50 protein-coding genes and 1 tRNA gene (1 of these 51 running past the window's edge) are annotated in these 57,671 nt (G+C 70.2%); 36 read left to right on the forward strand and 15 right to left on the reverse strand.

Annotation, left to right across the window (positions count from 1 at the left end):
- Positions 1-167: 167 nt before the first annotated feature.
- On the reverse strand, positions 168-1,313 hold the full coding sequence (locus ACFV3I_RS05320; RefSeq protein WP_378822493.1) for an ABC transporter substrate-binding protein: 1,146 nt from the start codon (positions 1,311-1,313) through the stop codon (positions 168-170).
- 159 nt (positions 1,314-1,472) lie between these two features.
- The gene (locus ACFV3I_RS05325) at positions 1,473-1,985 is read right to left on the reverse strand and encodes a GNAT family N-acetyltransferase (RefSeq protein WP_136029732.1); all 513 of its coding nucleotides are present in this window, start codon (positions 1,983-1,985) and stop codon (positions 1,473-1,475) included.
- Between the two features lie 107 nt (positions 1,986-2,092).
- Here ACFV3I_RS05325 and ACFV3I_RS05330 point away from each other — a divergent pair, with 107 nt between their 5' ends.
- Positions 2,093-2,875: a TSUP family transporter gene (locus ACFV3I_RS05330; protein ID WP_136036377.1), complete on the forward strand. Its 783-nt coding sequence runs from the start codon at positions 2,093-2,095 to the stop codon at positions 2,873-2,875.
- 92 nt (positions 2,876-2,967) lie between these two features.
- On the opposite strand, the gene aspS is transcribed toward ACFV3I_RS05330, so the two are convergent.
- Positions 2,968-4,749: an aspartate--tRNA ligase gene (gene aspS / locus ACFV3I_RS05335; RefSeq protein WP_378822494.1), complete on the reverse strand. Its 1,782-nt coding sequence runs from the start codon at positions 4,747-4,749 to the stop codon at positions 2,968-2,970.
- 117 nt (positions 4,750-4,866) lie between these two features.
- Between aspS and ACFV3I_RS05340 the strand changes: the two genes are divergently transcribed.
- Both ACFV3I_RS05340 and ACFV3I_RS05345 read left to right on the forward strand, forming a co-directional pair.
- Positions 4,867-5,265 (forward strand): DUF5684 domain-containing protein, encoded by a 399-nt coding sequence (locus ACFV3I_RS05340; protein WP_240745361.1) that lies wholly within the window; start codon positions 4,867-4,869, stop codon positions 5,263-5,265.
- Between the two features lies 1 nt (position 5,266).
- Entirely contained in the window at positions 5,267-5,908 is a 642-nt protein-coding gene (locus ACFV3I_RS05345) for a histidine phosphatase family protein (protein WP_136029737.1), read from the forward strand.
- Between the two features lie 37 nt (positions 5,909-5,945).
- Here ACFV3I_RS05345 and ACFV3I_RS05350 read toward each other — a convergent pair whose 3' ends face one another.
- Complete coding sequence (locus ACFV3I_RS05350; protein WP_378822495.1) at positions 5,946-6,851, reverse strand: NAD(P)/FAD-dependent oxidoreductase; 906 nt, start codon at positions 6,849-6,851, stop codon at positions 5,946-5,948.
- A 52-nt stretch (positions 6,852-6,903) separates the two neighbouring features.
- Here ACFV3I_RS05350 and ACFV3I_RS05355 point away from each other — a divergent pair, with 52 nt between their 5' ends.
- The 5 genes from ACFV3I_RS05355 to ccsB are packed head-to-tail and all read left to right on the forward strand — an operon-like array spanning position 6,904 to position 11,579.
- The gene (locus ACFV3I_RS05355; protein ID WP_136029742.1) at positions 6,904-7,308 is read left to right on the forward strand and encodes a MerR family transcriptional regulator; all 405 of its coding nucleotides are present in this window, start codon (positions 6,904-6,906) and stop codon (positions 7,306-7,308) included.
- A 56-nt stretch (positions 7,309-7,364) separates the two neighbouring features.
- Positions 7,365-8,015: a TlpA disulfide reductase family protein gene (locus ACFV3I_RS05360; protein ID WP_136029744.1), complete on the forward strand. Its 651-nt coding sequence runs from the start codon at positions 7,365-7,367 to the stop codon at positions 8,013-8,015.
- Positions 8,016-8,031: 16 nt separating this feature from the next.
- A complete protein-coding gene (locus ACFV3I_RS05365; RefSeq protein ID WP_136029746.1) occupies positions 8,032-8,790 on the forward strand; it encodes a cytochrome c biogenesis CcdA family protein in 759 nt (252 codons plus the stop codon).
- A gap of 37 nt (positions 8,791-8,827) precedes the next feature.
- Complete coding sequence (locus tag ACFV3I_RS05370; protein WP_378822497.1) at positions 8,828-10,594, forward strand: cytochrome c biogenesis protein ResB; 1,767 nt, start codon at positions 8,828-8,830, stop codon at positions 10,592-10,594.
- A gap of 4 nt (positions 10,595-10,598) precedes the next feature.
- Positions 10,599-11,579, forward strand: coding sequence for a c-type cytochrome biogenesis protein CcsB (ccsB, locus tag ACFV3I_RS05375; protein WP_136029750.1), 981 nt, complete (start codon positions 10,599-10,601; stop codon positions 11,577-11,579).
- Positions 11,580-11,606: 27 nt separating this feature from the next.
- Here ccsB and ACFV3I_RS05380 read toward each other — a convergent pair whose 3' ends face one another.
- The 3 genes from ACFV3I_RS05380 to ACFV3I_RS05390 are packed head-to-tail and all read right to left on the reverse strand — an operon-like array spanning position 11,607 to position 17,020.
- Positions 11,607-12,197, reverse strand: coding sequence for a 2'-5' RNA ligase family protein (locus ACFV3I_RS05380; RefSeq protein WP_378822498.1), 591 nt, complete (start codon positions 12,195-12,197; stop codon positions 11,607-11,609).
- An 18-nt stretch (positions 12,198-12,215) separates the two neighbouring features.
- Complete coding sequence (locus ACFV3I_RS05385) at positions 12,216-14,189, reverse strand: YhgE/Pip family protein (protein ID WP_378803410.1); 1,974 nt, start codon at positions 14,187-14,189, stop codon at positions 12,216-12,218.
- Positions 14,186-17,020, reverse strand: coding sequence for an efflux RND transporter permease subunit (locus tag ACFV3I_RS05390; protein ID WP_378822499.1), 2,835 nt, complete (start codon positions 17,018-17,020; stop codon positions 14,186-14,188). Before ACFV3I_RS05390 ends, ACFV3I_RS05385 begins: the two co-directional genes overlap by 4 nt.
- A gap of 131 nt (positions 17,021-17,151) precedes the next feature.
- On the opposite strand from ACFV3I_RS05390, the gene ACFV3I_RS05395 reads away from it, so the two are divergent.
- Positions 17,152-17,775 (forward strand): TetR/AcrR family transcriptional regulator, encoded by a 624-nt coding sequence (locus tag ACFV3I_RS05395; RefSeq protein ID WP_136029756.1) that lies wholly within the window; start codon positions 17,152-17,154, stop codon positions 17,773-17,775.
- Here ACFV3I_RS05395 and ACFV3I_RS05400 read toward each other — a convergent pair.
- Positions 17,772-18,758: an o-succinylbenzoate synthase gene (locus tag ACFV3I_RS05400; RefSeq protein ID WP_378803412.1), complete on the reverse strand. Its 987-nt coding sequence runs from the start codon at positions 18,756-18,758 to the stop codon at positions 17,772-17,774. The two genes, ACFV3I_RS05395 and ACFV3I_RS05400, sit on opposite strands and share 4 nt — an antisense overlap.
- A gap of 119 nt (positions 18,759-18,877) precedes the next feature.
- On the opposite strand from ACFV3I_RS05400, the gene ACFV3I_RS05405 reads away from it, so the two are divergent.
- The 11 genes from ACFV3I_RS05405 (at position 18,878) to ACFV3I_RS05455 (ending at position 28,656) form a co-directional block, all read left to right on the forward strand.
- Positions 18,878-19,210, forward strand: a complete 333-nt coding sequence (locus ACFV3I_RS05405) for a PadR family transcriptional regulator (protein ID WP_136029762.1) — start codon at positions 18,878-18,880, stop codon at positions 19,208-19,210.
- Position 19,211: 1 nt separating this feature from the next.
- Positions 19,212-20,189, forward strand: coding sequence for a permease prefix domain 1-containing protein (locus ACFV3I_RS05410; RefSeq protein WP_247981273.1), 978 nt, complete (start codon positions 19,212-19,214; stop codon positions 20,187-20,189).
- Between the two features lie 74 nt (positions 20,190-20,263).
- A complete protein-coding gene (locus ACFV3I_RS05415; RefSeq protein WP_136029765.1) occupies positions 20,264-21,184 on the forward strand; it encodes a 1,4-dihydroxy-2-naphthoyl-CoA synthase in 921 nt (306 codons plus the stop codon).
- Positions 21,185-21,207: 23 nt separating this feature from the next.
- Complete coding sequence (locus ACFV3I_RS05420; protein ID WP_205814424.1) at positions 21,208-22,362, forward strand: AMP-binding protein; 1,155 nt, start codon at positions 21,208-21,210, stop codon at positions 22,360-22,362.
- Positions 22,363-22,399: 37 nt separating this feature from the next.
- Positions 22,400-23,191 (forward strand): class I SAM-dependent methyltransferase, encoded by a 792-nt coding sequence (locus tag ACFV3I_RS05425; RefSeq protein WP_247981275.1) that lies wholly within the window; start codon positions 22,400-22,402, stop codon positions 23,189-23,191.
- A gap of 58 nt (positions 23,192-23,249) precedes the next feature.
- On the forward strand, positions 23,250-24,431 hold the full coding sequence (locus tag ACFV3I_RS05430; RefSeq protein ID WP_136037167.1) for a sensor histidine kinase: 1,182 nt from the start codon (positions 23,250-23,252) through the stop codon (positions 24,429-24,431).
- Positions 24,428-25,063: a response regulator transcription factor gene (locus ACFV3I_RS05435; RefSeq protein WP_136029771.1), complete on the forward strand. Its 636-nt coding sequence runs from the start codon at positions 24,428-24,430 to the stop codon at positions 25,061-25,063. The genes ACFV3I_RS05430 and ACFV3I_RS05435 overlap by 4 nt, the downstream gene beginning before the upstream one ends.
- Before the next feature lie 97 nt (positions 25,064-25,160).
- Positions 25,161-25,922, forward strand: a complete 762-nt coding sequence (locus tag ACFV3I_RS05440; RefSeq protein WP_247638389.1) for an ABC transporter ATP-binding protein — start codon at positions 25,161-25,163, stop codon at positions 25,920-25,922.
- On the forward strand, positions 25,919-27,379 hold the full coding sequence (locus tag ACFV3I_RS05445; RefSeq protein WP_247638390.1) for an ABC transporter permease: 1,461 nt from the start codon (positions 25,919-25,921) through the stop codon (positions 27,377-27,379). The genes ACFV3I_RS05440 and ACFV3I_RS05445 overlap by 4 nt, the downstream gene beginning before the upstream one ends.
- 18 nt (positions 27,380-27,397) lie before the next feature.
- Positions 27,398-28,057 carry a 2-phosphosulfolactate phosphatase gene (locus ACFV3I_RS05450; protein WP_378803413.1) on the forward strand — a complete coding sequence of 220 codons (660 nt, stop codon included), beginning with the start codon at positions 27,398-27,400 and terminating at the stop codon, positions 28,055-28,057.
- Positions 28,058-28,134: 77 nt separating this feature from the next.
- Complete coding sequence (locus ACFV3I_RS05455; RefSeq protein ID WP_378803414.1) at positions 28,135-28,656, forward strand: DUF3054 family protein; 522 nt, start codon at positions 28,135-28,137, stop codon at positions 28,654-28,656.
- Between the two features lie 44 nt (positions 28,657-28,700).
- Here the strand turns inward: ACFV3I_RS05455 and ACFV3I_RS05460 are convergent, their stop codons facing one another.
- The 4 genes from ACFV3I_RS05460 to ACFV3I_RS05475 form a co-directional block, all read right to left on the reverse strand.
- On the reverse strand, positions 28,701-29,189 hold the full coding sequence (locus ACFV3I_RS05460) for a SprT-like domain-containing protein (protein ID WP_136032277.1): 489 nt from the start codon (positions 29,187-29,189) through the stop codon (positions 28,701-28,703).
- Positions 29,190-29,232: 43 nt separating this feature from the next.
- Complete coding sequence (locus ACFV3I_RS05465) at positions 29,233-29,760, reverse strand: hypothetical protein (RefSeq protein ID WP_136032279.1); 528 nt, start codon at positions 29,758-29,760, stop codon at positions 29,233-29,235.
- An 82-nt stretch (positions 29,761-29,842) separates the two neighbouring features.
- Positions 29,843-30,703: a spermidine synthase gene (locus ACFV3I_RS05470; protein WP_136032281.1), complete on the reverse strand. Its 861-nt coding sequence runs from the start codon at positions 30,701-30,703 to the stop codon at positions 29,843-29,845.
- A gap of 29 nt (positions 30,704-30,732) precedes the next feature.
- Positions 30,733-31,992, reverse strand: coding sequence for an LCP family protein (locus ACFV3I_RS05475; protein ID WP_136036356.1), 1,260 nt, complete (start codon positions 31,990-31,992; stop codon positions 30,733-30,735).
- A 151-nt stretch (positions 31,993-32,143) separates the two neighbouring features.
- Here ACFV3I_RS05475 and ACFV3I_RS05480 point away from each other — a divergent pair, with 151 nt between their 5' ends.
- From ACFV3I_RS05480 to ACFV3I_RS05500, 5 genes are read left to right on the forward strand one after another with little or no spacing between them, the layout of a single operon-like run.
- Positions 32,144-33,433, forward strand: coding sequence for a sugar ABC transporter substrate-binding protein (locus tag ACFV3I_RS05480; RefSeq protein ID WP_378822500.1), 1,290 nt, complete (start codon positions 32,144-32,146; stop codon positions 33,431-33,433).
- A gap of 15 nt (positions 33,434-33,448) precedes the next feature.
- Positions 33,449-34,423: a carbohydrate ABC transporter permease gene (locus tag ACFV3I_RS05485; protein WP_136032289.1), complete on the forward strand. Its 975-nt coding sequence runs from the start codon at positions 33,449-33,451 to the stop codon at positions 34,421-34,423.
- Complete coding sequence (locus ACFV3I_RS05490; protein ID WP_136032291.1) at positions 34,420-35,253, forward strand: carbohydrate ABC transporter permease; 834 nt, start codon at positions 34,420-34,422, stop codon at positions 35,251-35,253. Before ACFV3I_RS05485 ends, ACFV3I_RS05490 begins: the two co-directional genes overlap by 4 nt.
- Entirely contained in the window at positions 35,250-36,770 is a 1,521-nt protein-coding gene (locus tag ACFV3I_RS05495; RefSeq protein WP_206251719.1) for a glycoside hydrolase family 3 protein, read from the forward strand. Before ACFV3I_RS05490 ends, ACFV3I_RS05495 begins: the two co-directional genes overlap by 4 nt.
- 14 nt (positions 36,771-36,784) lie before the next feature.
- Positions 36,785-37,657 carry a MurR/RpiR family transcriptional regulator gene (locus ACFV3I_RS05500; protein WP_378822501.1) on the forward strand — a complete coding sequence of 291 codons (873 nt, stop codon included), beginning with the start codon at positions 36,785-36,787 and terminating at the stop codon, positions 37,655-37,657.
- Between the two features lie 20 nt (positions 37,658-37,677).
- Here ACFV3I_RS05500 and ACFV3I_RS05505 read toward each other — a convergent pair whose 3' ends face one another.
- The gene (locus ACFV3I_RS05505; RefSeq protein WP_378822502.1) at positions 37,678-38,601 is read right to left on the reverse strand and encodes a sugar kinase; all 924 of its coding nucleotides are present in this window, start codon (positions 38,599-38,601) and stop codon (positions 37,678-37,680) included.
- A gap of 167 nt (positions 38,602-38,768) precedes the next feature.
- Between ACFV3I_RS05505 and ACFV3I_RS05510 the strand changes: the two genes are divergently transcribed.
- From ACFV3I_RS05510 to ACFV3I_RS05550, 9 genes are all read left to right on the forward strand, one after another.
- Positions 38,769-40,442, forward strand: a complete 1,674-nt coding sequence (locus ACFV3I_RS05510) for an ABC transporter substrate-binding protein (protein WP_136032298.1) — start codon at positions 38,769-38,771, stop codon at positions 40,440-40,442.
- A gap of 130 nt (positions 40,443-40,572) precedes the next feature.
- Positions 40,573-41,577: an ABC transporter permease gene (locus ACFV3I_RS05515; RefSeq protein WP_136035908.1), complete on the forward strand. Its 1,005-nt coding sequence runs from the start codon at positions 40,573-40,575 to the stop codon at positions 41,575-41,577.
- Between the two features lie 34 nt (positions 41,578-41,611).
- Positions 41,612-42,574 (forward strand): ABC transporter permease, encoded by a 963-nt coding sequence (locus ACFV3I_RS05520; protein ID WP_136031619.1) that lies wholly within the window; start codon positions 41,612-41,614, stop codon positions 42,572-42,574.
- Positions 42,571-44,271 (forward strand): ABC transporter ATP-binding protein, encoded by a 1,701-nt coding sequence (locus tag ACFV3I_RS05525; RefSeq protein WP_378822503.1) that lies wholly within the window; start codon positions 42,571-42,573, stop codon positions 44,269-44,271. The genes ACFV3I_RS05520 and ACFV3I_RS05525 overlap by 4 nt, the downstream gene beginning before the upstream one ends.
- A gap of 208 nt (positions 44,272-44,479) precedes the next feature.
- A complete protein-coding gene (locus tag ACFV3I_RS05530) occupies positions 44,480-47,983 on the forward strand; it encodes a DNA-directed RNA polymerase subunit beta (RefSeq protein ID WP_136031622.1) in 3,504 nt (1,167 codons plus the stop codon).
- Between the two features lie 81 nt (positions 47,984-48,064).
- Complete coding sequence (gene rpoC / locus ACFV3I_RS05535) at positions 48,065-51,940, forward strand: DNA-directed RNA polymerase subunit beta' (RefSeq protein ID WP_136045924.1); 3,876 nt, start codon at positions 48,065-48,067, stop codon at positions 51,938-51,940.
- Positions 51,941-52,060: 120 nt separating this feature from the next.
- Positions 52,061-52,990 carry a PfkB family carbohydrate kinase gene (locus tag ACFV3I_RS05540; RefSeq protein WP_378822505.1) on the forward strand — a complete coding sequence of 310 codons (930 nt, stop codon included), beginning with the start codon at positions 52,061-52,063 and terminating at the stop codon, positions 52,988-52,990.
- An 86-nt stretch (positions 52,991-53,076) separates the two neighbouring features.
- A tRNA-Tyr gene (locus ACFV3I_RS05545) sits at positions 53,077-53,161 on the forward strand.
- Positions 53,162-53,313: 152 nt separating this feature from the next.
- Entirely contained in the window at positions 53,314-54,963 is a 1,650-nt protein-coding gene (locus ACFV3I_RS05550) for a DUF4209 domain-containing protein (RefSeq protein ID WP_378822506.1), read from the forward strand.
- Positions 54,964-54,969: 6 nt separating this feature from the next.
- Here the strand turns inward: ACFV3I_RS05550 and ACFV3I_RS05555 are convergent, their stop codons facing one another.
- Positions 54,970-55,422: a DUF86 domain-containing protein gene (locus ACFV3I_RS05555; RefSeq protein WP_378822507.1), complete on the reverse strand. Its 453-nt coding sequence runs from the start codon at positions 55,420-55,422 to the stop codon at positions 54,970-54,972.
- Between the two features lie 59 nt (positions 55,423-55,481).
- Complete coding sequence (locus ACFV3I_RS05560) at positions 55,482-55,748, reverse strand: hypothetical protein (RefSeq protein WP_378822508.1); 267 nt, start codon at positions 55,746-55,748, stop codon at positions 55,482-55,484.
- A gap of 595 nt (positions 55,749-56,343) precedes the next feature.
- Between ACFV3I_RS05560 and ACFV3I_RS05565 the strand changes: the two genes are divergently transcribed.
- Both ACFV3I_RS05565 and ACFV3I_RS05570 read left to right on the forward strand, forming a co-directional pair.
- Positions 56,344-57,345, forward strand: coding sequence for a hypothetical protein (locus ACFV3I_RS05565; RefSeq protein ID WP_378822509.1), 1,002 nt, complete (start codon positions 56,344-56,346; stop codon positions 57,343-57,345).
- A 319-nt stretch (positions 57,346-57,664) separates the two neighbouring features.
- Positions 57,665-57,671, forward strand: partial view of a DUF4236 domain-containing protein gene (locus tag ACFV3I_RS05570; RefSeq protein ID WP_378822510.1) — the 5' end (the start) only. Its footprint extends 1,013 nt past the window's final position; 7 of the gene's 1,020 nt are visible here — the first part of the coding sequence; its start codon is at positions 57,665-57,667; its stop codon lies beyond the right edge, outside the window.

Here is a 57,671-nt window from a genome sequence, read left to right on the forward strand (position 1 = left end):
GAGACTGGGAGGAACGAGAAGGAAAGGCGCCAGTGGGGCCGAAGAGAGGGCAACCCCCAGCGAAGTAAAGGAGGATGGGGACTGCAGGTCCCCGACGTCACGAGCGGTCCCGGCGGTGGGGGCGGGGGCGGACGCCGCGACGTCCGCCCCCGGTGCGACGACGGTCGTCACTGGACCGCCGCGGCCCACTTCTCGCCGAGCAGCGTGCCGGCGTTCGCCGACTGCTCCTCGGTCGGCACGACGGTCTCCGCCGGTGCCTCGGGCAGCGCGGCGGCGAGGTCGGCGTCGATCGTGCCCGCCTCCGTCATGGCCTCCATGCGCACCGGACGGGCGCCGCCCTTCAGCCACAGGTTCTGCACCTCGTCGCTGTAGAGGAACTCCTGCCACAGTCGCGCGGCGGCCGGGTGCGGGGCGTCGGCGTTGATGGCCTGGTTGTAGTAGCCGGCGTAACCGGTGCCGTCGAGCACGACGACCTTCCAGTCGGGGTTGTCGGCCGTGTGGGCGGCGTTCAGGTAGTCCCAGTCGAACACCACCGGGGTCTCACCGCTGGCGATGGTGGCGGTGGTCACGTCGACCTTGAGCAGGTTGCCGGCCTTCTGTAGCTCGGAGAAGAAGTCGATGCCGGGCTGGAAGTCGTCGAGCGTGCCGTCCGACTGCACGGTCGTGAGGCCCACCGCGGCGAACGCGGCACCGGCCTGCGTGGGGTCGCCGTTGATCGCGACCGCGCCCTTGTAGTCGGCGGAGAGCAGGTCGTCGAGCTCGGACGGTGCGTCGTACTTCGACGAGTCGTAGCCGATCGACATGTACCCGCCGTAGTCGCCCACGAACAGCCCGCTCGGCTCCTTGAGCTCGTCGGGGATGTCGTCCCACGTCTGCACCGTGTACGGCGCGAAGGCATCGGTGTTCTGCAGGGCCACGGTGAGGCCGAGGTCGAACACGTCGGGCGCCGTGTCGAGGCCCTTGTTCGTCTCGGCGGCCTGGATCTCCTCCGCGCTGGACACGTCGGGCGAGGCCTCGTTGATCGTGATCTCGGGGTACTTCTCGGCGAAGAGATCGAGGATCTCGCCGTAGTTCGCCCAGTCGCGCGGGAGCGCGATGACGTTGAGCTGTCCCTCGGCCGTGGCGGCGGCCTCCAGATCGGCGAACGTGCCGAAGTCGGCCACCGACGTGGCCGCCGACGCGTCGACGTCGGGCTCTCCGGAGCCGGAGCCCGACGCGTCGGCGGCGCCGGAGCAGGCGCTCAGTGCGAGCGCGGCCGTGGTGGCGAGGGCGATGCCGGCGCCGATGCGCGCGCGGCGGGTGAAGCGTGCCATGAGTATCCTCTCGGTGCCCGGCGCGGGTTCGCCGGGGTCGGGTTGCGAGAGGACACTACGAGCCGGAGGTTGCCGCTCGTGGCGGCCGCGGTGAACGGACGGTGTCCGATGGGTGGCGCGCGGGCGCGGGACCGACAGGCGAGCCGGCGCGGCCGCCGGTCAGTGCGGAACGGTGAGCTTGAAGCCGCGGTGCGAGCCGACGTAGCCGAGACGCTCGTAGAAGCGGTGCGCGTCGGTGCGGGCGGCATCGGAGGTCAGCTGCACCATCGCGGCGCCGAGCGCGGGCGCGGCCTGTTCCCCGACCCAGCGCATCACGGCCCCGCCGAGACCCGCCGAACGCAGGTCGCTGCGCACGCGCACGGCTTCGACCAGCAGGCGACGGGCTCCGCGGCGTGCCATGCCGGGGATCGACGTGAGCTGCAGCGTGCCGACGACGGCCCCGCCGAGCTCGACCACCAGCAGGTCGTTCGAGGGCTCGGAGAGGATCTCCCTCAGGCCGCGCTCATAGGCGGGGCGATCCTCGTCGGAGGCCACATCACCGCGGGCGGCGCTGATGGGGTCGTCGGCGAGCAGCGCGATCACCGCATCGGTGTCGTCCAGGGTGGCCCGCCGCAGGACGGCCTCGCCGACGCGCGACGGGAAGGGGAAGGGCAGGGGGAGGGCGTCGAGCATGGCACCAGTCTCTCAGGGGCGCGGATGCGGGAGGAGGGTGCACTCTCTGGAATCATGGCCGGGTGGATATCGGCACGGTGCTCGGGCTCGAGCAGCTCACCTGGGGGATGCTGATCCTCGTGATCGTCGCGGCGTTCTGCGCCGGCTGGATCGACGCGGTCGTGGGCGGCGGGGGGCTGCTGCAACTGCCCGCGCTGCTGCTGATCCCCGGTATCGCGCCGGTGCAGGCCCTGGCCACCAACAAGCTCGCGTCGGTGTTCGGCACGGCGACGAGCAGTGTCACGTACTACCGCCGCGCGAAACCCGACATCCGCACGGCTCTGCCCATGGCGGTGATCGCGCTGCTCGGCTCGTTCGGGGGAGCCGCGGTCGCCACGGTGCTCCCGCCCGCCGCGTTCAAGCCGATCATCGTGGTCGCACTCCTCGCGGTCGCCCTGTTCACGGCGCTCCGCCCGCAGCTCGGCGCCGCGACGCAGCTGCGCTTCCACGGCCACAAGCACCACCTCATGGCGGGCCTCGCCGGCCTCGGCATCGGCTTCTACGACGGGATGATCGGCCCGGGCACCGGCACGTTCCTGGTGATCACCCTCGTGGCGCTGCTCGGCTATGACTTCCTGCAGGCCAGCGCGAAGGCGAAGATCGTGAACCTCGCCACGAACCTGGGCGCGCTGCTGCTGTTCATCCCGCACGGGTCGGTGCTGTGGCTGCTGGGCGGCATCCTCGCGGTCGCGAACGTCGCGGGCAGCTACCTGGGGTCGCGCATGGCGATCTCGCGCGGCACCACGTTCATCCGCGTGGTGTTCCTCGTGGTGGTCGTCGCGCTCATCGCGAAGCTGGGCGTGGACGTGTGGAACGAGAACATCGTCCCGGCTCTCGCCTCGCTCCGCTGAACCGTCCGCGGCTCACACGACGACGCCGGGTCGGGCAGGTTCCGTGGGGAACCGCCCGAACCGGCGCGAGTGCCTGATCGTGCGCGAGCGGCTCAGGCCGCGTCGTCGTCGGGCTCGTAGTCCACGCCGGCCTCGGCGCGCTGCTCCGGGGTGATCGGGGCGGGCGCGGAGGTCAGCGGGTCGTACCCGTTGCCCGACTTCGGGAAGGCGATGACGTCGCGGATCGACTCGGTCTTCGACAGGTGCTGCAGCACGCGGTCCATGCCCAGCGCGATGCCGCCGTGCGGGGGAGCGCCGAAGGAGAACGCGTCGAGCAGGAAGCCGAACTGCTCCTGCGCGACCTCGTCGCTGATGCCCATGACCTCGAAGACCCGCTTCTGCACGTCTTCGCGGTGGATGCGGATCGAGCCGCCGCCGAGCTCGGAGCCGTTGCACACGATGTCGTACGCGTAGGCGAGGGCCGAGCCCGGGTCGGTGTCGAACGTGTCCTCGAACTCGGGCTTCGGGCCGGTGAACGCGTGGTGCACGGCCGTCCAGGCGCCCGCGCCCACCGCGACGTCGCCCGAGGCCACCGCGTCGGCGGCGGGCTCGAACATCGGGGCGTCGACGACCCAGGTGAACGCGAACTCGTCCGGGTTCAGGTAACCCAGGCGGCGGCCGATCTCCACGCGCGCGGCGCCGAGCAGCGCCCGGCTCTCCTTGGCGGATCCGGCGGCGAAGAACACGCAGTCGCCCGGCTCGGCGCCCACGAACTCCGCGAGACCCGCCTGCTCCGCCTCGGACAGGTTCTTCGCGGCGGGGCCGCCCAGGGTGCCGTCCTCGTTGAACAGCACGTAGGCGAGACCGCGGGCGCCGCGCTGCTTGGCCCAGTCCTGCCAGGCGTCGAGCACCTTGCGCGGCTGCGAGGCGCCGCCGGGCATACGCACCGCGCCGACGTACTCGGCCTGGAACACCCGGAACGGGGTGTCCGCGAAGTACTCGGTCGCCTCGACGAGCTCGAGCCCGAAGCGCAGGTCGGGCTTGTCGGAGCCGTACTTCGCCATCGCCTCGGCGTAGGTGATGCGCGGCAGCGGGGTCTGCACCTCCACGCCGATCGTCTTCCACATCGCCACGATGAGCGACTCCATGAGGGCGATCACGTCTTCCTGCTCGACGAAGCTCATCTCGATGTCGAGCTGCGTGAACTCGGGCTGCCGGTCGGCGCGGAAGTCCTCGTCGCGGTAGCAGCGGGCGATCTGGTAGTACTTCTCCACGCCGCCGACCATGAGCAGCTGCTTGAACAGCTGCGGCGACTGGGGCAGCGCGTACCAGCTGCCCGGGTGCAGCCGCGCCGGCACCACGAAGTCGCGGGCGCCCTCGGGGGTGGAGCGGGTGAGGGTGGGGGTCTCGACCTCGGTGAAGCCGTCGGCGTGCAGCACGTCGCGGACGGCCTTGTACACGTCGGAGCGCAGACGCAGCGCGGAGGCCGCGGCCGGACGGCGCAGGTCGAGGTAGCGGTACTTGAGACGCGCCCCCTCGCCCACGGTCTCGGTGTCGGCCAGCGCCGTGGAGACCTGGAAGGGGAGCGGAGCCGAGGGGTTCAGCACCTCGACCTCGGCCGCGATGACCTCGATCTCGCCCGACGGGAGGTTCGGGTTGGCGTTGCCCTCGGGGCGGCGCGAGACCTCGCCCGTGACCTTGAGCACGAACTCGTTGCGCAGCGGGTGGGCGACCTCCTCGTCGCGGATGACCACCTGGGCGATGCCCGAGGCATCCCGCAGATCGATGAACGCGACGCCTCCGTGGTCACGACGACGATCGACCCACCCGGTGAGGGTGACGGTCTGACCGATGTTCTCGGCGCGCAGGGAGCCTGCGGTGTGGGTGCGCAGCACGGAGTATTCCTTCTGATCTGGGAAATGGAGAACCCGCCCAGTCTACGGGGGTGCGCGACCCCTTCTCACGGGACGGCCCGTCCCTCAGTAGGGTGTCTGTGAACGGAAGGTGCCCCCATGAACCTCGCTCTCGTCCCCGCGGCCGACGTCCCGGTCGTCCCCGACTTCCTCGGCCAGTTCCTCTCCGGGACCACCGGCGTGGTGGCGTTGATCTTCTACATCCTCCTCGCCGTCGCCTGGTGGAAGGTGTTCACCAAGGCCGGATATCCGGGCATCCTCGCCCTCATCCCGATCGTCAACGCGATCTTCCTTTTGCGCATCGCCGGGATGTCGGGCTGGTGGGTCCTGCTCTACCTGGTGCCGATCGCCAACGTGGTGCTCGCGATCGTCGTGGCCGTGAAGGTCGGCGCCCGCTTCGGCAAGGGCGGCGTCTTCTCCTTCTTCCTCCTCTTCGTGTTCTCGTTCATCGGATACTTCATCCTCGGCTTCGGCGACTCCCGCTACCGCGAGATCTGACGTGGGGGTATCGCGACTGCACCTCGTGCGGCACGGTGAGGTGCACAACCCCGCCCGCGTGCTGTACGGCCGGCTGCCCGACTATCACCTGAGCCGCGCGGGCCGCGGGATGGCGGCGTCGGCGGCCGCGCACGTGGCGCAGCTCGGCGACCCCGTGGCGGCGCTGTACGCCTCGCCGCTGGAGCGCGCGCAGGAGTCGGCGGAGCCGTTCGCCGAGCGGTTCGACCTGGTGCCGGAGATCGACATCCGTCTGATCGAGCCGACGAACGTCTTCGAGGGCACCCGCATGCGCCGGTCGCTGATGAACCCGCTCAACTGGTGGCATCTGCGGCAGCCGTCGGTCCCCAGCTGGGGTGAGCCGTACGCGTCGATCGCGGAGCGCATGCTCGGGATCATGGACGAGGCGTGGACGGCCGCGCTGGAGAGCACGACCGAGGGCGACATCGTGATGGTGTCGCACCAGGCGCCGATCTGGATCACGCACCTGCGCGTGGCGGGGCTTCCGCTGCAGCACGACCCCCGCACGCGGCGCTGCGCCCTGTCGAGCGTCACCTCGTTCGAGCGCGTGGGCGACGTGTGGCGCGAGGTCGCCTACGCGGAGCCCGCCGCCACGGGCGACGCGGTCGACGTCGGCGCGGTCTGACCCGCCGCCGTCACCGCACGCGCCCGTGGCCTCGGTCTCAGCGGGCGTCCTCCAGCAGCGACCGGATGACGCCGATCGCCGCGAGCTGACCGGCCGCGGCGGCGAGCAGCACCGCGGCCATCGGCCCGGGGAGGGTCGCGCGATGGGCGAGGTCGCCCGCCGCGAAGACGCCGCCGACCGAGGTGTGCCCGAGCTCGTCGATCTCGATCGAACCGGAGTCGAGCATCCGCAGTCCCAGGTCGGCCGCGAAGGGGGCGCGCTGGCGCGCCGAGGCAGCGGCGACGAAGACCCCGGCCACGTCGAGGTCGCCGTCGGCCGTGCGCACGCGCACCCCCGCGCCGTGCTCCGAGACCTCGGCCGCAGGCCCGGCGACCCGCACCCCGAGGCCCTCGAGCCGATCGCGGTCGTCGTCGCCGAGCGGCGCGTCCACCGGCACCACGGTGATGTCGCCGACGACGGGCCCGAGCAGTCCGATCAGGTGCTCCGCGCGCGGGGCGGGGCCGAGGATCGCGATCGGACGACCGGCGTGCTCGTGGCCGTCGCAGAACGGGCAGGTGAACGCCTTCAGCCCCCACAGCGGCGCGAGTCCCGGCACCGCGGGGAGGTCGTCGGCCACGCCGGTCGCGAGCACCACGCGTCGTCCGCGTTCGACCGAGCCGTCGGCGAGCGTCACGCGGAAGCCCTCCGTGGCGGAACCCTCGATGCGCTGCGCCGCGGTGTCGCGCACGGTCACCGTGTCGTAGGCGGTGAGCTCCCGCCGGGCGCGGGCGCGCAGCTCCGCCGGGGGTGTGCCGTCCTCGCCGATCATGTTGTGCATGTGCTGCACCGTCCCGTTGCGGTACTCGCCCGAATCGAGCAGCAGCGCCGAGCGGTGCATGCGTCCGAGGGTCAGGGCCGCCTGGAGCCCGGCCGGTCCCGCCCCGATCACGATCGCGTCGTGCATGGTGTCGTCCTCTCTTCTTGCCTTCCTCGCCAGTGTGTGACTTCATGTCAACATGAAGTCAAGCGACAGCCACCCCTGGTCCGTCGGCGAGGTCGCCGCCCGCTTCGACCTGCCCACCCACGTGCTGCGGCACTGGGAGTCGGTCGGGTTGCTCCGCCCGCCGCGTGATGCGGCAGGTCGGCGACGCTACGGCGAGGACGAGGTCGTGCGGATCGCCGTGATCCAGCGCAGCAAGGCGGCCGGCATGAGCCTCGAGCAGATCGCCGTGCTGCTCGACGACGGCAGCGCGGGCCGGCACCAGGTGCTGCAGCAGCACCTCGACGACCTCGACCGGCGCATGGAGGAGATGCGGCGCTCGCGGGAGATGACCGAGCACGCGATGGGCTGCCGTGCGCACGACATCGCGACGTGCCCGCGCTTCCGCGCGAGCGTCGCCGACGTGCTCGCGCGCCTCTGATTCCCCCCGGGGGGTACCCGGCCGATGCATAGGATGCTCTGCGTAAACTCGGAGCCGTGCCCCTCGCCCCCAGAATCCCTCCGATTCGCCGCGGCCGCACCTCCCACCCCCGGCATGCCCGCCGAGCGGTCGGAGCCGCGTTCGCCGCGGTGCTCGCCGTCGGCCTGACCGCGTGCGCCCCCGACGCCGTCAGCGAATCCTTCCTGAGCGGGGAGAACACCGGCTACGTCGCCGCGGACGGCGCGATCGTCGAGATCCCGGTCGCCGAACGTGGCGAACCCGTCGAGTTCGGCGGGGTCACCGAGACCGGTGACGACTTCGACAGCGCCGACGTCGCCGGCGACGTCACCGTCGTCAACTTCTGGTACGCCGGGTGCGCCCCGTGCCGCCTCGAAGCGGCCGATCTGGAGAGCGTCTGGAAGGAGTACGAGGACCAGGGCGTGTCCTTCATCGGCGTCAACACGCGCGACCAGGCCGACACGGCCACCGCGTTCGCGGAGGAGTACGGCGTCACGTACCCGAGCCTGATCGACGTCGACACCGCGGAGGCCAAGCTCGCGTTCGCGGAGGCCGTGCCGATCTCGGCCACCCCGACCACCCTCGTGCTCGACAAGCAGGGCCGCGTGGCCGCGAAGATCATCGGGCCGATCGACGGGACCTCCGTGCTCTCCACGCTCGTCAAGGACGCCCTCGCGGAGGACTCGTGACCCGCGCGGAGGCGCCGTGAACCCCGACGTCATCATCGGCTCCGGCGCCCTCTGGCTCGCGCTGCCCGTGGCGATGCTCGCCGGGCTCGTGTCGTTCGTGTCGCCGTGCGTGCTCCCGCTCGTCCCCGGCTACCTCGGATTCCTGGGCGGAGCAGTGGCGCCGCGGGGCTCGGCCGACGGCACGACGCAGACCGCGACCCGCAGTCGCCTCGTGCTGGGCGTGCTGCTGTTCATCCTCGGCTTCACGGTCGTGTTCATCCTCTTCACGGTGCTCGGCGGCACGGCGGGCGCGTTCCTGCTGCGCTGGGGCGACCTCATCACGCGCATCCTCGGCGTCGTGATCATCGCGATGGGGCTGGTGTTCCTCGGCCTGTTCGGCTTCGCGCAGCGCGAGTTCCGCTTCCACGTCGACTCCAAGGCCGGGATCATCGGGGCCCCGCTGCTGGGTGTCGCGCTCGGCATCGGCTGGGCGCCGTGCATGGGGCCGACGCTCGCCGCGATCCTGGCGCTGTCGTTCAACGCCGGCGACCCGGTGCGCGCCGGCTTCCTCGGCCTGGCGTACTCCCTCGGCCTCGGCATCCCGTTCCTGCTGGTCGCCCTCGGCTTCGGCTGGGCGACCAGGGCGATCGGCTTCCTGCGCCGCCACGTGCGCATCGTGAACATCGTGGGCGGCGTCATGCTCATCCTGCTCGGTGTGCTGATGGTCACCGGGCTGTGGACCGACATCATGTCCCGGCTGACGGCGGTGATCGGCAGTGTCATCCTCCCGCTCTGACCGCGCAGAGCACACCACCACGAAGAACAAGGGTGCCGTGAACAGCGACTCCAGCGATCCGCTCCGTCCGTCCGACCACGTCGACGGCGACGACTCGATCACCCAGCCGCGGCTCGGGGTCGTCGGCTGGCTGCGGTGGGGCTGGCGTCAGCTGACGTCGATGCGCACCGCGCTGATCCTGCTGCTCGTGCTCGCGATCGCCGCCATCCCCGGCTCGATCTTCCCCCAGCGCATGGCCGACCCGAACGGCGTCACGCAGTGGGAACGCGACAACCCCGACCTGTTCCCGATCCTCGACGGCCTGAAGCTGTTCGACGTCTACCTGTCGCCGTGGTTCTCCGCCATCTACCTGCTGCTGTTCACGTCGCTCGTGGGCTGCGTGATCCCGCGCATCAAGCACCACGCGAAGGCGCTGCGTGCGCGTCCGCCGCGGACTCCCGCCCGGCTCCAGCGCCTGGAGGACCACCGGTCGGTCACGCGCGACCCGGTCGCCGGCTCCGGCACGGGCACCGGTGACGCGGAGGCGGAGGCGGCCGCCGCGATCGATGTCGCGACGACGCAGCTCAAGGCGCTCGGCTACCGCGTGGAGCGCTACGACCGCGGCCGCACGTTCTCGGTGTCGGCCGAGCGCGGGTACTGGCGCGAGACCGGGAACCTGCTGTTCCACCTGGCTCTGGTCGGCGTGCTCGTGACGATCGGCGTCGGCGGCGGTTTCGCGTACACCGGGCAGCGGGTGCTGGTGGAGGGGGAGACGTTCGCGAACACCCTGCTCGACTACGACTCCATGAACCGCGGCCGCTTCGTGACCGACGACGCGTTCGCGCCCTACTCGATGCGCCTCGACTCGTTCGACGTGACGTACCAGCCGTTCGGCGAGCCCGGCTCGGGTCAGGCGGGGAACTTCTCGGCCAACATGACCATCCTCGAGAACGGCGAGGAGCGCGAGGGCTCCGTCAAGGTGAACGAGCCGCTGGGCGTCGCCGACGACGACGTGTTCCTGCTCGGCAACGGCTATGCGCCGACCGTCACCGTGCGCGACCCCGAGGGCACGGTCGTGTTCACGGGCAGCACCCCGTTCCTCCCGCAGGACACGAACATGACCTCGCTCGGGGTGCTCAAGGTGCCGGACGGCCTTGCCGAGCAGGTGGGCCTCGTCGGCTTCTTCTACCCGACGACGGGTGTGCTCGACTCCGGTGCCTTCTTCTCCGGCTACCCCGACCTGACCAACCCCACCCTCACGCTCGACGTGTACACGGGCGACCTCGGCATCAACGACGGGGTGCCGCGCTCCGTGTACGTGCTCGACACCTCCGACATGACCAAGCTCACGGGGCGCTCGACCGACGTCGAGTCGATCGAGCTCGCGCCGGGCGAGACCGCGGAGCTGCCGAACGGGCTCGGCTCGGTCACCTTCGAGGACGAGTCGCCGGAGGGCGCGACCGATGCCTCCCAGTCGGTGAAGCGCTTCGCCTCCCTGCAGATCCACCGCGACGAATCCGGCGTGTTCGTGCTGGGCTTCGCCATCCTCGCGCTGGCCGGGCTCATGCTCGCGCTGTTCGTGCCGCGACGGCGCGTGTGGGTCAAGGCCACGGCCGCCGACGGCGCGGTGGGGCTGGAGTACGCGGCGCTCGCCCGCGGCGAGGACCCGACGCTCGCGCGGGCCGTGGACGACATCCGCGACGGTCACGCCCGACTGCTCGACGCCGCGGGCGGCACCGTCGCCCGCACCCCCGACGACGCGGAGGCCGAGACCGCGTCCGCGGAAACCGCACCCCCGGCCGCCGACACCACGAAAGTAGACTGACACCATGCTCGAGCTCACCGTGATCTCGCCTGTCCTGCTGTGGACCGCGATCGCGATCTATGCGGCCGCCTTCGTGGCGTACGCCTTCGATCTCGCGCGCCGCTCCCAGGCCTCCGCCGACGCCGTCTCCGTGCGGGAGGGCGAACTGGTGGCGGCGGGCGGCGTCCGTGGCGCGGCATCTCCCGCGACCGGGGCCCCGGCCGCGACCGCTGCCCCGCAGCGCTTCGTGATGGCGCGCATCGGCACGTCGCTCACGGTGCTCGGGTTCGTGTTCCACCTCGCGGCCACCGTGACCCGCAGCATCGCCGCCGGCCGGGTGCCGTGGGCCAACCTGTACGAGTTCGCGATGGTCGGCACGCTGCTCATCATCGCGGTGTACCTCGTGGTGCTCACGCGCCTCGATCTGCGCTTCCTCGGCACGTTCATCACGGGACTCGTGGTGGTGCTCCTCGGGCTGGGGGCGACGAACTTCTACGTCGAGGTCTCGCCGCTGATGGACCCGCTCAAGAGCGTGTGGCTCATCATCCACGTGTTCGTGGCGTCGCTGGCGACCGCGTTCTTCGCGCTGGCGTTCGCGCTGTCGGTGATCCAGCTGATGCAGTCCCGCCGCGAGCGTCTGCTCGGCGAGGGCGCCGCCAAGACGGGACCGGGCTTCCTGCGCACGTTCCCGACCGCGGAGCGCCTGGAGAGCCTGGCGTACATGTTCTCGATCATCGGCTTCATCCTGTGGACGTTCACCCTCATCGCCGGGTCGATCTGGGCGTACTACGCGTGGAGCCGCTTCTGGGGCTTCGACGTGAAGGAGACCTGGACGTTCGTGATCTGGGTGCTATACGCGGGCTACATCCACGCGCGGGCGACGCGCGGGTGGCGCGGCAACCCCTCGGCGTGGCTGTCGATCGTCGGCTTCACCGCGGTGATCTTCAACTTCACGATCGTCAACGTGTTCTTCAAGGGCCTGCACGCCTACTCCGGCCTGAGCTGATCCGCTGCCCCCGGGCAACGCCAGGTCTCAGCCGCCGAGCGGCAGGACCTCGGCGTGCTCGGTGCCGTGCTCGTACCAGACCAGTTCGGCCTCGGTGATGGTCTCGGTGACAGCGGGCTCGAAGGCGCGGGACTCGGCCTCGGCGAATCGTCTCCACTCGGCCGGGTCGAGAGTCTTGCCGTAGATCACCGAAAGGTGGAAGGTCCAGTCCTCCAGCGGCAGCTCGCCCAGCCGGCGGAAGTCCGTCTCGTCCAGCGCGGTCGTCAGGGTCGAGTACGCCGAGACGAGTGACGCGGTGCGGGCGAGACGCACGATCAGGATCTGCCATGGAGCGGAGAACTCGTCCGTGGCCTCGGCTCTGACCTCGATCGGGGTCTGCTGCGACGCCCAGGTGCGGATCAGCGCCGCGAGCTCGTCGCGCCGATCGGGCTCGGCGAATCCACGCAGAGTGACGTGACCGGTGTGCGGGCGCCGGATCGGGGCGCCGAGGCGAGCGAGTGACGCGTCCTGGACGTTCCGATAGGTCTCGGCTAACGCGGCGGTGGGGCGCAGCACGACGTACTGCTGCCCTTCCAGGCCGGCGAGCTGTTCGGGGGTGTCCATGAACGGTCGACGCATGGCAGGAGCCTAGGGGAGTCAGGCGGGGGCGAGGACCGCGGTCGCCGTGGTGGTGCGGCGGACCGCGACCACCACGGTCGTGGCGACGAGCGACAGCACGCCCCACACGATGAGCGCGGCAACCGCCGGGCCGCTCGCGGAGATCAGGCCCGTGAACGCGGGAGCGGTCGGCAGGGCGGCACCGATCGCGGCGAGCCAGTCGGGCACGGTCGAGATGAGGCCGGTCGCGACCGCGAGCACACCCACGAGCGCGGCGATCCAGCGCCCGATCCCGCCGAACACGGCCACGAGCGCCTGGTTCACGGCGGCGAACGCGACCCCGGCGAGCACGGCCGTGCCGGCGAAGGCCCACCACTGGGCGGCGTCGTAGCTCGCCACGGTCTGCACGATGAGCGACACCAGCAGGCCCTGCGCGGCGCCGATGGCCGCGGCGGGCCAGAACCCGCGCAGGGCCAGGGCCGCGGAGGAGCGGCGGGAGGTGAGGGTGCGGGCGGTGTGGGCGCGCAGCACCAGGAACGACGCCAGGCCGCCGAACCACAGCACGACCGCGGTGAGCAGCGGGATCGCGGTCGGGCCGAAGATCGCGTTCTCCGGGGCGTCCGCCGCGACCGGGTCGGCGATCACCGACGCGAGCGAGGTGGACTCGTCGTCGCTGAACGAGGGGAGCGAGTCGGCCGCGGTACGAAGGCCGCCCGCGAGATCGCCCGTGCCCGTGGCGAGCGTGTCGAGGCCGGCGACGAGCTCGGTGGAACCCTCCGCGAGCTGGTTCGCGCCGTCCGTGAGCTGGGTCGCGCCGGTCGCCAGAGCCCGTGCCCCGGCGGCCGAGGGGGCGATGCCCTCGCTGGCGAGCTGGGTCAGGCCGTCCGCGAGCTGGGTCGCCCCGGTCCCGGCCTGCCCCATGCTCGATGCGAGGGTGCCGAGGGTACCGGGGAGCGCCGCCACGCCGCCCGACACCTCCGGGCTGGTGAGGATGCCCGCCGCGGTGCCCGCCGACCGCGCCACCGACCCGGCCTGGGTCGCGAGCGCGGTGAGCTGGTCGCACTGCGCCTGGTCGGTCACGGGCGGCGTGCACGCGCCCGCCGCGAGGGCGCCGAGGCTCTGGGCGAGCGCCGCTGCGTCGGTGCCGGCCGTCTGCGCCGACCCGGCGGCGGACTGGATCCCGCCGACGAGCTGCTGCGTCGGGGCGACACTGGCCTGGAGCTGCGCGGCACCCGCGGTGAGTCCGCTGCCGATCTGCCCCGCGCCGGCCGCGGCCTCGCGCGTCTTGCCCGCGATCGTGTCGAGCCCCGACGCGAGCGAGGAGGCGCCGGTGCCGAGCTGTGCAGCGCCGGAGGCGAGCTGTGTCGCGCCGTCGGGGATCTCCGCCGCCCCGGTGGCGGCGTCGCGGGCGCCGGTCGCGAGCTGGAGTGCACCGTCGGCGGCGTCGCCGATCTGGTCGCCGATCGTGGTGAAGCCCACGAGGATGTTCTCGGTGGTGGCCTCCGACAGCATGGTGCCGAGGGTCGACGCGGCGACGTTCGCGATTTGGCTCGTGATGAGGTCGTCGGCGACGAGACCGTCGTCGGGGGTGGTGACGCGGATCGTCGCCTGCTCCGCGTCGCCGCCGCCGTCCGCCACGGCCTGCCCGCCCGAGGTCGCGGCGGCCGAGAAGTCCTCGGGGATCGTGATGACGGCCTGGTACGAGCCGTCCGCGAGCCCGTCGGCCGCATCCTCCTCGTTCGAGATGACCCACGTGAGGTTCGAGTCGAGGTCGTCGGAGCCCTCGACCAGCCCGGAGGCGAGCTGTCGTCCGAGCGGGGTGACCTGCCCGTCGATCTCGACCGGCTCGTCGAGGTTCACGATCGCGGCGGTCATCGACTCCAGCCGCTCCGTGGGGTTGTACAGCGCGGCCATGAGGATGCCGCCGATCGCGGCGGGCAGCAGCAGCACGCCGAGGATCGTCAGCCACGTGATGGGCTTGCGGGAGCGCGCGCGCTCGAGGGGGAGGGTCATGCGGTCACCTCGGTGGTGTCGGCGGCGGCCCGGTGCGGGTCGCGGAGGTCCAGGGTGTCGGCGGACGACCATCCGGCGTCCGCGAGGAGGGAGCGCGCCGCGGTCGCGTCGACCGCGGTGGCGAACACGGCGAGGGGGCGGCGGGCCGCGGTGTCGCGCAGTCGGGCCGCGAGCTGATCCCGGGCGGCGCCGTCGAGGCGGTCGATGCCGTCGAGCACCACGAGCTCGGTGCGTCCGCGCAGCGCCTCGGCGAGGTCGGGGGCCGTCGCGTCCTGGTCGTCCACGAGCACGCAGCCGACGTGGGCACGCACCCACGCGGCGCGACCGGGGAGCAGGTGCCCCGCCACGCGCAGGCGACCCTCGCCGGGCGGCACCCGTCCGGCGATCGTGAGGGCGAGCACCCGCAGCGTGGCGGCGTCGAGCCCGGTGGCCACCACCGCGCTCCCCGGTGCGAGGCGCAGCGACAGGCCGTCGAGCGCGGCGATGTCGCCGCCCACCGTGAGGTCGTCGGCTGCCACGACGGAGCCGTCGCCGGGCCACGCGGCGAGGTGTCGTTCGCGTTCCACCGCCTCGCCCTCGATGTCCACGCTCGGCAGGATGCGCTCGAGCCAGGCCGGGATCTCCCACGCGCGCTCGCCGAGGATCGCCATGAGGGCGGGGATCAGGGTCATCCGCACCAGGAACGCGTCGATCGCGATGCCGGCCGCGAGCCCGAGCGCGATGGGCTTGAGCGACGAGTCGCCCTCGGGCACGAACGCCACGAACACCGCGAACATGATGAGTCCGGCGGCCGTGACGACCTTCGCGGAGCCGGAGAAGCCGCTCCGCACGGCGCGCAGCGCGGCCGCGCGACGGATCGCCCGGTCCGGGCTCTTCGCGTCGGGGTCGTGCACGAAGTCCTCTCTCATGCGCGAGACGAGGAACACCTGGTAGTCCATGGCGAGGCCGAACAGCACGCCCATCAGGATGATCGGCATGAAGCTGATGATGGGGCCGACCTTCGCGACGTGCAGGGCGTCGGCGAACCAGCCCCACTCGAACACGGCACCCACCACGCCGAACGCGGCCACGATCGACAGCAGGTAACCGGCGGCCGCGGTGATCGGCACCCAGAGCGAGCGGAACACGATCGTGAGGAGGATGAGCGACAGGCCGATCACGAAGATGCCGAACGGCAGCAGGGCGGCTCCGAGCTGGTCGGAGATGTCGATGCCGACCGCCGTGAAGCCGGTGACCTTCAGGTCGATGCCGAACTCGTCGAGCCATTCGTCGTGGTGGCTGCGCAGCTCGCGCACGAGGTCGGCGGTGGCGGGGTCGTCGGGCGCCGTCTCCGGGATGATCTGCACGATGCCGGTGTCGGCGGTCTCGTTGGGGGTGGCGAGCGCGACCTCCTTGACCCCCGGGACCTCGGCGACCGCGTCGCCCAGGTCCTCCATCAGACCGAGCGGATCGGTGGAGGTGACGATGGTGCCGGTGAGGATGAGCGGGCCGTTGAACCCGGGACCGAACTGTTCGCCCACGAGGTCGTAGGTCTGCCGCGCTTCGGAGTCCTTCGGCAGCACGCCCGCGTTCGGCAGCGCGAGGTCGAGGCTGAGTGCAGGGACGGCGACGACGCCGAGACCGAGCACGATCGCGAGGGACACGAGGATCGGGCGTCGGGTGACGCCGGCGACCCAGCGGCGGCTGCCCCGCGGGCGGGGTTCGGCCGGGGGCGCCTCGGCGCCGTCGGCGGCCTCCGACGCCGCGCGGGCCGTGGCCGCCCTGACCTTCTTCGTCTTCCGCGACGTCTTCGCCCGGGGCTTCTTCGGGCGCCCGGCGACGCGGTGGCCGAGGAAGCCGAGCAGGGCGGGCGTGAGGGTCACGGCGATCGCGACGGCCACCGCGACCGCGACCGAGGCGGCGATGCCCATCGTGGTGAGGAAGGGGATCCCGGCGAAGCCGAGGCCGATCAGCGCGATGAGCACGGTGACGCCGGCGAACACGACAGCGGAACCGGCGGTGCCGACGGCGCGCGCGGTGGACTCCTCGGGGTCGACGCCGTCGCGCACCTGATCCTGATGCCGCGCGACGATGAAGAGCGCGTAGTCGATGCCGACGGCGAGCCCGAGCATGAGCGCGAGCAGCGGCGTGGTGGACGAGACGGTGGCGAACGCGGTCGCGGTGAAGATGCCCGCCATGGAGATGCCGACGCCGAGGATCGCGGTGAGCAGCGGCAGCCCGGCGACCACGAACGAGCGGAACGTGACGATGAGCACGAGCAGGGCGATCAGCAGACCCACGGCCTCGGTGAGCGTGACGCCCGGGATGGAGATCGCGAACAGGTCGCCGCCGAGCGACGTCTGGGCGCCATCGGGCAGCTCGGCGCCGAGGTCAGCGACCACGGCGCGCAGGGCGTCCTTCGTCTCGTCGGACACGTCGGTGGACTCGCCGTCGAACTGCACGCGCACGATCGCCGCCGTGTCGTCGTCGTTGATCATGCCGTCGACCATCTCGTCGTACGGCGAGGTCGCCGCCAGCACCTGGTCGAGATCGCCGAGGGCGGACACGGCGTCGTCGATGGGCTCGCGGTACGCGTCGTCGTCGATGCTGTCGCCGTCGGCGGCGACCACGATGAACTGCGCGTTGGTGCCGCTCACCTGCGGGAAGGAGCGGGACAGCTGCTCCAGGCCCGCCTGCGACTCCGTGCCGGGGATGGAGAACGTGTTGTCCGTGCCCGCACCGAGCACGACGGCACCCGCGCCGGCGATGCCGAGGGCGAGGAGCCAGGAGACCAGCACGCGCCAGGGGTGCCGGAACGACCAGCGTCCGAGGGACGACAGGAGTGTGGACACGGGTTCTCCTCGGTGGGGGTGAGCTGGATACACAGGTGTATCCAATACATAGATGTATCGTAAGGTGATCCGGCATCGCGATTCTGTGTGCCGGGTGTGAACACGAGGCGAATCGCACCGGGAGGGAACGCATGGCGGCAACGGCCACGCGCAGCCGTGAGAACACGAGGGCGCGCCTGCTCGACGCGGCGGCGCAGGTGTTCGCCGAGGTGGGCCTGGAGGGGGCGTCGGTCGAGGCGGTCTGCGAGCGCGCGGGCTTCACGCGCGGCGCGTTCTACTCCAACTTCGACTCCAAGGACGAGCTGTTCCTCATGCTCGCCGCGCGGGTGGCCGATGCCCGCGTGGCCGCCGTGCGCACGCGCGTCGAGCAGATGCGCGCAGAGGGCGAGCTCGGCGACGGGTGCGACCCGACCGACCTCGTGCAGCAGATCATGGAGCTCGGCAGCGACGACCGGCTCGGCGTGATGCTCATGAGCGAGATCCGCATCCGCGCGCTGCGCGATCCCGCGTTCGGTGAGGCCTATCTGGCGCAGGAGCGCGAGATGGTCGGCAGCATCGCCCGGATCGTGGAGGACATCGTCGAGGCCGGGTCGCTGCGGCTGCGCCTGCCCGCGACCGACGCCGCGCGCATGCTCATGATCATCTGGGAGGGCATGACCGTGCGCGGAGCGATGGCCGGCCGCGACGACGCCGAGCTGCGCCACTCCGGCGGCGAGGAGCTCGGTCGCCTCGTGGAACTGCTCGTCGAGTCCTAGCCCGGGTTCCGCGTCGCGAGCTCGTGGTGGCAGCGGGCCAGGCGGGCCAGCCACCACTCGCGCCGCTCGTCCGCCGCGGCCAGGCGCGTGAGTGCATCCGCGTCCGGGGTGACGCGTCCGACCGGGATCGCGCCGTCGACCGGGCGGAGGTCGGCCACGTCGTCGAGGAACAGCGAGCCCGTGCCGAGGCCGCAGTCGAAGCCGAGTGAGGGCAGCGCGGCCGCCAGTGCGGCGCCCTGTGACAGACCGACCGCGGTGTCGAGCGCGCTGGACACGACCGCCGGGAGTCCCGCGGCCGTCACGATCTGCAGCGCGTGGGTGACGCCTCCCAGCGGCTGCGCCTTGATCACGACGATGTCCGCGGCCCCGGCGCGGGCGACGGCGAGGGGGTCGTCCGACTTGCGGATGCTCTCGTCGGCGGCCACCGGGATGCCCATGTACTTCACGCGGGTGCGCAGTTCGGCCAGCTCGGGCACGGTCGCGCACGGCTGCTCGATGTACTCCAGGTCGTACTCCGCCAGGGCGTGCACCGCGTGCTCGGCCTCGTCCACGTTCCACAGCCCGTTGGCGTCGATGCGGACGCGCCCCTCCGGTCCCATGGCCTCGCGGACGGCGCGGACCCGGGCGACGTCATCGGCCAGCAGCTGTCCCGGCTCGGCGACCTTGACCTTCGCGGTGCGGCACCCGGGAAAGCGGCCGAGCACCTCCGGCACGCGGCCGGGCTCGACCGCGGGCACCGTCGCGTTCACGCCGATGCGATCGCGCACGGGGGCCGGTTGCGCGCGCCAGGCGTAGTCGATCGCGGCGGCGAGCCACGTCGCGGCCTCGGCGTCGTCGTACTCCACGAACGGCGAGAACTCGGCCCACCCCTCCGGCCCCTCGAACAGCAGCGCCTCGCGGGTGTCGACGCCGCGGAACCGGGTGTGCATCGTGAGGGCGACGACCCTGGCCGTGTCGAGCAGTTCTGCGAGCGGAGGGATCATACCCTCATTCTGCGCCACGGGCCGCGCGGCGACGGATCCACGCGCCGACGACCCGGAGCGTATGCCGCACGAACACGTGCCATTGACAATGGTGTGTGACGCACAGTAATGTGGTCGCCATGAACGAGACGCTCGACACGCACCTGCAGGAACTGCGCCGCGGCACCGTGGTGCTGGCCTGCCTGCAGCTGCTGCGCACGGCGGGCTACGGCTACGGGCTGCTGGAAGAGCTCGAGCGCCGCGGCTTCGCGACCGACGCGAACACGCTGTACCCGCTTCTCCGCCGGCTGGAGAAGCAGGAGTACCTGACGAGCGAGTGGAACACCGACGAGGCACGGCCGCGCAAGTTCTACCGCACCTCGGAGGCCGGCATGCGCCTGGCCGACACCCTCACCGACGAATGGCGCGCGCTCACCGCCGCGATCGCCTCCCTCACCACCGAGGAGAACTGACATGACCGCCACTCTCACCGAGCGCTACATCAGCGCGACGATCCGCAGTCTGCCGCCCGAGACGCAGGGCGACGTGCGTGCCGAGCTCGAGGCGTCCATCGCCGACGCCGTCGAGGCCCGCATCGACCTGGGGGAGGACCCGCAGGAGGCCGAGCGCGCCGCGCTGACGGCGCTGGGGGATCCCGGAGCCCTCGCCGCGGGATACGCCGACCGCCCGCTGCACCTGATCGGCCCGCGGTACTACCTCGCCTGGTGGCGGCTGCTGAAGCTGCTGCTGATGATCGTGCCGGTCTGCGCGCTCGGCGGCGTGGCGCTCGGACAGACGATCGCGGGAGCCCCTGTCGGCGAGGTGATCTCCAGCGCCGTCCTGGCCACCGGGGGCACCATCCTGCACGTCTGCTTCTGGACCACGCTCGTGTTCGTCATCCTGGAACGGTCGGGCACCGACGCCGGGATGAAGTGGGACGTCGACCAGCTGCCCGAGGCGTCGGACGACGGCGTCGGCCGCAACGAGCTGATCGCCTCGCTCGTGTTCCTCGGGCTCGCGGTGGGCGCCCTGCTCTGGGATCGGTTCCGCGGCTTCGTGGTGGTCGACGGCGAGGCACTGCCCATCCTCGACCCCGGTCTGTGGCCGTGGGGGATCGGTGTGCTGTTCCTCCTCATCGTCGCCGAGGCCGTGTTCGCGATCGTCGTCTACCGTCGCCGCGGGTGGAGCACCGCGCTCGCCGTGGTGAACACGGTCCTCGCCGTGGCCTTCCTCGCCTGGACCCTGACCCTGCTCCTCACCGGCGACCTGGTGAACCCGGACTTCCTCGCGCACATCGTCGCGGCGGGCGGCGACGGATTCGCCGCCGGTGACGCCGAGGCCGCCGACGAGGGCGGGATCTTCCGCATCCTCGCCGTGCTGCTCGGATTCGGCATCGCACTGGGCGTCGGCTGGGACATCGTCGACGGCTGGCGCAAGGCTCGCCGGCGCTGACCCACGGAGTGCGCCCACCCGGACCGGGTGGGTGCACTCCGCGTCGCTCGGAGGCGGGGAATAGGCTGGGAGACGTGACCGATGCCTTCGTCTCCGACCTGTTCGACCCGTCCGAATGGGTGCTCGCGCCCGGCGCCGAGGACTACACCGACATCACCGCGCACGTGTCGCGCGACGGCGGTGTCGCCCGCATCGCGTTCGACCGGCCCGAGGTGCGCAACGCGTTCCGGCCGCACACGGTCGACGAGCTGTATCGCGCCCTCGACATCGCCCGGCAGGACGCCCGCATCGGCGCGGTGCTCCTCACCGGCAACGGCCCGAGCCCGAAGGACGGCGGCTGGGCGTTCTGCTCCGGCGGTGACCAGCGCATCCGCGGCCGCGATGGCTACAAGTACTCCGACTCCGAGACCGCCCTGGTCGACGGGCAGTCGCGCGCGGCCGTCGGGCGCCTGCACATCCTGGAGGTGCAGCGCCTGATCCGCTTCATGCCGAAGGTGGTCATCGCGGTCGTGCCCGGATGGGCGGCCGGCGGAGGACACTCGCTGCACGTCGTGTGCGACCTCACGATCGCGTCGGCCGAAGAGGCGCGGTTCAAGCAGACCGACGCCGACGTGGGGAGCTTCGACGCCGGCTACGGCTCCGCGTACATGGCGCGCCAGACCGGGCAGAAGTTCGCGCGCGAGGTGTTCTTCCTCGCCGAGGAGTACTCCGCGCAGCGGGCGTACGAGGCGGGCGCTGTGAACCGTGTGGTGCCGCACGCCGAGCTGGAGCGCGAGGCGCTGAAGATGGCGCGCACCGTGCTCACCAAGTCGCCCACCGCGATCCGCATGCTGAAGTTCGCGTTCAATGCGGTCGACGACGGGCTGGTGGGCCAGCAGGTGTTCGCGGGAGAGGCCACCCGTCTCGCCTATGGCACCGACGAGGCGGTCGAGGGTCGCGACTCGTTCCTGGAGAAGCGCGCGCCCGACTGGTCCTCCTTCCCCTGGCACTACTGACCGAGCACATCCCGGAGGCACGCATGACCGCCCTGATCCCGACCGATGCGGAAGACACGGGACAGCTGCGGGACGCACTCCAGCGGGCGCTCGACGGCGGCCCGGCGCTCGGCTTCGGCATGCTGGGCGGCGCCCCGGAGCACGTGGCGGACGGCATAGCGGCGGTCATCGCGACCTCGGGGTCGAGCGGCATCCCCAAGCGCGTGGCCCTGAGCGCGGAGGCGCTGCGGGCGAGCGCCGAGGCCACGGCCGCGCGCATCGGCGAGGGGCGGTGGCTGCTCGCGCTCCCGGCCGGTTACGTCGCCGGACTCCAGGTCATGGTGCGCTCGCTCCTCGCCGGGACGGAGCCGCGGCAGATCGAGGGACGCTTCTCCCCGGTGTCGTTTGCCGAGGCGACGCTGGCCATGCTGCGCCCGGCGGGTGCGGCGGGTGTTCCCGAGCTGTACACCTCGCTCGTGCCCGCCCAGATCGCCACGCTGCTCGACGCGGCGGAGGACACCGCCGTGCGCGCCGCACTGCAGGCGTACCGGGCGATCCTCGTGGGCGGGCAGGCGCTGCCGGAGCCGCTCAGGGAGCGCGCGGGCGACCTTGGCGTGCGGATCGTGCGCACCTACGGCTCGACCGAGACCAGCGGCGGCTGCGTGTACGACGGCGTGCCGCTCGACACGGTCGCGGTGCGGGTGGTCGACGGCGAGTTGCGCATCGCCGGACCCATGCTCGCGGAGGGCTACCTGGGCGACGGCTCGCTCACGGCTCGCACCTTCCTGCACGACGAGCACGGCATCCGGTGGTACCGCACGGGCGACCTCGGCCTCGTGGAGGACGGGGTCGTGCGGGTGCACGGCCGGGCGGACAACGTGATCGTGTCGGGCGGGATCAACATCTCGCTGGACAGGGTGGAGGGCATCGTGCGGCGCGTGCCGGGGCTGCACGAGGCGGTGGTGGTGCCGGTGCCGGACGAGCGCTGGGGTGAGGCGTCGGTGATCGTCGCGCCGCGGGGCGAGGTGCTGCGGCGCAGCGAGGCGGAACAGCTGGGGCAGGCGCGCGAGGCGGTGGCGGCCGAGATCGGCGCGCACGCCCGTCCCTCGCGTCTCGTCCTGGTCGACGAGCTCGCGGTGCTGTCGTCGGGGAAGCCCGACCGCGAGGCGATCCGCCGGTCGGTCGCGGAACTGCACTGAGGCGTCGCCCGCCCGCGGTCCTGCCAGACTGGGGCGCATGGCCACGTACACGCACGGACACCACGAATCCGTCCTCCGCTCGCACAACGTGCGCGACATCGCCAACTCGGCCGCGTACCTCCGCCCGCACCTCACCGCGCAGACGCGACTGCTCGACGTCGGGGCGGGTCCCGGCAGCATCACGGTCGACTTCGCCGGGGCGGTCGCACACGTCACCGCGACCGAGATCGACGAGTCGGCGCTGTCGCTCTCGCGCGACCTGGCGGCGCAGCGCGGCCTCGACAACCTCTCCTTCTCGGTGGAGGACGTGCACGCGCTGAGCTTCGCCGACGACACGTTCGACGTGGTGCACGCGCATCAGGTGCTGCAGCACGTGGCCGATCCGGTGCAGGCGCTGCGGGAGATGCGGCGTGTGACCGTGCCGGGCGGCCTCGTCGCCGCGCGCGATGCCGACTACGCGGGCTTCCTGTGGTTCCCGGTGCTGCCGGAGCTCGACCGGTGGCTCGACCTCTACCGCCGGGCCGCGCGTGCGAACGGGGGCGAGCCGGACGCGGGGCGGCGGCTCCTGGCGTGGGCCCGCGCGGCGGGCTTCCGCGAGGTCACCGCGACCGCGTCCACGTGGTGCTACGCGACCCCGGAGGAGCGCGACTGGTGGGGCGGCATGTGGGCCGACCGCATCCTGGAGTCCGCCCTCGCCCGGCAGCTCGTGGACGAGGGCCTGGCGACCCCGGCCGACCTGCGCGACATCAGCGAGGCGTGGCGGCGGTGGGCGGGCGACGGCGACGGCTGGTTCCTCGTGCCGCACGGCGAGATCCTCGCGCGGGCGTGAGCGGCGGATACATCGGCAGACGGATGTCTCGCCCGGCGTGCTCGCGTAGCGTGGGGGAGTGATCCGGCCGCTCTCCCGCACGGCGCTCATCCTCGACATCGTCGGGGCGGTGCTGCTGTTCGTCATCTTCACTCCGATGTCGGTGGTGTTCTACGCGCCGCCGGTCACCGGAGAGCCGGTCGCGGGCGCCGCGGTGGCGGCGGTCGTCGTCGCCGGGCTCCTGATGTTCGGCGCGGTGGCGATCGGCCGGCTGTCTCCCGGGCTGGCGCTCGTGGGCGCCTGGGCCGGCGCGATCGTCCAGATGCTCGCCGGCTTCGGGCCGCTGCCGATCGACCTCGCGATCCTGCTGGTGCTGTACGCCACGTCGGCCTGGGGGTCGCGCCGCGTGCTGTGGTGGGGCCTCGGCTCGGTGATCGTCGGCGGCGTGATCGCGGCGCTCTACATGGTGTTCGTCAGTGGGGTCGCGTTCGGCACCGGCACCGGGTGGGAGCTCGTGACGGGCGGCACGCTGCTGCTCGCGGCATCCATCATGGCCCTCGGCTTCGCGTGGGTGTGCGGTCTGCTGTGGCGCGTGGTGCTGCGGTCGCGGCGCACCAGGGCGGCGCAGTTGCAGGCCGAGGCGCTCGCGGCGGAGGAGCAGGAGCGCGTGCGCATCGCCCGCGACATGCACGACATCGTGGCGCACTCGCTCGCGGTCGTGATCGCGCAGGCCGACGGGGCCCGGTACGCCGCGGCCGTGAAGCCCGAGATGGCGACCGAGGCCCTCGGCACGATCGCCCAGACGGCCCGCGGTGCGTTGAGCGACGTGCGGATGCTGCTCACCCAGCTGCGGCACCGCCAGGGCGACGGTCCGCAGCCCACCCTCGCGGATCTGGAGACGCTGTTCGCGCAGGTGCGCCAGGCGGGTATCGAGCCGCGCGTCACGGTCGACCCGATGCCGCCGGGGGAGCCGCCGGGGGCGATCCAGCTCGCGGTCTACCGCATCCTGCAGGAGGCCCTGACGAACGCGATCCGGCACGGCGACGGGGCGGTGGACGTGCACCTGGCCTGGCTCCCCGACCGCGTGGACATCCAGGTGCGCAACACGGTGGCGGCCGACGCCCCGCCGTCCGCACCGGGTGGGCACGGACTGATCGGGATGCGGGAGCGCGCGCAGCTGGTCGGCGGTAGTCTGCACACCGAGCGCCGTGGTGCGCAGTTCGTCGTCCAGAGCAGCCTGCCGATCGGAGCCTCCCAGTGATCAGAGTCGTGCTCGTCGACGACCAGGCCCTGTTCCGCGCCGGGATCCGCATGCTGGTGGCCTCGCAGCCCGACCTCGAGGTCGTGGGGGAGGCGGGCGACGGCAGGGAGGCGCTCGCGGTGGTCGCCACGACGCGGCCCGACGTGGTGCTGATGGACATCCGGATGCCGGTGATGGACGGCCTGACCGCGACCGCGGAGATCCTCGCCCGGCCGGAGCCTCCGCGGATCGTGATGCTCACCACGTTCGACCTCGACGAGGCCGCGGCCCGCGCGATCCGGCAGGGCGCGAGCGGCTTCCTCCTCAAAGACGCCGATCCGGAGTTCCTGCTCGCGGCGATCCGCACGGTGCACGCGGGGTCCAGCGTGATCGCGGCGTCGGCGACCCGCGAGCTGTTCGCGCACTTCGCCGAGGCGCCCCGCCCCGTCCCGCCGCAGTACGGCGAGCTGACCGAGCGCGAGCGGGAGATCTTCGCGCTCGCCGCGCGGGGTCTGTCGAACGCGGAGATCGCGGCGCGGGAGTTCCTGAGCGAGGCGACCGTGAAGACGCACATCAGCCGGATCCTCACGAAGCTGGCGCTGCGCGACCGCGTGCAGCTGGTGGTGTTCGCTTTCGAGCACGGTCTGGCCTGAGCGCGACCGCGTCCTCCGCGAGATCATCCTTCCGATGTATCGGGATGCTCCCGATGGCCGACGCGGTGCCCTGGACGGCGGAAATAGCGTCGAGGACATGGAGATCACGACCAGCGACCTCGGGCTCGCCGCCCGCGTCCAGCACCTGAAGAAGACCTACGGCTCCGGTGAGGGCACGGTCCACGCGCTCGACGACGTGAGCGTCGGCATCCGCCGCGGCCAGTTCACCGCGATCATGGGGCCGTCCGGCTCCGGCAAGTCCACGCTCATGCACATCATGGCCGGGCTCGACAGCCCCACCGAGGGCCGGGCGTGGATCGGCGACACCGAGATCACGGGGCTGAGCGACCTCGACCTCACGCTGCTCCGGCGCCGCCGCGTCGGCTTCATCTTCCAGGCGTTCAACCTGGTGCCCACGCTCGACGCCCTCGGCAACATCCTGCTGCCGTTCGAGCTCGACGGTCGCCGGCCGAGCGCGATCGAGCGGGCCCGCATCGACGGCCTCATCGACACCCTCGGTCTCGGGCCGCGCCTCGCGCACCGTCCCCACCAGCTGTCGGGCGGCCAGCAGCAGCGGGTCGCGATCGCCAGGGCGCTCGCCACGGCCCCCGACCTCGTGTTCGCCGACGAGCCCACCGGCAACCTCGACTCGAAGACCGGCCGGGAGGTGCTGCGCCTGCTCGCCTCCGCGAGCCGCGAGCACGGCCAGTCCATCGCGATGGTCACGCACGACGCGATCGCCGCGAGCCATGCCGACCGGGTGCTGTACCTGGGCGACGGCCGCATCGTCGCCGACCACCCCCGCCAGACCGCCGAGCAGATCTCCGCGTACATGCTGGCCGCCGAGGTGACGGCATGACCGCCGTCGCGACCGTCGTCCCGGAGACCAGGGCGACCGGTCCTCGCCTGGGCTGGCTGCGCGACCGCGGCATGGGTGCGAGCATCCTGGTCGCGGCGCTGTCCGCCGCCTTCGGCGTCTTCCTCGTCGAGATCACCGCCTACATCGGCGCGGTGCTCCAGTCCGACCCGTTCATCGGCGACAGCGGCACCCTCGCCGTCGTCGTCGCGATTCTCTCGGTGCTGCTCACGGCGGTGGCCATGTACGTCGCCGCGATCGTCACGGCCAACACGTTCTCGACCATCATCGCCGGCCGCACCCGTCAGATCGCCCTGCTGCGCCTGATCGGTGCCACGGCGCGCTCGCAGCGCGGACAGGTCGGACGACAGGGACTCATGGTGGGTCTGCTCGGTGCCGCCATCGGGCTCCTCGCCGGTCTCGCGCTCTCCGCGGCGGCCGTCGAGATCGGGGGACGGTTCGTCGCCAACGCCCCGACGGACTTCACGCTCGCGCAGCCCGCGCTCGCACTCCCGGCGATCGGCGTCGCGCTCACGACGTGGGCGGCCGCGTGGGTGGGGTCGCGCCGCGTGCTCGCTGTCACGCCGTTGCAGGCGCTCGGCGGAGCGGTCGAGCGCACGCACGATGAGGTCTCGGGCCGGACGGGGCGCCACGTGGGGGCGTGGGTGCTGCTGATCTCGGGTGCCGCGCTGCTCGCCGGCGGCGTGATCCTCGGGCTCGTGACCCCGCTCGGCGTGGTCGTGGCGTTCTTCGGCGGCATCCTGTCGTTCACCGGGCTCGCGCTCGGGTCGGTGCTGTTCATGCCGCCCGTGCTGCGGCTCGTCGGTCGGCTGTTCGGATCGAGCGCGACCGCACGGCTCGCGGCCGAGAACGCCCTCCGCTACCCGGAGCGCTCGTCGCGCATGGCGATCGGCGTCGTGATGGGCGTGACCCTCGTGACCATGTTCGCCGTGGCTCTCGAGTCCGCGAAGCGCCTCATGATGAGCCAGACCACCGAGGAGATCCCGCCGGAGTTCTTCGCGCCGTTCGACGCCTTCGCGGCCATCATGATGGTGCTCGTGGCGGTGTCGGCGGTGATCGCCGCGGTCGGCCTGGTCAACCTGCTCACGATCGGGGTCGTGCAGCGTCGGCGTGAGCTGGGGCTGCTGCGGTCGATCGGCCTCTCCAACGGACAGGTGCGCCGCTTGGTGCTGCTGGAGGCGACGCACATCACGGTCGCCGCGACCCTCACCGGGCTCGTGCTCGGCGTGGCCTACGGCTGGATCGCGGCGCAGTCGCTGCTCGGCTCGGTGCCCACGCTGCCGGAGTTCACCCCGGCCGGCCTCGTCGCCCCGCAGGTGCCGTGGCTGCCGGTCGTGATCATCGTCGCGGCGACCGCGGTCCTCACGCTCGTGGCGGCCGCGACGCCCACGCGCCTCGCGACGCGCGTGGCACCGGTCGAGGCGCTCGCCGCGGACTGACGCCCCTAGGCTGGACGGGTGCCGTCGCCGTTCGATCAGTCCACGTATCAGGTCCGCCTCGACTGGGGGGTCGCCGGGCTCCGGCGGCTCGCGCCGTCCGACGTGATCGTGGTGGTCGACGTGCTGCGGTTCTCGTCCGTCGTGGCGGAGGCTGTCGCGGAGGGCGCCGAGGTCCCGCTGGCCGGAGCGCTCGAGTGGTCGCGCAACGGGGCGGCGGTGGCGGCCGCTGCTCCGGCCGAGGCCACGGTGCTGCTCGGCTCGCTGCGCAACGCCCGGGCCGTGGCCGCAGCGGTGCAGGCGGAGCAGGAGCGTCGTCAGGGCCGCACCTCGGTCGCGATCATCCCGGCGGGAGAGCTCGACGAGGCAGGGGAGCTGCGCTTCGCCGCGGAGGACCTGCTGGGGGCCGGAGCGATCGCGGCGGCGCTCACCGACCGCGGCATCGACCACACGGCACCCGATGCGGCCGTCGCCGCCGAGGGTTTCCGGGCGCTGCGGCGGGCGCTGCGGCACCTGGTGGGGGCCACCGGCTCCGCGCGCGAGCTCGCGGCGGGGGTCGCGGCCACGGAGCGCCTGACCGCTGCGGGGCTCACCCCCCTCGCCCCCGTCGAGGCTGCGGCACTGGATGCGATCGACGCGGTGCCGGTGCTGCGCGATGGGCGGTTCGTCCGCCACACCTGAGCGCGCGGTGCCACCGGTCACACGGCGGACCGCCGCGCCGACGAGCCGATGACGGTGGCGCGGCGTAGGGTCGGGGCATGAGATACCTCCCCGCTCTCATCGTCGACGCCGTGCTCGTCCTGGTCTTCGCCGCGATCGGGCGGGCATCCCATCAAGAAGACCCGGCCGGGTTCCTCCTCACCGCCTGGCCCTTCCTGGTCGCGCTGCTGGTCGGGTACGCGGTGGCGCTGCTGCTCCCGGCACGACCGCGGCGACCGTGGTCGCTGGCGTGGGGTGCCGTCGTGTGGGTCGTCACGGTCGCGGGCGGCATGCTGCTGCGAGTGCTGAGCGGCGACACGGCCGAGGTGCCCTTCATCGTTGTCGCGTCGATCGTGCTGGGGCTGTTCCTGGTGGGCTGGCGGGGGCTCGCGGCGCTGGTGCGGCGCCTGCGCGCGTCGTCCGACCGGGGCTCGGCCTCCGCGCCGCAGACCCGCCCGTCGGCGGCGGCGTTCCCCGCGGCCGTGCCGGAACCGGGTGCGGCGGCCACGCGTGCCCCGGAGGCGTCGGCGGCGGACGATCCCGCCGAGGCGCCGGAGTCGCGCGACCCCGATCCCGCCTGAGCCGGCTCGCGGCGGACGGCGACTGCGCGGAGCCGCGGGCGTCGTCAGCGCGGCAGCTGCGCCGCGAGTCGGGCGTCCGTGGTGATCTCGCGGCGTGTCCAGGCGAAGAGGTGCCGGGAGTCGAACGTGCGCGAGCACCGGGCGCACGAGGTGGCCCGCGTCGGGCGGCGGTGGCGATAGGTCACGTGCCCCGCGGGGCAGTGCCCCACCCACGGCGCCAGCTCGACCGCGGTCTCGCCGTGGTGGGTGGTGCCGCCGACGTAGCCGAGGTCGGCGGCGACGCGTTTCCACGCGGGGCCGTGCGCCGCCGCGTGACCCGCGAGCGCATGGGCCACCTCGTGCAGCAGGACCTGGTGGATCTCGTCGTCCTCGAAGCGGGCGGCGAGGTAGCGCGATACCGTGATGCGCTTGTTCGTGTAGTCGCACTGCCCGGCACGGCGCTTGGCATGGTCGAAGTCGAACGTCCAGCTGTCGTCGAGGTGCAGCCGGATCAGTGCCTCGCCCCAGACGCGCACTCGGGTCAGTTCCGCCATGGGCTCAGGGTAATCCACGGCGGGGACATCGGGGTGCTTCGGCTCAGCCCGCGATGAGCTGCGACGGTCGGTGCCGTTCGGCGGCCTCGATCGCCAGCAGCACGGTCTCCAGCTCGCTGTCGGCCGCGCCCGACTCGCGCCGCAGGAACAGCGACTGCTTGAAGCTCTCCCGCGCGGTGTCGAAGTCGCCGGCCTCGTAGGCGTTCTTGCCGTGGTGCTGGTAGGCGAACGCGGCGATCGACAGCCAGCGCTGCCCCTCGGCCTCGGAGGCGCACGTGGCCAGCTCCTGCTCGGCGGCCGCATGGGCGCCGCGGTACTGCAGGATCGTGGCGTGCAGCACGCGGGCGCGCAGCACGTCCCGGCGGGTTCCGGCCATCCGCGCCTGGCGCACGGTCTCCTCGGCGAGCACGAGCGCCTCGTCGAGACGGTCGAGCACCTTCAGCAGCCACACGCGCTCGAGCAGTGCGGGCAGGGAGCGCTGCTCCTCGATCTCGGTCAGGCGGGCAGCGCACTCGTCGAGATCGACCAGTTCGCGGAGGGTCTCCCGGTCGTAACCCCGGATCAAACTCATTGCTCTCCTTCTGATGCGTCCCCGCCGCGTCCCCGTCCAGTGTGCCTGGCGTCTGCGCGGTCTCGAAGGCGGCGCGCCCTGGTCAGCGCAGGAACAGCGATGCGTCAGGGCGGGGCGACGCGACGGCGTCCGCGTCCGTCACGACGCGAGCTCCCTGGAGGAACGCCTCCGCCTCCGCGCCCTGGGCGATCTTGGCGGGGTGGGGTCCGGCCGCGAGCAGTCGCGGCAGCCACTCGGTGGGCAGCGGCGCGGCGGATGCCGCGAGCACGAGGTTGCCGAATCGCCGTCCCTTGAGCACCTGCGTGTCGGCGAGGATGCCGAGCTCGGGCAGCACGGCGGCGATGGTCGCGGCCTGGCGCCGGGCGAACGCGAGCCCCGGTCCGTCCGCGACGTTCACCAGCAGCACGCCACCGGGGGCGAGCAGCCCGGAGAGCTCGCGGTAGAACTCGACGCTCGTGAGATGGGCGGGCGTCTGCGCGCCGGAGTACACGTCCGACACCACGAGGTCGCAGGCGTGGTGCAGTGCGGCGGGCAGGCGCCCCACACCCTCCCGTGCGTCGCCGATGCGCAGCCGGATGGCCGCGCCCTTCGGGAGGGGGAGGTGCTCCCGGACGAGCTGCACGAGCGGTGCCTCCAGCTCGATCACCTGCTGGCGCGAGCCGGGTCGCGTGGCCTCGATGTAGCGGGGGATCGTGAGCGCGCCGGCACCGAGGTGCACGGCGGTGAGCGGACCGGCGGGCAGCTGGTCGATCACGGCGCCCATCCGCACGATGTACTCGAAGTGCAGGTGGGTCGGGTCGTCGAGGTCGACGTGCGACTGCGGGGTGTCGTCGACGATGAGCTCGAAGCCGCTCGTGAACTCGGAGGGGACGATGCGGGCGATGCCGCCGTGATCGAGCCGGGTCTGCGGGTGCTCGGTGTCTCGCGCGCGCGTCCGGCCCATGCTCCGAGCCTACGCGCTGCGCCGACCGCTCAGCGCTGGTTGCCGACCGCGCACGTCTCCTGCTCGAGCGTCTGACCGGAGACGTCCGGGGGCAGGGTGGCCCGCGCGTCGGGCGTCTCGGTCGGCGCGGGGGTCGCGGCGGTGCCGTCGGTCTCGCCCGGCGCCGGTGTCACGAGCTCCACGCCGCGGCGGGTCGCCACGTCGCCGGTCAGCTGCAGCGGCTGTCCGGACTTGATGGCCGCCCACAGCTGTTCGGCCGCGGCCTCGTTGGGCACCACGCGGTCGTCGTCGTCGGGGTCGACCACGTTGGGGTACTGCACGAAGACGAAGTCGCTGAACTTCACGTCCTTCAGGGCGAGCGCGAGCTGCGCGAGCCGGAGCGGGTCGTTGAGCGATTCGCTGGGGTCGATGTTGTCGGCCACGGCGTTCGCGATGCGCAGCACCTTCGGCACATCGGTGAGCGTCTCCTCGCTGAGCACCTTCTTCGCGAGGCGCGACATGTACTGCTGCTGGTTGGAGATGCGTGCCAGGTCGCTCTCGTCGCCCACGCCGTGCCTGGTGCGGATGAACTGCAGTGCCTCGACGCCCGACACGGTGCGCATGCCCGCCGGCCAGTCGATGCCCGTGTGCCGGTCGCGGATGCCCTCTCCCGCGATGCACACCTCGACGCCGCCGATCGCGTCGGTCACGGCCATCACGCCGTCGAAGCTGATGGCGGCGGCGAACTCGATCGGGATGTCGCCGAGCGTGCTGACGGTCTTCGCGACGCACGAGAGCCCGGCGTGCTCGAACAGGGAGTTCATGCGCGCCTTCTGCATGGCCGACGCGACGGAGCCGTCGGGCCGGGTGCACTCCGGCACCTCGACGCCGAGGTCGCGGGGGAGCGAGACGACCGTGACGTTGCGGGGCTCGGCCGAGACGTGCACGAGGAGGGTGACGTCGTTGCGGCGGAGTCCGTCGGCCTCTTCGCACCGCTCCGCGAACAGCGCGGTCGCGCGCTCTCCGCACTCGTCCGTCCCGGCGATCAGGATGCTGAAGGACTTGTCGGCGGGGTAGGCGCCGATGGTGGGCGGGTCGACCTCGGGGGCTCCCTCCAGCACCACGGCGTCGTCGCCGATGCGGGCGAACAGGTCGACGATCAGGAACGTGCCGACGCCGATGACGGAGACCAGCACGACGGCGAGGGAGATGCCGAGGAGCCGGAAGACCCGTCCGGCGGTGCTGCGCGTGCGCTGCGGGGCGTGGCGGGCGATGGTCGGGCGATCGGCGTCGTGTCCGCGGCGTGGCATAGGCGCGAGCCTACCGGCGGAGCCCGATGTTACGGGGGTGTGACGATTCTGGGAGGAACTTGCAGGGAATTAGTTAGTCGTGGATACTTTTTCCTATCCCCCGGTCTGCACCCGATGCCTACCTGGACTTTTTCAAAGAGGAGATCCCTTCATGCACAAGCGCATTCTTCCGGCAGTGGCGCTCGGCGCCGCCGCCACGATCGCCCTGGCCGGCTGTGCCGGCGGCAGTGGCGACAACGGCTCGGCCGACGGTGAGGGCAAGGAGCTCACCGTCTGGATCATGAAGGGGACCAACCCCGACGCGACCGCGTTCTACGACAAGGTCTCCGAGGCCTTCGAGGAGGAGACCGGCGCGACCGTCAAGATCGAGGAGATCCAGTGGGCCGACGCCCACGACCGCTTCGTCACCTCGATCGCCGGCGGCACCACCCCCGACATCGCCGAGACCGGCACCACCTGGACCGCCGAGTTCGCCGACGCCGGCGCGCTCCTCCCGATCGACGAGTACGTCGACGGCGAGAAGGGCCTGCGCGACGACCTGGTCGAGGGCCTCTCGGTCGCGGGCACGTACGACGACGAGCTCTACGGCATGCCGTGGTACGCCGGCGTCCGCTCGATCGTCTACCGCACCGATGTCTTCGAGGAGCTCGGGCTCGAGGCTCCGAAGACGTGGGACGACATCGTCACCGCGGGCGAGGCCATCAAGGCCGCCAAGCCCGACATGCTGCCCTTCCCGGTCGCGGGCGACGCCGAGTTCCAGGTCTACCCCTGGGTCTGGGGCGCCGGCGGCGAGATCGCCACGAAGGACGGCGACACCTGGACGAGCGAGCTGGACAGCGCCGAGTCGCAGGCCGGCATCGAGTTCTACACGGGCCTGGCCACCGAGCACGGCTTCTCCTCCGCGGGTGCCACCACCTGGAAGGAGACCGACCTCCGTGACGCGTTCACGCAGGGCAACGTCGCCATGATGCTCTCCGGATCGTGGACCCCGAACGCGCTCGTCGAGGCCAACCCCGAGCTCGAGGGCAAGATCGGCGCCGCGGTCATCCCCGGCCAGGCCGGCGGCATCGCCCCGTCCGTGCTCGGCGGCTCGCACCTGTCGATCTTCAACACCACCAAGAACGCCGACCTGGCGTGGGAGTTCGTCAAGCTCATGACCACCGGCAAGTTCGCCGAGCAGTGGTCGGACGAGACCGGCTACTTCCCGGGCGTGCAGTCCGCGATGGAAGAGGCCCTCGCCTCGACCGACCCGCTCGTCGCCCCGTTCGCGGAGCAGATGGTCGACGGCGGCGCGTCCGTCCCGGTCACCCCGAACTTCGGCGCCGTGCAGGCGAAGAAGACGACCAACGCCATGATCCAGGCCATCCTCAGCGGGCAGAAGGACGTCGCGACCGCGACGAAGGACGCCGCTGCGGAGATGACCGAACTGCTCAACCAGTAAGGAACCACTCCTTCCATGTCGATGGTGCAAGCGCCACTGCCGGCCACGAAGGCGGAGTCCACCTCCGCCTCCGTGGCCGGCGGCCGGAAGAAGCGAGGACTCTCGCTCGTCACGGCCCGTCCCTGGCTTCTCCTCGCGCCCGGGCTGATCATCCTCGCGGTGCTCATGCTCTGGCCGCTCGTCCAGGTGTTCATCTACTCGCTGCAGGACTACGGACTGCGCGAGATCAACACCGGCGAGAACAACTGGATCGGCCTGGACAACTACGTCGAGGCGCTCACCAACCCGACCCTGTGGACGGTGGTGCTCCCCAACACGGTCGGCTTCGCGGCCGTCGCGGTGTTCACCACCGTCGCACTCGGGACCCTGGTCGCGCTGCTGCTCGCGCGCCTCGGCACCGTGTGGCGCACCATCGTGTCCAGCTGCATCATGGTCGCGTGGGCGATGCCCGCCGTGACCGGCACCTACGTCTGGACGTTCATCTTCGATGCCGACCGCGGCATCTTCAACTCGGTGCTCCAGGACCTCGGCCTCATCGACGGCCAGGTCAACTGGTTCACCAACCAGTGGTCGTTCTACGCGATCGTGCTGCTCAACGTCGTCCACCACGGCTTCCCGTTCGTGGCGATCACGGTCCTCGCCGGGCTCCTCGGCGTCTCGAAGGAGATGCTGGAGGCCGCGGCCCTCGACGGCGCCGGTGCGTGGCGCCGGTTCTGGAAGATCATCTTCCCCACGCTCAAGCCCGTGTTCTCGGTCGTCATCATCCTGTCGACCATCTGGGACTTCAAGGTCTTCGCGCAGGTCTACCTGATGCCCGGCGGCAGCGGCGGCAACCGCCAGGTGCTGAACCTGGGCGTGTGGTCGTACGTGGAGTCGTTCGGGCAGAACCGCTACGGCTTCGGCGCCGCACTCGCGGTGCTGCTCACCCTCGTCCTGATCGGCATCACGATCGTGTACATCCGGTCGCTCATGAAGGAGGACGAGCTGTGAACCCGCGCCCCCGGCTCCGCTCGCGCATCGGTCTCGGGATCGGCGTCGCCGCCGTCCTGATCTTCACGCTGTTCCCCGTGTACTGGATGGTCTCCAGCGCACTCGACGGCAAGGCCTCCAGCGGTGGGCAGTCGCTCCTGCCGCAGGAGTTCACGTTCGACAACTTCGCGTTCGTGCTCACCGAGGGCGGCTTCGGCACCTACCTGCGCAACTCCGCCATCGTCGCGCTCGTCACGGTGCTCGTCAGCGCGCTGGTGTGCCTGCTCGCGGCGGTCGCCGTCGCGCGCTTCCGCTTCAAGTTCCGCACCACGATCCTCATGATGATCCTCGTCGTGCAGATGGTGCCGCTCGAGGCGCTCGTGATCCCGCTGTTCCTCCAGGTGAAGAGCCTCGGCCTGCTCAACAGCATCATCGGTCTGATGGTGGTGTACGTGGCGCTGTCGCTCGCGTTCGGAATCTGGATGCTGCGCGGCTTCGTCGCCGCCGTGCCCGTCGAGCTGGAGGAGGCCGCGTACATCGACGGCGCCAGCTGGTGGCGCATGTTCCGCTCGGTGCTGCTGCCGCTCGTGATGCCGGGTCTCGTCGCGACCAGCATCTTCAGCTTCATCACCGCCTGGAACGAGTTCATCTTCGCGATGACGATCCTCGGTGCCCAGACCGACCAGTACACGGTGTCGATCGGCCTCAAGTCGTTCTTCGGCCTCTACTCCAACGACTGGGGCAGCATCATGGCCGCATCGACCATCATCACCGTGCCGGTCATGATCTTCTTCGTGATCGTGCAGCGTCGGCTCTCCGCCGGCATGGTCGCCGGGGCGGTGAAGGGATGACCGACGAGCTGGAGCGCCTGGCGAACGGCGTGCTGTGGCCGGGCTTCCTCGGTACGGAGGCGCCCGCGTGGCTTCTCGATGAGCTGCGCGATGGACTGGCCGGTGTCGTGTACTTCGGGCAGAACGTCGGAGAGGGGCTGCCGGCGCTGAGCGCCCAGATCCTCGACGCGAACCCCGCGGCGCTGATCGGCGTCGACGAGGAGGGCGGCAGCGTCACGCGCCTGGAGTCGGCCACCGGTTCCACGCTCCCCGGCGCGGCGCAGCTCGGCACGCTCGACGATCTCGTCGCCTCGGAGCGCACCGGTGCGGAGCTCGCCCGCCGCGTGCGGGCGGTGGGCGGGAACGTCGTGCTCGGCCCGGTCGCCGACGTCAACACCGATCATCGCAACCCGGTCATCGGCGTGCGGTCCTTCGGCGCGGACACGGAGCTCGTGTCGCGCCACGCGGTCGCGATGCTCGACGGCATCCAGGACGGCGGGGCGGCGGCGTGCGTGAAGCACTTCCCGGGTCACGGCGACACCCACGTCGACTCGCACCATGCGCTGCCCCGGATCGACCTCGACCTCGACGAGTACGAGCGCGAGCACCTGGAGCCGTTCCGTGCCGCGGTGGAGGCGGGCGTCGACGCCGTCATGACCGCGCACATCGTGGTTCCCGGGTGGGGCGACGCTCCGGCGACCCTCAACCCGCGCGTGCTCGGCATCCTGCGCGACTGGGGCTTCGACGGCGTGATCATCACCGACGCGCTCGACATGGCCGCGATCCGCGAGACCGTCGGGCTCGGCGGCGGCGCGGCACGTGCCCTCGCCGCCGGCGTCGACCTGCTGTGCATCGGCAATCCGACCAACCCCGGCGAGGCGGCGCTGCCCGACCAGGATCTGCGCGACTTCCGTGCTGCGCGCGACGGGATCGTGGCTGCGCTGCGCGACGGCTCGCTGTCGCGCGAGCGCGTGGAGGAGGCCGCGGGACGCGTGGCCGCCCTCGCCGCGAAGCTGCAGGCGCAGGCCGCCCGCGAGCACGCCGGGCAGCAGCCCGTGGACGGCTTCGACGCGCAGGACATCGCCCGGCGCGCGGTGACCCTCGTGGGCGCGGCGCCGGAGTCGGCCGAGGCGCTCGCGGTGATCGACGCCCGCCGTCGCTCGACCCTCGCCGTCGACAGCGCCGCGTCGTACGTGGCCAGCGCCCTCGCGGGCGACGGTGTGCGCGTCCGGCTCGATGTCGCCGCGCGTCCCGTGACGGAGCAGGACGACGTGATCGCCGAGGTCGTCGCGGCCCCGGGCACCACGGTGGTGCTGGTGGACCGGCCAGACGCGGAGCCGGCACAGCGCGCTCTCGTGGAACGCACCGCCGCCCGCGACCCGCACGCGGTCGTGGTGAACGTGGGGCTGCCCGCCCGCACCCCGCTTCCCCTGCCGACCGTCGAGGTCGGGGCGGCCAGCAGGCTCGGGGCGCAGACCGCACGGGAGGCACTCCTGGGTCGCTTCCCGCTACGGCAGAGGTCGACCACCGCCGGTTGAGACGGGATCAGCGCATGGACGACGACGTTCTGGCCACGGTGCGGCGCTCCCTGCCCAGGCTGAGCGCGGCCGAGGGCCGCGTGGCCGAGACCATCCTCGGCGACCCCACGCTCGTCGTCGACCTCGCGATCAACGATCTGGCGCAGCTGTGCCGCACGTCGCTGTCCACCGTGGCGCGGTTCGCCCAGTCGCTGGGGTTCAGCGGCTACCGCGAGCTGCGGGTCGCGGTCGCCCGCTCGGTCACGCTCGCCCAGGCGCAGCAGGCGCGCTTCGGCCTGGACACCACCGCGATCGATCCGCACGACGGGCCCGGCGCGATCGCGGCGAAGCTCGCGGCGCAGGAGATTGACGCGATCGAGAAGACCGCCCGTGCGCTCGATGAGGCCGCCCTCGACCGGGTCGCGCGTGCGCTGGTGGCCGCCCGCCACATCGACCTGTTCGGTCAGGCGGCGTCGTCGCTGACGGCGCAGGATCTGCAGTTGAAGCTGTCGCGCATCGGGTGCTCGGTGTCGCACTCCGCCGATCCGCACCTGGCGATCACGACCGCGTCGCTGCGTTCGCCCGAGGACGTCGCGATCGCCTTCTCGCACGGCGGGGAGACGGCCGAGACGGTCAGGGCGCTGGAGGTGACGCGCGACACCGGAGCGCTCGCGGTCGCCGTGACCAGCGATGCGGACTCCCCGCTCGCTGCGGCGGCGGACGTGGTGCTGCTCAGCCAGGCGCAGGAGTCGCCGTATCGCATGGCGGCGATGTCGAGTCGGATCGCACAGCTCGCCCTGATCGACGTGCTGTTCGTGCGCGTGGTGCAGCACCGCGGGGAGCCGGTGGCCGTGTCCCTGCAGCGCACTCACGATGCCGTGCCGCCGCGCCGTCCGCGCCGCGCGTAGGGGGGTGACGGCAGGGAGGCTCAGTCCACGTGGTCGCGGGTGCTGGCGATCGCGCGCGTGGCGATGCGGTGCGCACGGGCCAGGCTGCCGCTGAGCGAGAGCCCGGCGAGCACCCCGGCGAGGAAGCCGCCGGCGAACGCGTCTCCCGCGCCGATCGTCTCCACGACGGGCGCGTCGAGGGCGTCGCTCTGCGCGCGATCCCCGTGGTCGAACGCCACGGCGCCGGCCGGGTCGGTCACCACGACGAACCGCGGCTCGGGGAACAGCGCGCGGAGGGCGTCGGGGTCGCTCGTGCCGAACACCGCCGCGGCGTCCGGCCTGGTGCAGAACAGCACGTCGGCGTCGCGGGCGAGTCCGCCCAGCAGGCGCTTCGCGTGGTCTTCCCTCCCGCGCCAGAGCGCCGGGCGCCAGTTGAGGTCGAAGCTCAGCAGCGCGTGAGTGGGACGGTGGTCGCGGAACAGCGCATCCTGCGCGGCGGCGGCCGAGTCCGACAGGGCTGGCGTGATGCCCGAGGTGTGCACGAGCGCGGCGCGGGCGAGGAGGGCAGCGGCCGCGGGCGTCTCGAGGGTGCGCGGAGACAGTGCGGCGGCGGCCGACCCTGCCCGGTAGTAGTGCATCGTGCCCTCGACCGTGCCGTCCGGTCGGGGCGACAGCTCCTTGACGTACAGCCCGGTCGGCGCGTCCGCATCGACCTCGATCGCGCTGTCGTCCACGCCGTGGGCGCGGAGCTCGCCCGTCAGGAACCGGCCGAACCCGTCGTCGCCGACGCGCGAGACCACGGCCGTGTCGACTCCCGCCGAGGCGAGCGCGATCGCGGTGTTCCACTCCGCGCCCGCGAGCGAACGGTCGAACGTGCGGCAGATCTCCAGGGCGCCGGCGGTGGCCGGGACGAGGGCGACCATGCCCTCGCCGAAGCAGACGGCGAGCGGAGTGGACTCTGGCACGTTCTCGACGGTACCCGATCCCGAGTCCCGCGCGTGTCGATACCGGATCGCAACCTCCGCCTATTTGGCATCCGCGATCCGGCTGGGTACCTTCGAGGAATCACCGTCTCCGGGGCGACGACGCCCCGGGTACGCGCAACGAAGCGCCCGACAGGGAAGGTCACACAATGCACCAGTCAGCCATGCGTCGGCGAGGGATCGTCGCCGTCACCGGAGCGGCCATCGCGGCTCTCGCTCTCGCCGGATGCGTCGCCAGCGAGCGCGGCGACAACGGTTCGGAGGGCTCGGGCGACGTCGACGGCACGTTCGTCTTCGCCGCGTCGTCCGATCCGGCGAGCCTCGACCCCGCGTTCGCGCAGGACGGCGAGACGTTCCGCGTCTCCCGCCAGATCTTCGAGGGTCTGGTGGGCACCGAGCCGGGCACCGCCGACCCCGCGCCGCTGCTGGCGGAGTCGTGGGAGTCGTCCGAGGACGGCATGTCGCACACGTTCCAGCTGAAGGAGGGGGTGACCTTCCAGGACGGCACCCCGTTCAACGCCGAGGCGGTCTGCTACAACTTCGACCGCTGGTACAACTGGACCGGTCTGGCCGCCTCCGAGGCGTTCGGCTACTACTACAACAAGCTCTTCAAGGGCTACGCGTCGAACCCCGCCGACGCCGTCTACAAGTCGTGCACGCCCGACGGCGAGAACTCCGTCACGATCGAGCTGAACAAGCCGTTCGCCGGGTTCATCGCCTCGCTGTCGCTGCCCGCGTTCGGCATGCAGAGCCCGTCCGCGATGCAGGAGTTCGGCGCCGATGAGGTCGGCGGGTCGGCCGAGGCGCCGCAGCTGTCCGAGTACGCGATGGGCCACCCGGTCGGCACGGGCCCCTACCAGTTCGAGGAGTGGGCGCCGGGCGAGCAGGTCACGCTCAAGGCCTACGACGACTACTGGGGCGACGCGGGTCAGGTCGACGAGATCATCTTCCGCACGATCGACGATCCGACGGCCCGCCGCCAGGCGCTCGAGTCCGGCTCGATCGACGGCTACGACCTCGTCGGTCCCGCCGACACCAAGGCGCTCGAGGACGACGGCTTCACGATGGTGTCGCGCCCGCCGTTCACGATCCTGTACCTGGCGTTCAACCAGGCCGTGCCCGAGCTGCAGGACCCGAAGGTGCGCGAGGCCCTCTCGTACGCGGTCGACAAGGACGCGCTGATCAGCCAGGTGCTGCCCGAGGGCACGCAGAAGGCCACGCAGTTCGTGCCCGAGGTCGTCAACGGCTACAACCCCGACGTCACGACCTACGACTACGACCCCGAGAAGGCCAAGGCCCTGCTCGCGGAGGCCGGCTACGACGAGTCGAACCCGCTGAAGCTCACCTTCAACTACCCGGTCAACGTGTCGCGTCCCTACATGCCGGACCCCGAGCAGATCTTCACGGTGCTGTCGTCGCAGCTGTCCGAGGTCGGCGTGGAGACCACCCCGGTGTCGGAGGAGTGGGTCGAGTACCTCGACCGCACGACCGGCACCTCCGACCACGGCATCCACCTGCTGGGCTGGACGGGCGACTACAACGACACCGACAACTTCGTCGGCGTGTTCTTCGGCCAGCAGAGCTCGGAGTGGGGCTTCGACAACCCGGAGCTGTTCCAGAAGCTGACCGAGGCTCGCGGCGTGTCCAACCTGGAGGAGCAGACCGCGCTGTACGAGGACATCAACGAGATGGTGGCGGAGTTCATCCCCGGCGTCCCGCTCGCGCACCCGGCTCCGACGCTCGCGTTCGACCCGCGCGTGAAGAGCTACCCTGCCAGCCCGGTGAACGACGAGGTCTTCACGGACATCGTCCTCACCAAGTAACGGCCTGACCGACCGAGACCCCTTCGTCTCGTCGCTCCGCTCCTCGCTCAGGGACCGGACCGGGAAACCATCCCGGTTCGGTCCCTGAACGAGCGGAGCGAGACGACGGGCCTGATCGACGGAGATCTTCGTGCTGCGCACCATCGGCAGGCGACTGCTGTTCCTCATCCCCACCCTGTTCGGGCTCAGCATCCTGCTGTTCGCCTGGGTCAGGGCCCTTCCCGGCGGCCCCGCGGTCGCCCTCCTCGGCGAGAAGGCCACACCCGAGGCGATCGCCAGGGTCAACGAGCTCTACGGCTTCAACAAGCCGCTCATCGAGCAGTACTTCATCTGGATCACGCGACTGCTGCAGGGCGACTTCGGCACCTCGATCCAGACCAACCGTCCGGTGGTGGAGGAGTTCTTCCGCCGGTTCCCCGCCACGATCGAGCTGAGCGTCATGGCGCTCATCTTCGCGGTGGGCGTCGGCATCCCGCTCGGCTACTGGGCCGCGCGGCGACACGGCAAGTTCACCGATCACGCCTCGGTCGTGCTGAGCCTGATCGGCATCACCATCCCGGTGTTCTTCCTGGCGTTCATCCTCAAGTACGTCTTCGCGGTGCAGCTGGGCTGGCTGCCGTCCGACGGGCGGCAGAACCCGCGGATAGACGCGACGCATCCCACCGGGTTCTACGTGTGGGACGGCATCATCACCGGCGAGTTCGACGCGGCGTGGGACGCCATCCTGCACCTCATCCTCCCGGCGCTCGCGCTCGGCACGATCCCGCTGGCGATCATCGTGCGCATCACGAGGGCGAGCGTCCTCGAGGTGCAGAACGCCGACTACGTGCGCACCGGGCGCGCGAAGGGCGTCGGCTCGTCGACGCTGCGCAGCCGCTTCATCCTGCGCAACGCCATGCTGCCGGTGATCACCACGATCGGTCTGCAGACGGGACTGCTGATCTCGGGGGCGGTGCTCACCGAGACGGTGTTCGCGTTCCCCGGCATCGGCTCGTTCCTGGCGCGGGCCATCTTCACGCGGGACTTCCCGGTGCTCCAGGGGTTCATCATCTTCATCGCGATCGCGTACGCGCTGATCAACCTGGCGGTGGACGTCTCCTACAGCTTCATCGACCCGAGAGTGAGGGTGCAGTGATGTCCCTCCTCATCGTCCGAAAGGAGGCGGTCGCATGAGCATCGCCCTCCCACCCGCACAGGGACCCTCCGCCGAGAGCGGGGGAAGCATCGACACCGTCGCGATCGCGCAGGCCGATCTGAAGAACGGCGGCGGCTTCTGGAGCGACGTGTTCCGTCGACTCCGCCGCAACCCGACCGCATGGATCGGCGCGGTCATCGTGCTCGTCTTCCTGGCGATCGCCCTGCTGGCACCGGTGATCGCCCCGTATCCGGAGACCGCGCTCCCCGGCGCGAAGTTCATCACCCCGACGCACATCCCCGGACCGGGCGAGCTGCCGGAGTTCCCGCTCGGGCTCGACCGCTTCGGCGGCGACGTGCTCTCGAAGCTGATCTGGGGCGCGCAGGCGTCGCTGCTCATCGGTGTCGTCTCGACCGCGATGGGGCTCGTCGGCGGCATGCTGCTCGGGCTCATCGCCGGCACGTTCGGCGGCTGGGTCGACACGGTCATCATGCGCGTGGTCGACATCATCCTGTCCGTGCCGAACCTGCTGCTGGCGGTGTCGATCGCGGCGATCCTCGGCCAGACGCCGTTCGCGGTCATGATCGCGATCGGTGCCTCGCAGGTGCCGATCTTCGCGCGGCTGCTGCGGGCGTCGATGCTGCAGCAGCGCTCCAGCGACTACGTGCTCTCGGCGCAGACGCTGGGCCTCGGCCGCGGCCGGATCACGATGTCGCACGTGCTCCCCAATGCGATCGGCCCCGTGATCGTGCAGGGCACGCTGACGCTGGCGACCGCGGTGATCGACGCGGCGGCGCTGTCGTTCCTCGGGCTCGGCGGCGGCCGCCCCGAGACCGCCGAGTGGGGGCGCATGCTCACCTACGCCCAGGCGGAGCTGGCGATCGCGCCGTGGCTGGCGTTCCTGCCCGGCATCTGCATCGCGGTCACCGCGCTCGGCTTCACCCTGCTGGGTGAGGCGCTGCGCGAGGCCATGGACCCGAGGACGAGGGCACGATGAACACGCGAGACGAGGGCGCCGCGCGCGCTGCGAGGGAGAACCGCATGTCGGACGAGCCGCTGCTGTCGGTCGAGGGACTGGCGGTCGACTTCGCCACCATGGACGGCGTCGTGCACGCGGTCGAGGGCGTCGACCTGGAGATCCGACCGGGCGAGACGGTCGCGATCGTGGGTGAGTCCGGGTCGGGCAAGTCCACCACCGCGATGGCCATCATCGGGCTGCTCGCCGGGGGCGGGAAGGTCGCGGCGGGCAGTATCCGCCTGGACGGCCGCGAGATCGCGCACGCCTCGGAGAACGAGCTGCGCACGATCCGGGGGCGCGACATCGGCCTGGTCCCGCAAGACCCGATGTCGAACCTCAACCCGGTCGCCAAGATCGGCACGCAGGTCGCCGAGACGCTGCTCGCGCACGGCCTGGCCACGCGGCAGAACGTGCAGGGGAAGGTCGTCGAGGCGCTCACGGCCGCGGGCCTGCCCGACCCGGAGCGCCGCGCGAAGCAGTATCCGCACGAGTTCTCCGGCGGTATGCGCCAGCGCGCGCTGATCGCGATCGGGCTGGCGTGCAAGCCGCGGCTGCTGATCGCCGACGAGCCCACCAGCGCGCTCGACGTCACGGTGCAGCAGACCATCCTCGACCAGATCGGCGAGATGACGCGCGAGCTCGGCACGGCGGTGCTGCTCATCACGCACGACCTCGGTCTCGCGGCCGAGCGGGCGGAGCGGGTCGTGGTGATGCACCGCGGCAAGGTGGTCGAGCAGGGGCCCGCGCGGCAGATCCTGGAGGACCCGCAGCACCCGTACACGCAGTCGCTCGTGAAGGCGGCGCCCTCGGTCGCGGTCGCCCGGCTGCGGCCGGAGGCGTTCGTGCGCGATACGTCCGCCGCGGAGCAGCCCGCGGAGGAGAAGCCGCGCGACCACATCGTCGAGATCGAGAACCTCACGAAGGTGTATCCGGTGCGGGGCAAGCACGAGGACTTCGTGGCCGTCGATGACGTGTCGCTGGCGATCCCGCGCGGCGAGACGGTCGCGATCGTCGGGGAGTCCGGCTCGGGCAAGACGACGACCGCCCGCATGCTGCTCAAGCTGATCGAGCCCACCAGCGGACTCATCCGCTACGAGGGCAAGGACGTCTCGACGCTCAGCAGGGCGGAGACGAAGGAGTTCCGGCAGCGCGTGCAGCCGATCTTCCAGGACCCGTACTCGAGCCTGAACCCGATGTTCACGATCGAGCGTTTGATCGCCGAGCCCCTGGAGTTCTATCGGCGGGGGAGTGGCGCCGACCGTCGCAAGCGCGTGCGGCAGCTGCTCGACGACGTGGCGCTGCCGCAGTCGATGCTGCGCCGCTACCCGTCGGAGCTGTCGGGCGGTCAGCGGCAGCGCGTCGCGATCGCCCGGGCGCTCGCGCTCTCGCCCGACCTCATCGTGTGCGACGAGCCGGTGTCGGCGCTCGACGTGCTGGTGCAGGACCAGATCCTGCGGCTGCTCGGCGACCTGCAGTGGGAGTACGGCCTGAGCTACCTGTTCATCTCGCACGACCTCGCGGTGGTGCGGCTCATCAGCGACTACGTGTGCGTGATGAAGGACGGGAAGCTGGTCGAGGCGGCGACGTCGGAGGAGATCTTCACGAATCCGCGCGACCCCTACACGCGGCGCCTGCTCGCCTCGATCCCGGGCAACGAGCTCGGCATCGCGTCCTGAGACGGGGGAGCGAGCGCCAATACCGCAGGTTCTGAGATTGGTCAAGGACTGTGCTTGCCATGTCGCGGAATCGTGGGTATAGTTGGTAGTTGCGCTCGCTCCTCCCTGCCCTCATATGGTGGTCGGCATCCGTTGAGCTCTCGAGCGCGAACTCCACCTGACGACAAAGGAATCGAGAAGCCCTGCGGGGCTCACGGAGGTTATTCCCTTGGCTGCTGCTCCCAACGCATCCACATCCACCACCACCAAGAACGGACGCGGAGCTTCCCGTCTTTCGTTCGCCAAGATCTCCGACACGCTGACGGTCCCCGACCTTCTCGCTCTGCAGACCGAGTCCTTCGGTTGGCTCGTCGGCAACGACGCCTGGAAGGCGCGCGTGGCCGAGGCGAAGGCCGCCGGTCGCACCGACGTGAACGAGAACAGCGGTCTGGGCGAGATCTTCGAGGAGATCTCCCCGATCGAGGACCTCGGCGAGACGATGCAGCTGTCGTTCACGAACCCGTACCTGGAGCCGGAGAAGTACTCGATCGAGGAGTGCAAGGAGCGTGGCAAGACCTACGCCGCGCCGCTGTACGTCGAGGCCGAGTTCATGAACCACCTCACGGGTGAGATCAAGACGCAGACGGTCTTCATGGGCGACTTCCCCCTGCAGACCGACAAGGGCACGTTCATCATCAACGGCTCCGAGCGCGTCGTCGTTTCGCAGCTCGTCCGCTCGCCCGGTGTCTACTTCGACAAGACGCCCGACAAGACCTCCGACAAGGACATCGTCTCGGCGCGCGTCATCCCGAGCCGCGGTGCCTGGCTCGAGTTCGAGATCGACAAGCGCGACCAGGTGGGCGTGCGCGTCGACCGCAAGCGCAAGCAGTCCGTCACGGTCTTCCTCAAAGCGCTGGGCATGACCAGCGAGGAGATCCTGGCCGAGTTCGCCGGCTACACCTCCATCGAGGAGACGCTCGCGAAGGACACGATCGTCACCAAGGAAGACGCGCTGCGCGACATCTACCGCAAGCTGCGTCCGGGCGAGCAGGTGGCCGCCGAGGCTGCCCGCGCGCTGCTCGACAACTTCTACTTCAACCCGAAGCGCTACGACCTCGCCAAGGTCGGCCGGTACAAGATCAACCACAAGCTGGGTCTCGACACCCCGCTGACGGAGTCGGTGCTGACGGTGCAGGACATCGTCGCGACCATCAAGTACCTGGTGCGTCTGCACGCCGGCACCGAGGAGACCTTCGAGGGCATCCGCGGCGGCAAGAAGACGGAGATCCGTCTCGCGACCGACGACATCGACAACTTCGGCAACCGTCGCATCCGCGCGGTCGGCGAGCTGATCCAGAACCAGGTCCGCACGGGTCTGTCCCGCATGGAGCGCGTCGTCCGCGAGCGCATGACCACGCAGGACATCGAGGCCATCACGCCGCAGACGCTGATCAACGTGCGCCCCGTCGTCGCCGCGATCAAGGAGTTCTTCGGAACCTCGCAGCTGTCGCAGTTCATGGACCAGAACAACCCGCTCGCGGGTCTGACCAACAAGCGCCGCCTCTCGGCCCTCGGCCCCGGTGGTCTGAGCCGCGACCGCGCCGGCGTCGAGGTCCGTGACGTCCACCCCTCGCACTACGGCCGCATGTGCCCGATCGAGACCCCGGAAGGCCCGAACATCGGCCTGATCGGTGCGCTCGCGACCTTCGCGCGCATCAACTCGTTCGGCTTCATCGAGACCCCGTACCGCAAGGTCGTCGACGGTGTCGTGACCGAGCAGATCGACTACCTCACGGCGTCCGAGGAGGTCGACTTCAACATCGCGCAGGCCAACGCGCCGCTCGATGCGAAGGGTCGCTTCCGCGAGAGCCACGTGCTCGCGCGCCCCAAGGGCGGTAGCGGTGAGGTCGACCTGTTCCTGCCGGAGGAGATCGGCTACATCGACGTCTCGCCGCGCCAGATGGTGTCGGTCGCGACCTCGCTCGTGCCCTTCCTCGAGCACGACGACGCGCAGCGCGCGCTCATGGGCGCCAACATGCAGCGCCAGGCCGTGCCGCTGCTGCGCAGCGACTCGCCGCTCGTCGGCACCGGTATGGAGGGTTACACCGCCATCGACGCGGGTGACGTGATCACCGCCGAGAAGGCCGGTGTCGTCTCCGAGGTCTCCGCCGACCGCGTCGTGGTCATGCTCGACGAGGGCGGCACGCAGGAGTACCACCTGCGCAAGTTCGACCGCTCGAACCAGGGCACCTCCTACAACCAGAAGGTCGTCGTGTCGGCCGGTGAGCGCGTCGAGGTCGGCGAGGTCATCGCCGACGGCCCCGCCACCGAGAACGGCGAGCTGGCCCTCGGCAAGAACCTCCTCGTCGCGTTCATGACGTGGGAGGGCTACAACTTCGAGGACGCCATCATCCTGAGCCAGGACCTGGTGAAGGACGACACCCTCTCGTCGATCCACATCGAGGAGTACGAGGTCGACGCCCGCGACACCAAGCTCGGCAAGGAGGAGATCACCCGTGACCTCCCCAACGTCAGCCCCGAGCTGCTGAAGGATCTCGACGAGCGCGGCATCATCCGCATCGGTGCCGAGGTCCGCCCCGGCGACATCCTCGTCGGCAAGGTCACGCCGAAGGGTGAGACCGAGCTGTCGGCCGAGGAGCGCCTGCTCCGCGCGATCTTCAACGAGAAGAGCCGCGAGGTCCGCGACACGTCGCTGAAGGTGCCGCACGGTGAGCAGGGCACGATCATCGCCGTCAAGGAGTTCAACGCCGAGGACGGCGACGACGAGCTCGGCTCCGGCGTGAACCGCCGCGTCGTGGTCTACATCGCCCAGAAGCGCAAGATCACCGAGGGTGACAAGCTCGCCGGCCGTCACGGCAACAAGGGTGTCATCGCGAAGATCCTGCCCGTCGAGGACATGCCGTTCCTCTCGGACGGCACGCCGGTCGACATCGTCCTCAACCCGCTGGGCATCCCGGGTCGAATGAACTTCGGCCAGGTGCTCGAGACCCACCTCGGGTGGATCGCGAAGCAGGGCTGGAAGGTCGAGGGCACCCCGGAGTGGGCCGCCAAGCTGCCGGAGCAGGCCTTCGAGGCCGCCCCCGGCACCAAGGTCGCGACCCCGGTGTTCGACGGCGCCAGCGAGGAGGAGATCGCCGGTCTGCTCGACTCGACGCTCCCGACGCGTGACGGCCTGCGCCTGATCGACTCGAGCGGCAAGACGCAGCTGTTCGACGGCCGCTCCGGCGAGCCGTTCCCGGCGCCGATCTCCGTGGGCTACATGTACATCCTGAAGCTCCACCACCTGGTGGACGACAAGATCCACGCCCGCTCCACCGGTCCGTACTCGATGATCACCCAGCAGCCGCTCGGTGGTAAGGCGCAGTTCGGTGGACAGCGCTTCGGTGAGATGGAGGTGTGGGCCCTCGAGGCCTACGGCGCCGCGTACGCCCTCCAGGAGCTCCTCACGATCAAGTCCGACGACATCCTCGGCCGCGTCAAGGTGTACGAGGCGATCGTCAAGGGCGAGAACATCCAGGAGCCCGGCATCCCGGAGTCGTTCAAGGTGCTCATGAAGGAGATGCAGTCGCTCTGCCTGAACGTCGAGGTCCTCTCGGCCGACGGCACGCTGGTCAACCTCCGCGACACCGACGACGAGGCGTTCCGCGCCGCAGAGGAACTCGGTATCAACATCTCCAGCCGCTTCGAGGCCGCCTCGATCGACGAGATCTAATCCTTCGGGAGCCGGGGACCGCCGTGTCCCCGGCTCACCGAAGCAGACTTCTCAAACAGAATTTCCGACACAGGAGAACTAGTGCTCGAGTCCACAACCTTCGATGAGCTTCGCATCGGCCTGGCGACCGCAGACCACATCCGCGCGTGGTCCTACGGCGAGGTCAAGAAGCCCGAAACCATCAACTACCGCACCCTCAAGCCGGAGAAGGACGGTCTCTTCGGAGAGCAGATCTTCGGCCCGTCCCGTGACTGGGAGTGCGCCTGCGGCAAGTACAAGCGCGTCCGCTTCAAGGGCATCGTCTGTGAGCGCTGTGGCGTGGAGGTCACCAAGAGCTCCGTCCGCCGTGAGCGCATGGGTCACATCGAGCTCGCCGCTCCCGTCACCCACATCTGGTACTTCAAGGGCGTGCCCTCGCGCCTCGGCTACCTGCTCGACATGGCGCCGAAGGACCTCGAGAAGGTCATCTACTTCGCCGCCTACATGGTCATCTCGGTCGACGAGGATGCTCGTCACCGCGACCTGGGCACGCAGGAGAACAACATCCGCCTCGAGCTGAAGACGCTCGGCGACCGCCGCGACGCCAAGATCGCGGAGCGCCTGGCCAAGCTGGAGGAGGAGCTCGCGGCTCTCGAGGCCGAGGGTGCCAAGGCCGACGCCAAGAAGAAGGTCAAGGACGCCGCCGAGAAGGAGATGTCGCTCATCCGCAAGGGTGCCGACGAGGCGATCCTGAAGCTGGAGCGCGTGTGGGAGGACTTCCGCACGCTCGAGGTCGGTGCCCTGCGCCCGGAGGACGACGTCTTCCACGAGCTGCAGGACCGCTTCGGCCAGTACTTCGAGGCCTACATGGGTGCCGAGGCGATCCAGCGTCGCCTGGCCGCGTTCGACCTGACCGCCGAGGCCGAGAGCCTGCACCTGCAGATCTCGGAGGGCAAGGGCCAGCGCAAGATCCGTGCGATCAAGCGCCTCAAGGTCGTCAACTCGTTCCTCGAGACCGGCATGAGCCCGGCCGCGATGGTGCTCGACGTCGTTCCGGTGATCCCGCCGGAGCTGCGTCCGATGGTGCAGCTCGACGGTGGCCGCTTCGCGACCTCCGACCTGAACGACCTGTACCGCCGCGTGATCAACCGCAACAACCGTCTCCGTCGCCTGATCGACCTCGGTGCCCCCGAGATCATCGTCAACAACGAGAAGCGGATGCTGCAGGAGGCCGTCGACGCGCTGTTCGACAACGGCCGCCGTGGTCGCCCCGTCACCGGTACCGGCAACCGTGCGCTGAAGTCCCTGAGCGACATGCTCAAGGGAAAGCAGGGTCGTTTCCGTCAGAACCTGCTCGGCAAGCGTGTCGACTACTCGGGCCGTTCGGTCATCGTGGTCGGCCCGCAGCTCAAGCTGCACCAGTGCGGTCTGCCCAAGCAGATGGCGCTCGAGCTGTTCAAGCCGTTCGTCATCAAGCGCCTGATCGACCTGGGTCACTCGCAGAACATCAAGGCCGCGAAGCGCGCCGTCGAGCGCACGCGTCCCGAGGTCTGGGACGTGCTCGAGGAGATCATCCGCGAGCGTCCGGTGCTGCTCAACCGTGCACCCACCCTGCACCGTCTGGGCATCCAGGCGTTCGAGCCGCAGCTCGTGGAGGGCAAGGCCATCCAGCTGCACCCGCTCGTCTGCGCGGCGTTCAACGCCGACTTCGACGGTGACCAGATGGCCGTGCACCTGCCGCTGTCGGTCGAGGCTCAGGCCGAGGCCCGCGTGCTGATGCTCGCGTCGAACAATATCCTCAAGCCGTCGGACGGCCGTCCGGTGACCCTGCCCTCGCAGGACATGATCATCGGTCTGCACCACCTGACCACGGTCAAGGCCGGCGCCAAGGGCGAGGGCCGTGCGTTCGGCTCCGTCGGTGAGGCGCAGCTCGCGTACGACGAGGGCACGCTCGACCTGCAGGCGAAGGTCCGCATCCGCATCCCGGGTCTGGCCTTCCTGGAGGGCGAGGCTCCCGAGGGCTACGAGAAGCACGGTCTGGTCGACGCGTCGCTCGGTCAGGCGATCTTCAACGACGCGCTGCCGAAGGGCTACCCCTTCGTCCGCGAGCAGGCCGACAAGGGCAAGCTGTCGCAGATCGTCAACAAGCTGGCCGAGGAGTACCCCAAGGTCGAGACGGCCGCCACGCTGGACCGCATCAAGGATGCCGGTTTCTACTGGGCGACCCGTTCGGGTGTCACCGTCGCGCTGAGCGACATCCTCACCCCGCCGAACAAGGCGGAGATCGTCGCGGGCTACGAGAAGCAGGCCGCGAAGGTCCAGTCCCAGTACGAGAAGGGCCTCACGACCGACGCCGAGCGTCGTCAGGAGCTCATCAAGATCTGGACCGAGGCGACCGACGAGGTGCAGGCCGCGATGAAGGCGCACTTCCCGGAGGACAACACCATCAACCGCATGGTGTCCTCGGGCGCCCGTGGTAACTGGCTGCAGATCCGGAACATCGCCGGTATGCGCGGTCTGGTGAACAACCCCAAGGGTGAGATCATCCCGCGTCCGATCATCTCCTCGTACCGCGAGGGTCTGTCGGTGGCGGAGTACTTCATCGCGACGCACGGTACCCGTAAGGGTCTGGCCGACACCGCTCTGCGTACCGCCGACTCGGGTTACCTGACCCGTCGTCTGGTGGACGTCTCGCAGGACGTCATCATCCGCGAAGAGGACTGTGGCACGTCGAAGGGCCTCGAGCTCCCGATCGCCGCGCCGAACTCGCAGGGTGAGCTGGTGCGCGACGCGAACGTCGAGAACTCGGTGTTCGCCCGGACGCTGGCCTCCGACGTCGTGAACGCGGCGGGCGAGGTCCTCGCCTCGGCCGGCGACGACGTGGGCGACGTGCTCATCGACAAGCTGGTCGCTGCGGGTGTCGAGACCATCAAGGTCCGCTCGGTCCTGACCTGCGACTCCGCCGTCGGCGTGTGCGCGCAGTGCTACGGCCGTTCGCTCGCGACCGGCAAGACGGTCGACATCGGCGAGGCCGTCGGCATCATCGCGGCCCAGTCGATCGGCGAGCCCGGTACCCAGCTGACGATGCGTACCTTCCACACCGGTGGTTCCGCGTCGGCCGACGACATCACGCAGGGTCTGCCCCGTGTGCAGGAGCTGTTCGAGGCTCGTACCCCCAAGGGTGCGTCGCCGATCGCCGAGGCCGACGGCCGCATCACGATCGACGAGACCGACAAGGCCAAGAAGGTCATCCTGACGCCCGACAACGGCGACGAGCCCGTCGTCTACCCGGTGCTGAAGCGTGCGACGCTCCTCGTCGAGGACGGCCAGCACGTCTCGGTCGGTCAGCCCCTGCAGGTCGGCACGCTCGACCCCAAGGAGGTCATGCGCGTCATGGGTGCCCGCGAGGTGCAGAAGTACCTCGTCGGCGGCGTGCAGGGCGTGTACCGCTCGCAGGGTGTGCCGATCCACGACAAGCACATCGAGGTCATCGTCCGCCAGATGCTCCGCAAGGTCACCGTCGTCGACCACGCCGACACGACCCTGCTGCCGGGTGAGATGGTCGACCTGAAGCGCTACCAGCAGATCAACCGCGAGGCCGTGGCCGAGGGCAAGCGCCCCGCGTCGGGTCGCCCGGAGCTGATGGGTATCACGAAGGCGTCGCTCGCGACCGAGTCGTGGCTGTCCGCCGCGTCCTTCCAGGAGACGACCCGCGTGCTCACGCAGGCCGCCATGGAGGGCAAGCGCGACCCGCTGGTCGGTCTCAAGGAGAACGTCATCATCGGTAAGCTCATCCCCGCCGGAACCGGTCTCTCGAAGTACCGCGACGTCACGGTCGAGGCCACCGAGGAAGCCAAGAGCGAGCGCTACCCGAACCGGATCTTCGCATCCGACGGCGCGTACGCGGACGGCGACTTCGGCTACGTCGACTTCGACGCGTTCTCGACGGACGACATCACCCCCGGTACCTACAACTGAGGTGTGACTGAGTGAACGAAGGCCCCGGGCATCGCCCGGGGCCTTCGTCGTCCCTCGTCGCGTTCGGGCACGCAGTTCGGCAGCGCTCCGGAGCGCGGGCAGGCGCGGTAGGGTCGGCGAGTGAGCACTGAGACTTCCCCCGGCGGCTCGGCCGTCGTCATCGGAGACGCCCTGATCGACGAGATCCGGGATGACAGCGGCGTCCGCGAGTTCGTCGGCGGAGCCGCCCTGAACGTGGCGGTGGGTCTGCGGCGGCTCGGAATCCCCACGACGCTCATCGCGATGGTCGGAGAAGACGTCGCAGGCGCGCACATCCGCGAGTATGTGGCGGACCACGGCGTGCGCCTGATCGCGAGCGCGGCGCCGCACGGGTCGTCGCGCGCCGTCGTGACCCGGGCCGCGAACGGCGAGCCGAGCTACGTCTTCAACCGTGCCGCCCAGGAGCGCACGATCCGCTACTCGGACGAGGCGGTGGCCGCGATCGCGGACGCCGACCTCGCGGTCGTCAGCTGCTTCCCGTTCGACGCTCCCGCCGAGGTCGACGCGCTCGCGGCCGCCCTGGACGGTGCGCGCCTCGCGATCGACCCGAACCCGCGCACGGGCATGCTGAGCGACCGCGACGAGTTCGTGCGCGGCTTCGAGCGTCTGGCCGCGCAGGCCGAGGTCGTGAAGGTCGGCGCCGACGACGCGGCGGTGCTCTACGACGGCGACCTCGACGTGCTGCGCTCCCGTCTCCGGGGGCTCGGCGTGCGCGCGGTGCTGGCCACCGCGGGGGCGGACGGCGCGGTGCTCGAGTCCGACGCCGGCACTTCGACGGCCCCGATCTCCGCGCTGCCCGGGCGCCTCGTCGACACCGTGGGGGCGGGCGATGCGACGCTCGCCGCCGTCGCCGGCGGTCTGGTCGCCGCTGCTCCGCAGGCCGCAGGGGAGTGGGAGGCCCTGCTGCGACGGGCCATGGACATCGCGGCCGCGACGTGCAGGGCCGAGGGCGGTCTGCTGCGCACGCCCGAGTCGCTCGCCGAGTCCGACCGCGGGGTGCACGGCAGCTGACGCCTCGATTTCTCGACCCCGCATCGTGCGGGTATGATGGATCTTCGTGCCCCCGGTTGGCTGTTGAAGTCGGACGGGTGCGCTCTGGCGAGTTACCCAAGTGGCCAAAGGGATCTGACTGTAAATCAGCCGTCTTCGACTTCGGGGGTTCGAATCCCTCACTCGCCACCACGGGCCATTCCCGGATCTCGAGGATTTTGTTCTCGTATCTCAGAAGGCCAGGTCACAAGAAGAAAGCCACCGGAATCCCGGTGGCTTTCTTCGTTTCCATTAAAAATCCGGTCGACTCCGTCGGTGGCGCCAGGTGATGACAGGATGAGGGCGTGAACGAGCTGATGCTGAGAGACGCTATCGCGATCTGGGACCTCCGTCCCAACGACTGGGGAGATCCGTACACAACCGCGAGGAACGTGCCGTTGAAGTCTCCCGGCGACCTCGCCGACGACGACGTCGAGGTGCTTCGAGGTATCGATCTGAGTGTCCTGGATGGTCGTGAACGCATCCGCCTACTCGACATCCTCGCGATCCGTGGTTCGGGACGGGAACGCGCCGACGCATACCGCAGGATGGTCGCTGCAGTCGCTGATGAGGCTGCAGCCGTCGAGCTCGAACGCGAGGACATCGAGCAGTGTGAGAGGGCTATCGAAGTGGCCCTTCGTTTCAAAGGGGAAGTCGGAAAGGAGGGCGCACGTCTTGAAACGCGCTTGGTCGCGCGGCTTCTCGCGTCCGCCATCTACGCGGAGGTGATCCTGATCTCCGATGTACTGTTCACGCACAGTCTTGCCCGGGGCCAGGCGGCTGCCATCGCGTCTCATCTACGCGATCTTGCCGCAGGTGAGGCGCCGTGGGACGGGAGACACCTTCGGGAAGTAGCGGCGAACTGGCATTACTCGATTGGTGAGACGTCCCCGGCGTTCGATGACACTGTCTGGATCATTGACAGCCTCATAGGGGAAGCGGACTCCGTGCGCTCGTCTCGGCCGATGCACGCGGCCGACGCGCTCGAGAGCGCGCTGAAGTACCTCCGCACCATCCCGCAGTCAGAACGGGCGTCACGCGGACTCGCAGAGGCGGATAAGCGGATCAAGGCGAAGATCGATGCCGCAAACTCTGAAAGGCATCGTTTCCTCGCCACCGTGCGTGACGAGGAGGTCGACGTCAGCATTGCCGCGAAGCGGGCATGGACGGCGACGCGTGGGCGTGAGCTCGGAGAAGCCATGCACGTGCTTCTGGATCAGCGAGACCTTGCGGACTATGCCCAGATGCGGAGAGCGGGTGAGGCGAGCAGCAAAGCACTGTTCTTCTCCACGGTGCACATCTCGGCTGACGCGCGCACGATTGCCCGCAGCGATTCCGGTGAGATTTATGGGCTTCCGCACGAGGTGTGGGCGCAGATGGTCGAGGCCTACGACGAACGGGTTGGGTGCACTGTCGCGGAACACATCGTCCCGATTTGGCAGTCCATGAGGGCTGACCATGCGCTTCGTGTCGACGACTTCCGAGCGCTGACGAGAGTTAGCTCCATCGTGCCGGCGGGTAGGGAGTACTCCGTGGCTCGGGCGCTCGCGTATGGCTACAACGGAGATTTCTTCACGGCTGCGCAGTTGCTGGCGCCGCAGGTCGAGAACTTGGTTCGGGTGCACCTCGCGAATGCTGGCGTCCTCACCCGTTCGTATGAGGGTGGCGTGCAGCAGGAGGTAGGGCTTTCGTCGTTGATGGAGCGACCGGAGGTGGCATCGGTGTTCGGGGACGACCTCGCGTTCGAGATTCGGGCTCTGTTCTGCGGCCCGCTCGGGCCGAACCTTCGCAACGAATACGCGCATGGCCTCGTGAGCGACTCGGGACAGGGGACGTATGCGAGCGTCTACGCATGGTGGTTGATGTGGAAGGTCGTGAATCAGCCTTTCGCCAATCCGCATCATGATGTCGACGCGGCTGCCGGTCGAGAACCGGCACTACCCGGGCGCGAATAGGGAGCGTCAACTAGGTTGCTGACGGCCTTCACCTTCGAACGCTGAGATCCACCGTTGCTGAGCGTCGTATCGCACGTCGTAGTGCCGGCGAACTGCTTCGTGCTTCTTCGCGTGGTGCGTGCGGCATCTGGCGACGGTTGACCACACGAGGGGTGAATCAACCTCTTCGTACTCGTGCGCGAGCTTGTTCCGCATAGCGACCATGGCCGTGTAATCCGGCACGCTCTTCTGAAGGTCGCGGAAGTCGCCGGGTAGTCCGCCCGCTTGCTCACCGAGCTGAATAAGACGGCCCACCACCGCTCCGAGAACAATGTCGTCGGCCGCATAGAAACGCTCTTCCCCCGCAGCCGCGAGGACGTCGATGTAGCCGAAGATCTCTGTCAGGTTGCCCAGACATTGCAGAATCTTCGCCTGCTCCAGCGGTTCCCACGCGCTCAGCGGTGTCCGTTCGATCCGCACCTCGGGTACTGAATGGTCACGCGCGCTCCACCGTCCAGTTGCGCGCTCGCGCGGCTGAGTCACAGGTCGACCGCGCTCGTTGCGGCATCCCGGCCTCGCGGTGACCGGTCGGAGATGAGGTGGATCTCAGCGTCGAGGATTTGCTCGATTCCAAGTCGTGCAGATTCCAGGTCGAGGAGATCCACGCCATGGTCGGCGGTGACGATGATCTCCCGGTTATCCGGCGCGTAGGCGGGGGGAGATGCCGGCACGCGCGGGTTGGTAAGTCCATGCGAGCGGAGGATCTGCTGGATCAGTTCCGTGTGATGGTGAAGGCTGGCGGTCATACCTCGTCTATGCGCGGTGGATCCGCAACCGTGTGCCACCTCCGTCGCAGCGGGGAGCACCTGATACCAGATCGCCGAGCGCTGAAGGCATCATTCGACGCCATCTGAGGGGTTCGCTGCTACACGTCGAATGACTCGAAGGTGCCGAAGTGATTGATGCTGCCGGGGTCCGATCTGGTGAAGTTTGGATGCAGCTCTGGGAGGGGATAGTTCTCGCCCAAACTCGATACGCCGATCCATGAGCCACCTATGAGACCGAGAAGAAGTGCACGACAATAGGTCGCGAGGGTGAGTTGGCTGTCCCGGCCACCTGCCCTCAAGGACGAGTTCAAGGCAAGTGCATGAGACGAAGCGCGGGTTGCGTGTTCTACGTTGAGAAAGTGGGAGACGGAAACGAGTGATTGAGCTGAGAGCGACTGTCGGGCCAGCGCCCGGCCCGGGACATGGTGAGTGCTTCATTTGGTTTCGCGACACTGACCGTCGCGTAATCGCAGTAGATGCCGGAGGTGCAGCCTCGGTTGGCGAACACGCGGGTTCGCACAAGCCCAGTATCCTTATCCTGAGTCACGACGACCATGACCACATCAATGGGGCTGTGGCGCTCATCGAAGCGGCGCGCGGGGCCCTACAGGAAATGTGGGTACCTGCGGAATGGGCAATTTTGCTCGCTCAAATCGCTAAGACGACACAGGACGCGCTCCTCGATGGTGGGGACACCGTCGTCAGTGTCGACGCTGTCAGTGAGTACATAAGGGCCAAGATCGTGGAGTCCGCCGCCGAGGGTGACGGAGAAACTCCGCGCTTGGACGATGTTCTGAGTGAGGCGAACCGGAATATTGAGTCGTGGAGGGAAGAACCAGCCTCGTCCCAGAAGGGGATTCTGATCCGAGAGCAATCTCGTCGTGCAGGGGGATGGTACGGCGCGAGGAGCGTTGAGGAGATAATCAATCGCGTCAAAAAGCGTGCGGGGGCACTGCTCAAGATCTTCAATACGGCGTACGCCAACGGTGTACAGCCGAGGTTCTTCTCCGTCGACCTCGCTCGTTCCGGTGCGGCGCATGGTGGGAGACGACAGCGCGGACTTAACGGGACAGTCACCCTGGTGAACGCGGACGAAGCGCCGCGGGCGCTCGCGGTGACGGTTCCCGCCGGACTGCCCTACACTTACGCACTCACTCGGCTAACCGTACAGAACCGTCGAGCGCTCTCCACGTTGCTGTGGAGCGACGTCCTTATGCCGTATGGCGGCGTCCTGATCTGGAGCGATACCGACGGAGACTGGCTCAAGGATCCCGGCCAGGGCGGATTTCGTAAGCTCACGCGAACTCTCGCCGCCTGCTCAGCTCCGCATCACGCCTCGGGAAACACGGCGCACGATGCAGTGTGGGATGAGCTTCGACACGCTCCCGACGATCTGCTCGTTGTGAGCGCCGGCGGCCAATGGAATCAGTCGTACCACAAGGACTACACGGCGTTGCAAGCGAGACGGTGCTGCACCCGGTGTCGCAATGTGTCCTGGAACTATCAAGAGGTGAGGCTCTCGTCATCCGCTGGCGGGCGGATGGTTCTGCATCAAGCGTGCCTAGGGGTTCACTAGGGCTCCGCCTAGCGGGCATCGTACGCTCCACGCCCGGATTCAACGCGACCGTCCCAGTCCACGGAGGAATGTCGCCTGCGTGGGTTATCCGACGTTCCACTCAGCCGTGGCGCAGGCTTATACAGTCGCGATGTATAAGCCTGCGCCACAACCGACGCCTGGTCCGGTCGCACAGTTCGATTGTCGAGGAGGCTGCCCATGCTGCAACGCGGCAAGACATCAGATCGCCGCCGCCGTCCACAAGGTGCACCGACCTCCTCCGTGGAGAGCTCCACTATGGTGCTCTTGAGTAGTTGGTAACCGACAAGGCGGGGCAGCCATGGGAT

The organism is Microbacterium sp. NPDC059771, assembly GCF_042732495.1.
Taxonomy (GTDB): domain Bacteria; phylum Actinomycetota; class Actinomycetes; order Actinomycetales; family Microbacteriaceae; genus Microbacterium; species Microbacterium sufflavum.

Bases quoted from the DNA above. Each gene is read 5' to 3' on its own strand.
- ACFV3I_RS05380 (WP_378822498.1), bottom strand. From the start codon at position 12,197: ATGCGTCGACCGTTCATGGACACCCCCGAACAGCTCGCCGGCCTGGAA.
- ACFV3I_RS05480 (WP_378822500.1), top strand. From the start codon at position 32,144: ATGCACAAGCGCATTCTTCCGGCAGTGGCGCTCGGCGCCGCCGCCACG.
- ACFV3I_RS05475 (WP_136036356.1), bottom strand. From the start codon at position 31,992: ATGCCACGCCGCGGACACGACGCCGATCGCCCGACCATCGCCCGCCAC.
- ACFV3I_RS05395 (WP_136029756.1), top strand. From the start codon at position 17,152: ATGGCGGCAACGGCCACGCGCAGCCGTGAGAACACGAGGGCGCGCCTG.
- ACFV3I_RS05400 (WP_378803412.1), bottom strand. From the start codon at position 18,758: ATGATCCCTCCGCTCGCAGAACTGCTCGACACGGCCAGGGTCGTCGCC.
- ACFV3I_RS05440 (WP_247638389.1), top strand. From the start codon at position 25,161: ATGGAGATCACGACCAGCGACCTCGGGCTCGCCGCCCGCGTCCAGCAC.
- ACFV3I_RS05405 (WP_136029762.1), top strand. From the start codon at position 18,878: ATGAACGAGACGCTCGACACGCACCTGCAGGAACTGCGCCGCGGCACC.
- ACFV3I_RS05385 (WP_378803410.1), bottom strand. From the start codon at position 14,189: ATGACCCTCCCCCTCGAGCGCGCGCGCTCCCGCAAGCCCATCACGTGG.
- ACFV3I_RS05325 (WP_136029732.1), bottom strand. From the start codon at position 1,985: ATGCTCGACGCCCTCCCCCTGCCCTTCCCCTTCCCGTCGCGCGTCGGC.
- ACFV3I_RS05420 (WP_205814424.1), top strand. From the start codon at position 21,208: ATGACCGCCCTGATCCCGACCGATGCGGAAGACACGGGACAGCTGCGG.
- ACFV3I_RS05340 (WP_240745361.1), top strand. From the start codon at position 4,867: ATGAACCTCGCTCTCGTCCCCGCGGCCGACGTCCCGGTCGTCCCCGAC.
- ACFV3I_RS05470 (WP_136032281.1), bottom strand. From the start codon at position 30,703: ATGGGCCGGACGCGCGCGCGAGACACCGAGCACCCGCAGACCCGGCTC.
- ACFV3I_RS05500 (WP_378822501.1), top strand. From the start codon at position 36,785: ATGGACGACGACGTTCTGGCCACGGTGCGGCGCTCCCTGCCCAGGCTG.
- ACFV3I_RS05350 (WP_378822495.1), bottom strand. From the start codon at position 6,851: ATGCACGACGCGATCGTGATCGGGGCGGGACCGGCCGGGCTCCAGGCG.
- ACFV3I_RS05485 (WP_136032289.1), top strand. From the start codon at position 33,449: ATGTCGATGGTGCAAGCGCCACTGCCGGCCACGAAGGCGGAGTCCACC.
- ACFV3I_RS05320 (WP_378822493.1), bottom strand. From the start codon at position 1,313: ATGGCACGCTTCACCCGCCGCGCGCGCATCGGCGCCGGCATCGCCCTC.
- ACFV3I_RS05520 (WP_136031619.1), top strand. From the start codon at position 41,612: ATGAGCATCGCCCTCCCACCCGCACAGGGACCCTCCGCCGAGAGCGGG.
- ACFV3I_RS05425 (WP_247981275.1), top strand. From the start codon at position 22,400: ATGGCCACGTACACGCACGGACACCACGAATCCGTCCTCCGCTCGCAC.
- ACFV3I_RS05460 (WP_136032277.1), bottom strand. From the start codon at position 29,189: ATGGCGGAACTGACCCGAGTGCGCGTCTGGGGCGAGGCACTGATCCGG.
- ACFV3I_RS05330 (WP_136036377.1), top strand. From the start codon at position 2,093: ATGCTGATCCTCGTGATCGTCGCGGCGTTCTGCGCCGGCTGGATCGAC.
- ACFV3I_RS05355 (WP_136029742.1), top strand. From the start codon at position 6,904: ATGAAGTCAAGCGACAGCCACCCCTGGTCCGTCGGCGAGGTCGCCGCC.
- ACFV3I_RS05455 (WP_378803414.1), top strand. From the start codon at position 28,135: ATGAGATACCTCCCCGCTCTCATCGTCGACGCCGTGCTCGTCCTGGTC.
- ACFV3I_RS05525 (WP_378822503.1), top strand. From the start codon at position 42,571: ATGAACACGCGAGACGAGGGCGCCGCGCGCGCTGCGAGGGAGAACCGC.
- ACFV3I_RS05560 (WP_378822508.1), bottom strand. From the start codon at position 55,748: ATGACCGCCAGCCTTCACCATCACACGGAACTGATCCAGCAGATCCTC.
- ACFV3I_RS05510 (WP_136032298.1), top strand. From the start codon at position 38,769: ATGCACCAGTCAGCCATGCGTCGGCGAGGGATCGTCGCCGTCACCGGA.
- ACFV3I_RS05465 (WP_136032279.1), bottom strand. From the start codon at position 29,760: ATGAGTTTGATCCGGGGTTACGACCGGGAGACCCTCCGCGAACTGGTC.
- ACFV3I_RS05495 (WP_206251719.1), top strand. From the start codon at position 35,250: ATGACCGACGAGCTGGAGCGCCTGGCGAACGGCGTGCTGTGGCCGGGC.
- ACFV3I_RS05445 (WP_247638390.1), top strand. From the start codon at position 25,919: ATGACCGCCGTCGCGACCGTCGTCCCGGAGACCAGGGCGACCGGTCCT.
- ccsB (WP_136029750.1), top strand. From the start codon at position 10,599: ATGCTCGAGCTCACCGTGATCTCGCCTGTCCTGCTGTGGACCGCGATC.
- ACFV3I_RS05410 (WP_247981273.1), top strand. From the start codon at position 19,212: ATGACCGCCACTCTCACCGAGCGCTACATCAGCGCGACGATCCGCAGT.